This window comes from Spirosoma sp. 48-14, assembly GCF_001898575.1.
Lineage (GTDB): Bacteria > Bacteroidota > Bacteroidia > Cytophagales > Spirosomataceae > Spirosoma.
Window position 1 is genome coordinate 1 of record NZ_MKUD01000010.1, and the last position, 57,671, is coordinate 57,671.

Sequence of the window (57,671 nt, forward strand, 5' to 3'; positions counted from 1 at the left end):
AATGTGGAATTCTTCTTATATCGGCTCACTCAGTTATATGCTTAATCCAAGTTGCTCCACAAGTATTGTCCTTGATCCGGTTTCCATCTATCGCTTGATGAAACTAGCCTGTCGCAGGGCGAACTTTATACCATCCTGACCAATAAGGCCACCAAAGGTGGCAAAGCCAGTATCGTGGCCATTGTAGCAGGAACTAAAACCGAAACCGTCATTGAGGTATTGCGTAAGTTACCTGAAAGTCACCGCAAAAAGGTAAAAGAGATTACCCTGGACATGGCCGATAACATGGCCCCAGTACCAATGCCTCGGCTGAGTCATTCAACTATGCGACGGGCCGTGCAAGATCAAAGCCTTCAGAAGTCAGTTGAGACGGTTCGCAATGTGGAGTTCTTCTTTATCGACTTTCTCGATTATATGCTTGACGCTATTCCAAACAGACGCTACATTCAATAAATATAGAAAAAAATTGTGTGACAATATTCAATTAGTATAGTCTAGAAGATGAAATGATTTAATTCTATACCTATTATTTGTCAGCCGTAAATACTATTACTCGTGCCAGTATATAAAAAGGTATAGTGTAAAATAGTTTCAGATTTAAAAACTAACCTTTCTTGTTTATACTAATTTATCTACCCAATAAAATGCTACTTACATACGCCCAAACTGTACATGAATACGAGGTGAATCCTCCAAAAAAAACTATTTTAAATCGGTTTGTTAATCGATTAAATAGTCGGTTGTTTTCTTATTTCGTCAAGCAAAATGTTCTTGTCGATTTTAATGTTGGAAAGTATAAATTAAAATTACCTTTTTCTCACGCCCTGCCATTTATTTTCAAACTGTATCCGCAGTATTCCAGTAACCTGGCACGTATAGCCGGTCAGGTTCATAAAAAATACTCCGATCTAACGCTCATTGATATTGGCGCTAATATTGGTGATACAGTAGCTTTACTACGCTCTGTAGCAAACTTCCCAATTCTGTGTATCGAAGGAGATGACTACTTTTTTTCGGTACTTGAGACCAATAGTGCACAATTTTCGGACGTACACCTCGCTAAAAAATACGTTGGTGATGCATCGGAATTTGTTAATGCGGCTCCCGTTGTGTCAAGTGGTACAGCTCATTTGACTAAATCCGAAACCACAGATGGTAATGGAATTCAACTGGAAGCTTTATCCGATATTTTGAAAGATCATTCAGCTTTTCAGCAGGCCAAACTGCTCAAAGTAGATACGGATGGTTTTGACAACAAAATATTGAGAGGTTCGACTGACTTTTTGAACGCAGCCCGGCCTGTTATATTCTTTGAATATGATCCTTATCTATTAGCCAAACAAGGCGACGATGGTCTTTCGATCTTTTCCACACTTTCCTCAATTGGATATACCAGAATACTGGTTTATGAAAATAGTGGTGATTTTGTCATGTCTGCCAATTTAGCTAACAAACAACATTTGATAGAACTCAATAACTATTATAGCGGCCGTGAGGGAAAACGTTATTGCGATATCTGTGTTTTTCACGGTGAAGATGAAGATTTATTTTATTCTATCCGGAAAAATGAATTAGCTTTTTTCGAAAAAAGCCGATTTGAATTATCGGACACAAGTGCCAAACAGTTTCTTTTCTTATAAGATTAAGATAGACTTATACTGCTGATGATTTTTTAAGCTTGTCATTGTAGGAATCATGCAGATATTCGTGAATAAATATTAGTTGTAAGAACCGGATTAACGGTTTAAATGCGCGTTTTTTTTACTGCGAGGATGGGGAAATCTCGGTATAGCCTTAAATTGATCAGGCACACTGCGATTTCCCCTTGATTGCTTTTAAGGAAAGAGCAAACAGGCTCTTAAATTCGAGTAATATCTGCTCTTTTGGGAAGGTTGGATCATTCGCTGAGCTATAGGCTTCCGCACACAGTTCTTTTGATACCTTTTCAGGGCTAGTCCACTCCGCTGCCTTCAATTTTTTAAACCCGTTGCATCTTGATGCCCCAGCCTTATTTCGAATCAACATCAATTATGCTAGGTCGGGCTCTTATAACTCTTCAAAAGCAGTTTCCATACGTCTGTTTAGGCCAAGTGTCAAAAGCGTTGATAAACTGGATTCCAGGCACTAAACCGCTCGGGCAAGTCCCGCCAGGGCCATCAATATAAGCTAGTCACAGAATGTCAGTACAGTTCATAGTCAAACGACACGGTTGCCGTGACGATGCGGTCAGGATAACCTGAGCGAAAAGACGTTCGACTAGTAGGTAAGCCAGCGCTATTATAGGTATAGATAAAATCGGAATAGCCATCAGAGGTTATATTATTAGCACAAAGTGACATTAAATTGGCAATGCCGTCGTTTTTAGGAGGATAAACGAAGACGGATACGGGCGCAATGGTCACCGGGTCAAGATTAAGGGTGGCAATGGGCATCACAATGCCGTAAAAGGGATTAGGCTTATTGTCGTAGCTAAAGTCAATTTCACTTATCTGATTGGTGGGCAAAAAGGTTATCCGAGCCGTCTTTATATTGCCTCCTGCATAAATAAATTGGGTAGAAAATTGAATGGATTGATAGCCATTGTAACTCTGAACCTGGTTACCAATGATTTGATTAGTCGAATTGTAGATTGGCTTACAGATAAAATTGAGGCTATCGGCGGCATCATTGGTATATAGTATTTGAGCGATTTGTCCTCCTATCGTATAACTGAAGCTATATGTATCGGTTTTTGTCCTGGGAGGGTCGTTGGTCAGGTGAGTTTGAACGACTCGTTGTATCTGACTGAGTCGATTTTGATTATCGTAGAGATAGATCGTGTTTTCCTGGCGTTCAGCATCTGTTCGATGGGTTTTTATATTACTTAATCGCCCCTGCGGGTTATAAAAAAACTCACTCACTAATTGGGAACTACCAATGACCTCGGTTAGAGTTTTTATCCGTAGTCGGCTAGGCGTTAAATCGGGAAATCGGTGGTCGTTACAGGCAAAAAGCAGAGAAAGTAGCAAGAGGCAGCACAAGCTCAGGCTCAAGCGAATAGGGTGGTTATTCATGATGAGGGAAATAGTTAGTGTGACCGATGAACCAGGATAACTACCAGTAAGAAATAGATACTAAAAAGCGAATGCCTTCTGGAGTAGTCTGCCTGATACTATCGTTGCAAAGGACACCATCAAACCAATCTGTTACTATGATGATAGTCAGTTGATGGTATGATTTGTGCATCATGTACTTCTATTGCCTGATGATGCCAGGTTGTCAAATGATAGTTACCTGTTACCTGGTGTAGCTATCGGCAGGTTATTTACAGGAATACAGTAAAGTGGACGATGACAGTACTTTCTCTTTGCAATCATCTGATGTTTGTACTGTTTCGTATGCGGCAATTGCTTATTTCTCTGGCCCTGATTGGTTTGTTCAGTTCATTTCGTCATCCAGAAATGAGCTGGGTGGCCATTGGGGATTCCATTACCTATCTCAATGAGCATCTGAATGAAACCGGGAACCGGATTACAAAAGGCTATATGACCAGGGTGGTTGAGCAATTGCCCTATATTCACTACACGAATCAGGGGCATAATGGCTGGACGGCGGTGCGAATTGCGCAACAAATCGAAGCGTTAGGACTAACAAAAGCCGATTTATATTCAGTATTTCTGGGGACCAACGACTGGTGGTCGGGTAGACCATTAGGGCGGTTTACTGATTATGAAGGCAATACAGGGACGAATACCGTATATGGATCGTTTCGAGTGATTATCGATAAGTTGAGAAGCCTGAATCCGAAAGCGCCGATTATTCTGATCACACCCATGCAGCGGGTCGATTTTGTGTATTTAGCTAATTTCAAGAATAACGCGTACGGGTCATATAAGCCTAAAAATGGTCAGCTTCTTGAATCGTTTGCGCTGGCAATTGATTCGATAGCCCATTATGAACAGTTCCCAATTGTAGACCTATACCATCTGAAAGGGCTGGATTTAAAACGATTGGTGAAATACAAACGATTGAAGAATCCGCAGACAGGGTCTTATATGAACTACAAATATCCGGCGTTTATCGATGTACCGTTCAATCCTGAAACCGACGAATATCCCTATCCTGCTGAGGCAATCGATAAAACGTATGATGGGCTTCATCCTTCCGATAAAGGGTATGCGTTAATTAGCCGCCAGTTGGTCAAAGCAATCAAAAAAGTAGTTGATTAGCTAGTTAACGATAGCTTCGATAGGCTTCCTGTTTATAGGCAGATAAACGCCCTCGGGCAGCAACGGTCGCCTGGTTTAATAATTTAAACAGGTAATCTCTGGCGAGTTGAAGGTTTTTGAGTTTTTCGGCTTCTTCCATGATCTGCTTCGTTTGCCGATTGAACTCATGGGCCTGTTGGCGAAGGGTATTCAGGCAGACAGATTCATGAAGCGGACTGAAATTTACCACTATGAGAAGATCAATAAACCAGCTATAGTACTGACCCAGCAACGCGTAAGAATCTTCATAAAGGCGAATTTCTTTGTAAAAGAAGGGTTTACGCCCATTAATTGGAAAGGCAGGAAGCGTGAACCGTTGAATTTTCTGATGTAGGTTTTTTACCAGTGAGGTGGCGACACTATCGCTGGTCGATTGATCACAGACATCGGTCCATACGCGATCGATTACCTGGCGAATGCCGGAGACTGACCCGTTGGCTACTTCTTTACGGGCATCCGTAAGGGTTTGGTACTCGTGAAGTTGTTCGTCGAATTGTTGATTGATCTGGTCAATCCGGTTGATGATCGACTCCAGAATTAATTCTTCCGGGAATGCTTCCTGTTTGGATCGTTGCCGCCACTTCGCCATCATTTGGCCCAGCTCGAAAGCCTGGGTCAGTTTTTTGGCCAGCGTGCCTTCGTAAGGTGTCATGAATCGTTTCGCTCTGAATACATACGTTTACACCACCACCCGAAACTGATTTTGGGTAGTTGGTATGAAAAACATTTTGTTATCCGTCAAAACCCACTCATAATACGTCCCTAATATTCATTAATAGGTAATAATCCTCAGAATACTAGATAGTTAACTTAATAACGTGAGTTTGTCGGTTAATCGGTGGAACAAATAAACAACAACCACTCTGGGATTAAAAACAGGTTAAACAATGATAATATTGGCTTAATCCTGGGGTAACATTAGCCAGATAGTTTTGCGCTGCCAAAAAGCGACACCCAAACTATCTTTATGAACCGCAAGCTAGTTCTTCTTTTTTTCTCTCTTGTTTTTACACTACAAACCACCAGGGCACAGGTAAACGTAGGCACTATTCGCGGCACCGTTCGGGATGGCCAAACCAAGGAAGCCTTAATAGGCTGTACAATTCGAATCGATGGGACACAATTGGGCGTAACGACCGATGTTGAAGGTAACTTCCTGCTCACCAACGTACCCGTCGGAAATCAGAAGGTGATTATCTCCTACATTTCGTACCAGACGAAGGAAATTCCGAATGTTCGGGTGGAGTCAGGAAACACAACAGCCATTGAAACCGAACTGCTGACCGAAGGGAAGGCACTGCAGGAAGTGGTGGTTCGGGGCAATCGCGCGACTAACACCGAAGTGGCCGTGATTACCGAAATCAAGCAGATGAAGCCGATAGCGGTGGGGATTTCGGCCCAGCAGATTGTTAAATCGCAGGACCGCGATGCGGCAGCCGCTATTCGTCGGGTTCCGGGCGTGAGTATTGTCGATAACCGCTTTGTGCTGATCCGGGGATTAGCCGCGCGGTATAACTCGGTGCTTATCAACGATGTCATTACCCCATCTACAGAAGTAGATACCCGTTCGTTCTCGTTCGACCTGGTCCCCAGCAACATTATCGACCGGATGATTGTATTCAAATCCGGCTCTTCCGAATTACCCGGCGATTTTGCGGGGGGCGTTATCAAGATATATACCAAGCGTCGGCCCGATCAGAATTTTATGGATGCGGGTCTGACCCTCGGGTATCGTGCGAATACAACGTTTCAGACGGTACAGACCCAGACCCGAAGTGGCTTGAACTGGCTGGGCCTCTGGGGAGCCGATCAGCAGATTCCGAGCAGCTTCCCTACAAAATTTGGAGAGTTCAATTCATTGAATCCACTTCAGCGGGCTGCCTATGCCCAATTGCTGCCTAACTCCTGGGGATTGAAAAATTATTCGGTAACGCCTGATATCCGGTTTGCGTTAAACCTGGGTCGTCGGTTCGATGTGGGCGCTATTCGGTTTAGCAACCTGACCAGTATCAACTACGCTTCGACCAATCAGTTTTCGAACATCGATTTCAAATTGTACGATAACGGCACCATTGCCAACGCCGTTGCCGAACAATATAATGATGCCAATTACGCACGGCAGTCACGGCTGGGAGTACTCCATAACTGGACGGCCCGGTTCTCACCAGGGTTTACACTGGAGTGGAAAACACTCTTCAATCAGCTCAGTATAACCGAAACGGTCGTGCGTAGCGGTCAGCGTGTTCAGGATGGATTTGATGTGCGGAGTTTCTCGGAGCGCTTCGAAAACCGAAGTATCCTGACGTCGCAAGTGTCGGGCGAGCATTCGGTAAGTGACCTGACGAAGTTCAACTGGATTGCCAGCTTTGGGTATACGGGGCGCTGGGAGCCCGATTGGAAACGTGTTCGTTATCAGCGGGTAACGGGTGCTACGGGAGCCGATGGGCAGCTGCAAACCTTCTCTATTGCCACACCGAACGACCCGAACCCTATTGATGTGGGTCGTTTCTACTCGAAGTTGCATGAATATGTCGTGTCGGCTATCGGCAATGGCGAACATACCTTTGGCAACCCTACCGACCGGGAGCCCAATCGGATTCGGTTTGGTGTGTATGCCGAACGTAAAAATCGGGATTATTCGGCCCGGTTCTATGGGTATCAAAGTGTTGGTAACAGTTCAGTTGCGAAAGCCAGTGATATTAACAATGCCTTTAGCCCAGCTAACGTAAATGGTCAGAATGGATTCTCGCTGCTGGATGGAACCAAGCCGCTGGATTCATACAAAGGCATCAACACCTATCTGTCGGGGTATATTACCGGCGATGTTTACTTCGGGCCGAAAGCGAATTTGACGCTTGGTTTCCGTGGTGAATACAACGACCAGGGCATTCGGGCTACCCGGACAACGGTTGAAGAACAACTGGTTTCCAATAAAGTATTTAGCCCACTGCCTTCGCTGAACTTTACTTACAAACTCAGCGACCGGACCAATCTCCGGCTGGCGTACTCGTCGTCGGTAAACCGGCCTGAGTTTCGTGAATTAGCGCCATTCAGTTATTTCGACTTTAATCTGCTGGCTGATATTCGCGGAAATACGGCACTAAAAACGGCGAACATTCAGAATATCGACGCCAAATGGGAGTTTTATCCAACACCAAATGAGTTAATTTCGGTAACGGGTTTTTACAAACATTTTACAAACCCTATCGAATCGTTCCTGCTGATCCAGGCGAATGGGCTGGCCTATACGTTTGCCAATGCCAATTCTGCTCAGAATTACGGTGTTGAGCTGGAAGTGCGCAAAGGATTTCCAAATTCATCGAGTGTCTTTCTGCAAAATCTGTCGGTAGTTGGTAACGTATCACTGATCAAAAGCCAGGTTAACGTAGGCGATATTGTCCGGGCTCCTGATTTGAGTGGCGAGGTTCGGGAATATGATATTCGGGGCATTGCCGATACCCAGCGCCCACTGGCAGGCCAGTCGCCTTATCTGATCAATGCCGGTCTGTATTATGCAGCTCCCAAATCGGGCTGGCAGGCCAATATTCTCTACAATGTATTTGGGCAGCGGATTTTCGCGGTAGGCAACCGGAACAACCCGACCATTTACGAGATGCCGCGTAACGTAGTGGATCTGAATGTGACCAAGCTGGTCAATAAAAAGCTGGAGCTGCGGCTGGGCATTCAGGATCTGCTGAACCAGTACGTCCGGTTTGTACAGGATTTCAATCATGATGGCAAAATCGGTAGCGATGTTACATCGCAAACCGCTGATGCTGACCAAACGATTCGTCGATTCAAACGGGGTAGTTACTACACTCTTAGTGCCGTGTACACCTTTGGTCGCCGAACGATAATTCCTTAAGTGTTTACCAATCCAATTCAACTAAATTAACTGTTTATGCAAATGCATCAAGTGCGCCGTCGAATGGCTGGCTGGGCTTATCTGCTACTGACGGGTGTCGGACTGTTTGCTGCCGTTTCGGCCTGTAAAAATGATGATACCCCGGCTCCAGTATTGAGTATTACGTCTATTTCGCCTACGTCGGCACCCGTTGGGTCTAGTGTAGTAATTACGGGTACAGCCTTCAATGCTACGCCATCCAGCAACACGGTAACGTTTGGTACGATCCCCGCACAGGTAACCGGGGCCACCACAACATCGTTAACGGTAGTTGTTCCGGCGAATGCAGGTACACCTATTGCCGTGACAACGGGCGGAGCAACGGTAAGCAGCACAACGGCATTCCAGTTGGGTAACAAACCAGTTATTACGGTGGCTAGCAATATCACGGCCAGTACGAACTGGACGGCTGCTAATGTGTATGTTATCCAGGGGTTTGTGAGTGTTACATCGGGGGCTACGCTAACCATTGAAAAAGGAACGATTATTAAAGGGGCTCCGAAAGAGCAGGATCCTTCGGGTCAGGGTAAAGGCGGTACGCTGATTATCCAGGCCGGGGCAAAAATCAACGCCGTCGGTACGGCTGACTCGCCAATTATTTTTACATCCAGCAAGGCGGCCGGTTCACGTGGTTATGGTGACTGGGGTGGGGTTGTACTGATTGGAAAAGCTCCCCACAACCAGCCAGGTGCTACGGCCTTTGAAGGTGGTATTCCGGGTACAATTGGTACATTCTCCGACGTGAACGACAACTCGGGGGTTATGCAGTATTGCCGGATCGAATTTGCCGGTATCGCGCTGACCAATGTAGCAAACAGTGAGATCAATGGTCTTACGCTATACGGTGTAGGGGCCGGAACTACGATTGATCACATCCAGGTGTCGTACAGCGGTGACGACTCGTACGAGTGGTTTGGCGGTACGGTCAACATGAAGTATCTGGTGGCTTTCCGGGGTTGGGACGACGATTGGGATACCGACTGGGGCTATTCGGGTAAAGTACAGTATGGCGTTTCGCTGCGTGACCCAGACGTAGCTGACCAGTCGGCTTCTAATGGCTTTGAGTCGGATAACTTTAACCCAGGTGCCCCCGCAACGGCTGCCAATAACGGCTTACCCTTGACAGCCCCAGTATTTGCTAATATGAGCAACTTTGTAACGGCTGGTACACCATCGAACGCGGCTTCGGCAAAAGGAAGTGGTCCGTTTCAATCGGGAATGCACCTGCGTCGGAATACGTCGATCAGCATTTTCAATTCACTGTTAGTTGGTTACCCAGAAGGCTTGCGGTTAGATGCCCAGACTGGTACGACGAATACGCTGGATAACGCTACGGCTGGCAACCTGCAACTGCGTGGCCTTGTGATCGCTAACTGCACCACGCCGGTTCGTGGGGCTCAATCAATCACGAACGACCAGGCAACGACTTTCTTTACTACGACTGCCTTCCAAAACCAGATCATTGCCAGCACGGATTTAAGCAAGCTGCTGCTCAACACGGCTAGCTTTACGTTGACCGCCCCCAACTTCCTGCCCCAGTCGGGTTCTCCGCTGCTGACAGGAGCCATCTGGGATGGTAAAGGAGCGGATGCGTTCTTCACGAAAGAAACGTTCAAAGGGGCTTTTGGTACCACTGACTGGACGAAAGGCTGGACAAACTGGGACCCGCAAAACGCTAACTACGATAAGTAAGCCTTTCGTTTCCATACAGTCATAAAAAAAATAGCCAGCGACCCTGGCTATTTTTTTATGACTGTTGACTGATTAAGAGCTAATTATCGGGCTGAACAGCTGATGGCTTGTGTGACTGTTGTACTGAAACCACCGGGTCCGTAGTCGGAAGTGCCGTTTCGTTTGAGCAGCGAATCACGATCAGCCGTGCCGCATACCTCGTAAGTTACCGAGTTCGAAGTAGGGACATAAACCCCCGCTGCGCCTTTGTAGCTATATCGAATGGAACAATCATAGCACTGACTAGCCTCAACATCGTCCTTTTTTTTGCAGGCTGTAAACAGGGCCAAGAGGCCGATAAAGATCAGTGTAGATTTATTCATGGATGAGTAGAACAGGTAAAAGGCTAGGTAAATAAATGAAAATTTGCCATACTTCGACCGAATTGACAACTTTTACGAAAATATACGACTTTGTACGATCAGAAGAAGCAACAACTTTGTATCTGGCTGTTTGTCTTTTATAGGATAAAAAAAGCTCTGATAACGCTTTCATTACCATATAGTTATTAGGTACAAAAAAAATGCCAATCCTTACAGTCACCTGGCCGATGTGGTTGCTGAGGGGATTCAAGGAGAGAATCGGTCAACTATCCAATGTGGAAAAGTACTCCTAAAAACACTGTATCGATCCCTACGAAAGCTGGTTGTTGAGCAAGGGCTGCTGGCGAAGTAAGTCGAGTGTGGCTGGGTCGAAAACCTGCTCAAGGGTCGTTAAATGAGTCAGTCGATGGAGATCGCTGCCGATAAAATCAATGTCTTTGGTTTGGAGGAGTTTATGCGCAAGTTGCTGAGCCCGTTTGCCATAATGGCCTGCCAGTGACATCAGATTGAGCTGAAATAGGCACCCTTTTTCTTTCAGAGCCATCAGTTGCTCGGGTGCACTTTGGTAATAGTGGTATCGTTCGGGGTGCGCTAGTACAGGTTTGTAACCCTTTAGCTGCATCAGAAACAAATATTGCTCCAGTTGCCGGGGGGAGTTTGCCCAGCCCGTCTCAAAGAGTACATACCGATCTTTTCCAAAGCATAGCACCTCATTTTGTTCCAACAAGGTGTAATACCATTCATCGACAAGATACTCTGCGGCCAACGTGAATCGAATGGGGAGGTTAGCATCCGCAATAGCCTGCTGAACGGTAAGCGTGACCTGTTGCAGTTGCTGTATTTTGTTAGGGTAATAATCCTGGCTAATGTGAGGAGTGCAAATAACCCCTTTTATACCCCAGTCTACGTATTTCTGAAGACAGGTGAGGGTATCCTCCAATGTAGGTAAGCCATCATCTACGCCTGGTAAAATGTGGTTGTGTAGGTCAACGGGCCAAATGTCTGCAAAGCTTTTCTGAACAGTCGAGTGTTTATTGGTAAGCCAATTTGCTAAGTCTTTCCACATAAAGTGTGCAAATACTCTTTATAATAAAAAAATTATTTATATTTTTGATAATAAGTAAACTAAATATAAGTGACAATTCTTTTTAATTTCAAATATGTCTACTTAATATAAGTCAACTAATTACTTGTTTTAATTCAAAGTTAACAATCGTTCTATGGAAATGAAACGCGATCGGATGCTGAAGGCTACGATTGGGTAGAATATGATGGAATGGATTTGAAAGGCTTGCAGGTAAACGGTTGATCGATAAAGTTATAATTAACGTAGATGGGCAGGGTTGATGAAAGTACTGATACTACGGTTCTCCTCGATAGGTGATATTGTACTGACAACCCCCGTTGTCAGGGGCCTGAAACAGCAAATACCGGGAGCGGAAATTCATTTTTGTACCAAACGAGCTTATGCATCGCTGATTGAGCACAATCCTTTTATTGATCGGTGTCATTACCTGGACAGCAGTTTGTGGGTGTTGGTTCGACGGTTACAGGCTGAACGATTCGACCTGATTATTGATCTGCACAACAATGTGCGCACAAGTCTTATCAAGGCGGCTCTATTGACGAAAGCCCATACGGTCAATAAATTGAATATCCGAAAATGGGTATACGTGCGCTGGAAATGGAATGTTATGCCTGAAGAACACATTGTCGATCGGTACATGGCGACTGTTCAGCCGCTTGGCGTTGCTGAAGATGGTTTTGGACTGGATTATTTTATACCGGATCGGGACCAGATCAGTAAAACTGAGTTGCCCTTAACGCACCAGTTAGCGTATGTAGCCTATGCCATTGGCGGACAGCATGCGACCAAGCGGTTGCCTGTAGGACCTATGATTGAACTTTGTAAAAAAATTGATGCGCCCATCGTCTTACTGGGCGATGCCGAAGATCGGGAAACGGGTGATGCCGTTGTGCAGGCACTGGGTAGTCAGTTGATTTATAATGCCTGCGGACAGTATTCGTTGAATCAATCGGCATCTTTACTACAACAAGCCCAGGTCGTGTTTAGCCACGATACGGGTCTGATGCATATGGCAGCTGCGCTGAAAAAAACAGTATACTCCATCTGGGGAAGTACAACGTTCCAACTGGGGATGTATCCGTATAAAACCCGTTACGTGTTAATCGAAAACAAAGGGTTGTCTTGTCGGCCCTGTTCGAAGATTGGCCATAACCAGTGCCCCAAACAACATTTTCGATGCATGAATGATCTCTCGTTCGAGTCGGTGGAATCCGTTCAATCATCGGTTTGGTCGGAAACAGACAAGCTGGTTCAGACTTCCTAGTGACTGGCGAACAATCTTAGAACGATAAGCAACCCCTATATGCTTGCAACCCCTTCCCGGCAAACGCTGAAACCAGATACGCGTAAATTTTTTTCGACCAACTGGACGTACCTGCTGGTTGCTGGACTGGTTGTGGTGCTCGTCTCGCACCTGGGCTTAATTCCGCTCGATATGGGTGATGAGTCGCGTAGGGCGCTCGTTTCGCTGGAAATGATTTTATCGGGCGATTATATCACGCCCACACTAAACGGCGAGCGGTATTTTAATAAACCACCCCTTTTCAATTGGCTGATTATTGGCTCGTATAGCCTGTTTGGCAACTATTCGTCGTTTGCCCTTCGATTTCCCATGCTTGTTTCATTGCTGCTTTTTGGGTTAACGATTGGCGCTTTTGTACGACGATACACTACGCCGACTATTGCCATTGCTGCCTCGTTGATGACCCTGACAACGGGGCGGGTACTGCTCTATGATTCCATGCTGGGGCTGATCGAAATTACGTTTGCCTGGATCACCTATACGGCCATGATGCTTGTGTATCATTTCGATCAGAAACGCCAGTATGGGTGGTTATATCTGTCGACCTATTCGCTCACGGCGGTTGGCTTTTTGTTGAAAGGATTGCCACCCATTGCGTTTCAGGGGTTAACCCTGGTCGGGTGGTTTCTGTACACACGTCAGCTAAAGCGACTCATTCATCCGGCTCATTTGGCGGGAATCGCGCTCTTTTTGCTGATAACGGGTAGTTATTATGTAGCTTATCTGAGCCGGAACGCCATTCCGTTCAGCGATATTGCTACGGTATTGTTCAGAGAGAGTGCGAAACGAACCGGCCTGAAATTTGGCCTCGCCGAAACGCTGCTTCACTTGGTTACCTTTCCCGTAGAGGCTATTTATCATTTTTTGCCCTATTTGCTGCTGGTCGTGCTTCTGGTCCGTCGCGACTTGCTGAGGGTACTGAAACTGAACTCGTTTGTTCTGTTTAACGCCCTGACATTCAGTACGACAGTCTTGATTTACTGGTCTTCGCCACAAGTGTATGGACGTTATCTGATTGGTTTGGTACCATTGCTGTTGACGGTGTTGGCGTATTTGTATTACAGCTATTCAACCCCAACCGATCGCCCTCGCTGGTGGATAGAACGGATTTGGTTGGTGGCAACGGGTATTGTTGCAGTAGGGGTCTGGACGGCTGTATTCTATCCAGCCACACGGGCCTTGCCTGGGGTGATCTGGAAAACAGCCATTGTCTCTGGATTGCTGGTGGGCCTGACCTGGCAACTGTATCGGCCTTCGCTGAATCGGTTAGGGCTAATGCTCGCTGTGATGGTCGTCGTTCGCCTGGGATTCAACTGGCTGGTGTTGCCGGGGCGGGTGGCCAAGCGGCAATTTTATCAGGACACTTCGCTGCAGGCAGCCAGATTGACACGCGGGCATCCGTTATACAGCTACGGTACAACGATCGGCAACGATTCGCCGACCGATGCCAATTCGTTTCATATTGCGGCTTTGCGTGGTGATATTCTTCGGATAACCAAACACAAACAGCCCAACGCCTATTACATCGCTGATTCGCTGAACCTGGTGGGACAGCGATACCAGGTTGTGGGGCAGATCGTTCTGTTTGACCGGCATCCGGCCTATGTTGTTCGATTCCTGAACTAGTACCGACTAGTAGCTGGCCTGACTATGCAAGCCAGTTGGCACGGAAGGCTGAACTACCACCTCATTCGAATAAATCTTTCGCACGGTGTAGGGCTTTTTTTGCTGCGACTCATGGTACGTGCGCATCTGAAGTTCAGACATGATCCCAAAACCTATGAATTGCAAGCCTGCCAGAACGCAAACGATCCCAATGACTAGGGGGGAGTTGCTAATGTCTCTGTGGCTGAAAACCGTCTGAGTTAGCCAATAAGTGAGTAGGCCAATGCCTGACAATGAGCTTAGTATCCCCCAGCCGCCAAACAGGTGCATGGGTTTCTGAAGGTATTTTTTCAGGAAAAGCATTAGCATCAGGTCACTTATTACTTTCAAGGTGCGGTTCATGCCATACTTCGACTTCCCAGCCTGACGGGCGTGGTGCCGGACAGGTGCCTGTATCATGCGAGCCCCTTCCAGATAAGCCAGAATCGGGATAAAGCGGTGCAACTCGCCATAGATCTTCAGCCGCTTGGCCAGATCGGCCCGGAATATTTTCAGCGTACATCCGTAATCGGTCCAGCGTATGCCGGTTGTGCGGGCAATTAAGCCGTTCGCGAGCCGACTGGGCCATTTCCGCAGAAGGGCATTGTCCTGTCGGTGAGCACGGATACCCGCTACCAGATCATAATCGCCTTCTATAGCCAGCGTCAGCATCTGCGGAATATCGGTGGGGTCGTTCTGTAAATCACCATCCATAGTCACAATGTACTCCCCACGAGCCGCGTCGATTCCGGCCTGGAGTGCTGCGCTCTGGCCGTAATTTTTCTGCAAGTCCAGAATACGCAGTCGATCGTGTACCAGGGCTCGCAGTTCAAGTAAGGTTTGATCTGTAGAGCCATCGTTCACATAGATCAGTTCATAATCGAAAGCCGATAAAGACTGTTGTAGTTGCCGGACTAGTGGCTGACAGTTGCCTGCTTCATTATACACGCAGACAACGATTGACAAGTAGGGGGGGGGATTCATGAGTAGGGAGATTGGCTTATTTGCAATACATTTCAGCCTTGATTTTAAGCGTCCATTCGGGCTTGTCGACCAGATAGTTATCTTGTCGAAGCGGCCAGGTTGCCCCGCCATCGGTACTGGCCCGGAAGTCATAGTATCGGCCAATTTGCAGTTTGTACGATGCTACTTTTCGCTGGTAGCGGGTTGCCGTAATCAGGTCGTGCCAGTTTTCTTTTCCGACCTCGCTGTACTGGGTTTTGATTAAAGATGGCAGTGAGGATTCGTCCAGTTTAGTGCCGCCTGGGCAGGAAAAGGTAAATTCTAAATCCATAACTGGCGGCACTGGGAGGGGGGCCAGGTTAATAGCCACTGGGGTCGGATCGCAGGTTGCGCCAGGGCCTGATTCTGCGATCAATCCCCCTTTGGCTCCTTTGCCCCAGGCATCGGTTTCGTCGAATACTTGCAGCTTCAGCTGTCGGTTTCGGGACTGATTGTAAATGCTGATGACCGACCCATTATTGACATTCGCATAAAAACTGGCTGTCTGCTGACCCGTCGATACATCGATCAGTTTGCAGAGGTAATTTACATCGACATTCGCCAACTTGCTGCTTACCTTAAAGACAGGTCCTACTGAACAGATCGATTCGCCCCAGCCCACTACATAGCCGGCTGTGTAAGGCGCAGTAGCCTGATACTCCAGACGACTGGTTTGTGGATTCCGTTTTATGACGCCCGGTTTTTCTTCCTGCCATCGGTACGTAAAGTCGTCAAAGCTATACAATGGGATGGAGTCACCTGCCTGGATCGCCCGCCCAGCCGTTACATTATAGGTGCCCGGATTTAGTTCCATAGTCCAGGGAATCGGTTGTGAACTGGTTCGGACCAGATCGAAGCGATTGTTATACAGTTGTATCGTTACTGAACCGGCAATGGATAATACACGAATGTTCCCAAGCGATGGAGCACCATTACGACCGTTAACATTCGTCATCACACCACCACCGGGAATGTAAGCCGTAGCATAATCGCTTCGGGCGTTTGTATGGATAACCGCCAGGGTCAGGTCACCACTTATGGGTTGTCCATCGCGGTCGGTCAGTTTCGCTCCGGTAGGAATTGTTACTGTAGCATGGTCGGTATCGATGGTTCGCTGCGTGGTGGTAGTGGTAAAGGCCGCCTTAACAGTGCCATCTGAATTAGCCGATCCATTAGTTCGGGCAGCTGCAAGAGTGGGTGGTGGGTTTTGCAAACTTATCCAGCGTAGCGAACGGGATTGCCGATTCAGGTTGGTTAGTACGAAAGGCTGTATAATCGTTAAGTAATCGGGAGCTTCGGCCACTACCGAAAAGCGAAAAGGGTGTTGAGAAGAAACCGACCCGGAAGCATCAGGCGATACGGCGGCCAGCAAAATACCGTTGCTGTTGATTTTATAGCGGGTTGTGTTTACCGTTGTTACAACCTGGGCTGCATCTGGTCCCGCCATCTTTACCTGAGTATTGGTTGGCAGTGGTTTGTTGGCCGGATCAAAAAAGCGGCATTCGACCACACCAGCGTCAATAGGGTCTTTCAAGCCAAGTTTGACACCATCGAGTGGGTTTTTACAGGATTCAAGGCTCATCAGGCCTATCAGTAAACAATAGAGGAGATATCGAATGTACATGGACAAAGCGAGCAGGAGAATATGAACAATCGGAAAAGCGAGGTCTAATTGACCAATTGAATACGTTTCCGTGCATTGATAAGCGTATACGAAAGGGTCAGGTTGAGGGTAGGGAGATAGCGATAGTTCGATAAATTGCGCTCTACAATCGGTACTTGTTCATCAATTGTGGTGGTTTCCAGAAAGCCTTCATAATCAAGGTTAACCGATGGCTTGCCCAGGTAAAAGACGCCCATTTCGACCCCTGCGCCAAACCGTTTATTGGGGAAACTACGACCAAATCCCCAGCCTAAGTAACCGACAACTGGGTGCCATCGAAAACCAATAGTAACGATGCCCACATCCTCTGGCGTCATCACGAGACCATCCAGGTCCAGTTTGTTTTCTGCGCTAAGGGTGAAGCGCATGTCGGGATGCCAGGTATACCCCACTCCACCCGTAATGAAAAATGAACTTTTCTGAAAAGGATGCCATTTCAGCGAGGCTAATGCCAGACCAATCGTAATGTCGGGGTTGATCTGTATATAGGAGTCAGATGAGGCTTTCAGACGAACGGTTTGTCGATACGCAGCATACTGGCCTCCAACACGCAGGGTTAACCGATTGGACTGACTGAGTACCCGGTTGTATAAAAGGCCAGGTCCTGTTGTGCCTACGTACGCGCTAATGGATTGCTGAGGCTGGACTCGGCGTAACGAGTCTGGAGGAACATGAGTCGCAAAGGCAGGTTGATTAAACCCTACTAAATAGGTCATTATTGCTATAGATAAAGACATAGTGCATTAATTAAATATGAATCAAATAATGTTACCAATATTTATATTTGTTAATAAAATATAGATTAAAAGTTTGAAAAGTTAACTATTAGTTCGAATATAGCAAAGAATATCTTAAAACGGTTCTCTATTATAGGCTTATAAATATGAAAAAATGTATTTCCTTCAAGTATTTCATTAGTAAATCCTGTTTAGGCGCTTAAAGCACATCTTCTACCAAGCAATGCCCTCGTACGGCAGCTATACCACTCTTATTCTTAGGGCATATAACCAAAAAAGTAGTCAGCGTTTTCTTCAACGATGCGATTTCAGCAGGGTACATACATGTTTAGGCTTGCCTTCATTGGGGTTACTGTAGCCCTGTGTACGTTGTCTATTGCTTTAGGGCAGGTGAATGAAGCGACGGATGAGCGAGAGGTAGGGCTCAACTTATTGGCGGGACTTTATGTCTCCAGTCGAATCGTCCCTATAGCTACGCAGGCGCCAGTTGGTTTTGAGTTACGCTATAACCGCATGCACACGAGCCAGCAGGCCTGGGAGCAGTGTCATTGCCTGTATCGTTCCGGGGCGTTTCTAAATGCCTATTCATTTCGGAACCCCATAGCCTTAGGCCAGTCAGTTGGAGCAGGGTTATTCTTTGAACCTCTCCTGCTTCATCGTGTGCGATGGGATGTATCGGTTCGTGCACTGGCTGGGATTACGTATGTTTCGCGTTCTTATGATGCAGTAACCAATCCGGGAAACAGGGCATTTGGAACGCCTGTTAATGGACTTATTGGCACGGGCTTATTTAGTCGCTATGCCATTTCCAGCCACTGGAAGATACTGGCTGGGTTCGATTACAAACATATATCCAATGCCGGGGTGAGGCTACCCAACGAAGGATTGAATATTCCATCGGCAACGGTTGGGCTAACCTACTACACGGGTAAAGCAGTGCTCTCTCCTCGTTATAGTCATGTTTCGGAGTCTGGTAAACGCTGGATGGTTCGAGGGCTCGCCATGGCCTCTGTAAAGGTGCTTGAAGCGACCGATAAAGAACCGGAAAGAGGCTATCCCATCTTTGGTCTGAATTTCATTGGGGGCTACCATCTGACACAGGCACATGTTATCTCAGGAGGAATTGAGCTGCTGGATGATCGCTATTTTAAAGAGCAGATTTTACGTTGGACAGGCCATTATCAGCCTTATCGGCAGGTTACGGTATTGGGAGGGTACGAGTTCTGGCAGGGTCATTTTGCATTCACAGCCCACATGGGTTGGAATGTAGTTCGACCCTTTGGTTATAAACCCGCCACGTATCAGAAATATGGATTGCTTTATCGGTTCGCTAGTGGGTTCACAACCGGGGTAGCTGTTAAAGCGTATGGTGAAAACACTAAAAATTTTCAGGCACTAGTGGGTATGACCTTATAATACACCCTATGACAAGCAGGTAGAAGTAGCCTTAATAAATGTCATTTATGTTTACGAAGTATGAAAATAGTAAATATTTAATAAAAAATAAGTTTATAATAATTAAAAAGATTTATATTATAATTAATTTTAAATTGAATTATAAATCAATATAAAATTTTAAGTTTTATTATAAAAATAAAATATTATACTTTTAAATAGCGTAATAATAGTTATATATTACTTTTATTTAAAAATATATTCAAGAAAACTTTTTTTAAAAATGGTAACATATTATCTTTGAACTGAACATCCACATAAACTACTAGAAATTATGAATGCATCCTTTTTCAACCTTACGCTCACTCATGATGAAAAGACTGTACATGCTTCCTGATTCTAAAGGAAGTTTTGTTGTTATTCCAGCCCGGCTGCTTGCTTTTTTCGTACTGGTATCGTTAGTAAGTTGTGTAACACCTAAGAAACTAGCCTACTTCCAGGGCGATCCAATGGTCGCCGATAGTGTACTCGCCCAACCGTACGTTACGGCCATTCAAGTAGGTGATTTATTATCAGTTCAGGTAAATAGCCTAAATCCAGAAGCAACTACGTTTTTTAATCCCTATGCGCCCATTACGGCTGCTGATCGTACCGGAACGTATGGGTATCAACAGACAACCCCATTACCAGCCAATTCGGGGTATCTGGTCGCTGCCGACGGAACCATCGTATTGCCCATGATAGGCCCGGTATTAGTAGCCGGAAAGACCAATGTACTGGCCGCCGATATGATTCAGGAAAAGCTTAAGATTTATCTCAAAGAGCCAACGGTCAGTATTCGAAATCTAAACTTCCGCATAACCGTACTGGGTGAGGTCCATAGACCGTCTCTCTATAATATTACCAATGAGCAGATTACCTTACCCGAAGCGCTGGGACTTGCTGGCGACCTGACCATATTTGGCCGACGAAACAGCGTCATGGTGATCCGTCAGGAGAATGGGAAGCGTACGTACAACAAACTTGATTTAACCAAACGTAGTGTTCTTCAGTCTCCTTATTATTACCTGCATCCCAACGATGTAGTGTATGTAGAGCCAGGTCAATCGCGGGCGGCTTCCGCTGATCGGATGTATCAGATTATTCCTATGGCATTGAGTGCGCTTTCCTTTATCGCAATTATCGTCACGCGTTAATACGAGTTGTACTTAAGTGTATTGATAGTATACCTCCATACTAATTCAACCTATACATGATTTCGTTAGACTCCTCTATTTTTCCAAAAGTAGATCCCGAACAGGTCGGAGATCGTGTGGCCGGGATGACAGATCAAACCTGGTATGCCCAGTATGGTAAACGGGTTTTTGATATTGTTGTGGCGCTGTTGGTCTGTATGTTTGTTCTTTCCTGGCTGATTCCCGTGCTTGGCCTCATTATCTGGGCAACCTCACCAGGGCCTGGTTTATACATCCAGCTTCGAACAGGGCGTAATGGCCGGGTCTTTCGATGCGTGAAATTCCGGACAATGTATTTCAAGAAGAATTCGGAATTCGAGCAGGCTAAAATGGGCGATCCCCGCGTAACCCCAATGGGCGCTTTCCTACGTCGGACGAACCTGGATGAGATGCCGCAATTCTGGAATGTACTGATGGGCGACATGAGTGTAGTGGGTCCCCGGCCGCACCCGATTCAATTAGACAATATGTTCTGGCGGGAAATCGACAATTACCCGCAACGGTATGCCATACGCCCCGGTATTACGGGATTGGCTCAGGTGCGCGGTGCCCGTGGCCAGACGGAGGCCATGATCAAGATGAGACATCGGGTCCGATACGATCTGCATTACGCAAAGCGTCAGTCACTGCTGGTCGATTTAAAACTGTGCTGGCTGACCGTCAAACCCATGCTGAATGGCAGTGAAAATGTGAATGCATGGTAAGCTTGTTCTTCATATGTTATCTAAAAATATTCAACGCCAATGAACAATCCAGGCAATAATTATTCATACGTATCCTATCAGAATGTCGATAGTGATGCTATTAACCTACGAGCGATTGTTTTTCGTTATCTGCGCAACTGGTATTGGTTTGTACTGTCTATTGGCTTAATGCTGGCAGCTGCGTATATATACCTACGTTATCAGGCTCCCAGTTATAAAAGCCAGTCTAGTTTGTTGATCAAGGATGAAAAGAAAGGACTTGATCAGGAAAATATTCTGAAGGAACTGGAGATTTTTGCGCCCAAAAAGGTAGTCGAAAATGAGATTGAGATTCTGAAATCGTATACCCTGATGGACCGGGTTGCTAAACAACTGAATCTTAATGTATTTTATTATCAGGATACGCCTTATGGCAAGCGGGAAATTTACGAAAAATCACCGATACGATTCATTGTAGAACAGGTAACGCCATCACTTTACAACGACGACTATCTGACGATCCGCTTCAATGATAACCAGACGTTTACTCTCAACGACAAGCCATATCCTCTGAACAGCAGTGTACAAACGCCTTATGGTCGCATTCGTCTTTTTACCCGTCGGCCTGTATCCAGTAAGAACGAGCCTGTGTATGTATCGGTAGTGGGACAGACGAAACTGGTGAGTGACCTAGTTAAGAAACTCAAGGCTGAACCGACTAGTAAAGCATCGACCGTGATCATGCTGACCCTGGAAACAGCTGTTCCCGATAAAGGAGAAGCGATACTCAATCGATTGATCGATGTGTACAACGAAGCCGCCATACTGGATAAAAACCGGGTGGCCGCCAATACCCTGAACTTTATTGACGAGCGGCTGAAACTTATTTCAAATGAGTTGCAATCTGTTGAACGGGGTGTAGAAGCCTATAAATCGGCGCAGGGCATTACCGATCTGGGCGTACAGGCAGAGGAGTTTCTGAAAACAGTTCAGCAAAATGATGCTCAGCTTAATCAGGTAACCATTCAGCTAGGGGCTTTAAACGATCTGGAGCAGTATATAAAGCAACAGCCGGGCAACCGGGCCGGTACACCCGCTACCCTGGGCCTTAGCGATCCTACGTTGCTGGCACTGATCGAAAATGTTACTAAACTGGAAGCGCAACGGGATATGCTGGCACGGACGACTTCGGATCAGAACCCCGTATTACAAACGATCGATAGCCAGATACACGCTACTAAAAACAGCATTCTCGATAACGTAGCTACGATGAAAGCCATGCTGACAACGGCTAAGCAGCAATACGCAGCAACGAATACGAAGATGGAAGGCGTTATTCGGAGTATTCCGACAAAAGAACGGGCCTTAATGGATATTACCCGCCAGCAGGCTATCAAGAACAACCTGTATACCTATCTGCTCCAGAAGCGGGAAGAGACGGCTGTATCGTTTGCATCGACCATTTCAGATTCGCGTACCGTGGATGTAGCCCGTAGCGATGCAAAACCTGTTAAGCCCGATCGGCCGAGTACCTACGTTCTGTTCGCTTTTCTTGGCTTATTGTTGCCCGTAGGTGTGCTTGCCACCAGCGACGCCATGAACAACCGTATCATGCGACGGAAAGACGTAGAAGAAGGGACGAATGTGCCCATCCTTGGTGAAGTGATCAAGAATAAAAACACCCAGGCAATTATTGTAGAAGCTCGTAATCAATCGGTTATTGCCGAGCAGATCCGTGCTTTACGCACTAATCTTCAGTTTTTGCGGGAGAGCCGAGAAGGCAGCCAGGCACTCTTGTTTACGTCGAGTATTAGTGGCGAAGGGAAGTCGTTCATTTCCCTGAATCTGGGTGCCAGTCTGGCATTGGTTGGTCGGCGTACGGTTATTCTGGAAATGGACTTACGGAAACCCCGTCTTCGCCATTCCCTGGAAAACTTCCCGGTTGGCATAGGTATCAGTAATTATTTGATTGGTGAGGCCGCTATTGAGGATATCATACAGCCAATTCCCAACACAGAAAACTATTACATTATTACGTCGGGACCCATACCGCCGAACCCGTCTGAATTGTTGAGCAGCCCACGGCTGGAAACGCTCATTCAGGAATTACGTCAGCATTTCGATTATGTCATCATCGATGCACCACCAATCGGCCTGGTGACAGATGCTCAGTTAATTGCGCCATTTGCAGATGCCACGCTCTTTATTGTTCGCCACGATTTAACGCCCAAAAGCTACATGAAAATGGTGGAAACAATTCACCAGGAGAAGCGCTTTAACAAACTCAACATCGTGTTAAATGCAGTTGGTGGGGGCGATGAAGAATACTACAGTTATAGCTATGGCTATAATTATGCCTACGGTGAGAAAAAAAGCACAAAAAAATGGCTGAGTTAAGACTGGTTCAAACCATCTATCAGCGTAAAGTCGCCTTCGTGTCATATGTGCTCAAACACCGCTAAGCAGCAGATTTGGGAGAATTGATTGTTGGATATTATCTGTAGATGCCAATTCAAATCAGCCTACAATTGATTAAGGACAATGTCTGTTAAAGGAAGCATCATTAAAAATATAGGCGCAGGTACTTGGGGTAAGCTTTCAAATGTACTGTTTAGATTAGTACAGGTACCGCTGCTTATCTCAGCATTAGGGGTAGAAGATTATGGCCGCTGGTTGGTATTAGCATCACTTCCGGCCTGGATACGATTAGCAAATTTTGGATTTGGTAATGTAGCTGCCAATGAAATGTCGATGCTACTGGCCGCGAATGAAGTTGATAAAGCCCGAAAAGTCTATTCGACAACGCTGACGTTAATCACGATAATTGGTGTAGTTGGGGGCCTGTTGGCCACTATAGTGGTGCCCCTGATTCCATGGGACGGTTTTATAGGGCAGAAGAGCCAACATGAAATTTCAAAAGCAGTTTACTGGTTAGCTATTTCTGTCTTTGTCTCATTTCTGATTGATGTAAGCTACAGCCGATTTCGAGCCGCCAGGAAAGCCCATGTATCGGTATTAATTGGAAGTTTTATGCCATGGGTGGAGTTACTATTGATGGTTATTGTGCTGCGGTACACAACCCGGTTCGATTATCTGGGTCTTGCAGTATTGGGTTCAACGGTACTTTTCCTGGGGCTATACCAGTTTTTGAGTAGAAAAAGCATGCCGCTTTTAACATTCTCTATAAAGGATGTGCAACCATCCCGATTCAGGGACTTATTCTGGAAAGGTATGGCATTTCAGGCTTTTCCGTTAGGGAATGCGCTTGTTTTTCAAGGAAACCTGCTCATCATTCAAGCTATTTTAGGGCCTTATGCGGTAACAGTTTTTGGCACAACCCGAACCTTAATCCGTACCATTAACCAGGCCATGGAATTGGTTAATCAGGCTATTTGGCCTGAAATGAGCCACCTGTTTGGTAGTAATGATATGGGAAGGGCCTCTAAACTGCACCGATTAGGGGTAGGCGTTTCAATAATTGGAGCCTGTATTGGGACTATCTTTTTAATGTTTTTCGGAAAAGATCTGTATGGTTTGTGGGTAGGAAAGGATATAACGATTTCCAATCATTTATTGATTATTTTCCTGATTCCAATTCCATTTAATGCCGTATGGTTTACGAGTAGCGTTGTTCATCTTGCTAGCAATAAACATGAAGGATTAGCGATCAGGTATTTACTATCTACCTTGGTCGGATTCATTGCCTGTATCGTCTTATGCTATTTTCAGGGAATTGAAGGAGCTGCCTTATCAACGATTGTAGCTGATCTGGTCTTAATCCCATATGTGATAAAAAACTCGTTAATACTCACAGAAGATACCTGGATATCATTTTTCAGAGGTATACTTCTTGAAATAAGTTCCATTAAAAATCTAGTGCTGAAGAGAATGGCCTAATGGCGATTCGCTAATGCCACTAGTCGATTAATCGTAGTCGATCTGCCCGAAATTCATTTGGTTCTCTCCTTAAGAAAGTATAGTACAAAGTACATACTATATAATTAGGATTATTTCTCCCTGAATTTAACTCCATACAGAATGAATAAGATAAACTTCATCGATCTGGATACACTTAGTAACGGCGAAGGTAAGCTTGTTTATGGAAACCGCTTAGAGGCTATTTCTTTTTATGAGACAACTTGCGAAGCATGGTTCTCCGATTTTCGTAAGGAGGTATTTTCGGCGATCGGTAAAAGATATTTTCCAGTTTATCGAATTGCCGATGGTGAAATGCGATTCTTATTTGGCTATCAGATAAACTGGAAGAATAAACCTTTTCTGAGCTTACTGAAATATATAAAATACGAACTGTTTAAGTCACCCTGGAAAACGTCATGGGGCGAGAGCTACTCTAGTACAGAAAAAAAACAATTACAAGCCATATTAGGGAAGTGCATTAAAACTATATCATCAGAAGGTAAACTGGCTATATACTGGAATAATAACGGACTGAATGCCTTTGTTGAATATAATAGAAATATGGAGCACCTATTTAAAAAAATAGGTGTACAGCTAAACAGAGAAAACTATATCCCTTTTCATTTTGCTCAGGCCATAATTGCCAATAATGCTGATCGATTATTGATAGGCAGAAATGTACTGGTAATCTCTGGGCTGGATAATCCAGAAAAAGAGGCTTTAGGTAAAAGGCTATATAAGATTGGGGTCGCTAATTATGATTTTTATCGGTGCTCTCCAACCTCAGCACTAAAGGATGATTATACCTTAATAAGGCCTCGTATAAAACCCGATATTGTATTGGTTGCTGCTGGTATTGGAGCCGCAAGAGTGCTTGCTGATCTGAAGCATTTAAATTGCCCCGTTATTGATATCGGAAGCTATTTGAATGTTCTAAGCGGTAAATACGAAAATGCGCACGCCGGTTTTTTTGTACAACCAAAAGTTCTGGAAAATAGCTAAAGGCATGAAACGAGAAAATAAAACAATCTATTATTTTTTAACCAGCATTTTGCTATGCTCCGTATCAACCTGGATTGGGGTTATTTTGAGTATTAACACATTGAAATATATAGCAGCAGCTGGTATTTTGATACTAACAATTATTTCATCTATCAATGTTTATAAGTATAAAACTATAATAACGTGGAAAAAAGCCATTCCGCTACTTTTAATCACCCTGGGCTATCCATTAATTAGAATAACAACGGATGTATTTGTCGATTTTCAGTTTAAAACCTTTACGGATGGATTTATACTGGAAGGGAGTTATTACCTGTTGTTATTATATGGCCTGAACATGGCGCTGGCAACCCGAATGGGGACTTCGTTCAGGCAATTATTTAAATTTTCAATAATTGCACTTCCAGCTGGTGTAGCGTTGATCTATACAAGCCTGGTACTGATCCCTGATTATAATATATGGATTGGGCATTTGTCATTGAATAACTGCCTGATACCAATCTCAATGCTGGCTCTCTATCCGAGAAATGAAAAGTATTTGCTTTGGGGCTGGTCGGCTATATTTCTTTTGCTATTTATAGCGGCTAAAATATGGTCTCGCTCATATACACTGGTTGGATTTTACATTGCCCTTTTTGCCTATAGATCTATTTTTCATTTAGGTAAACGCAAATTAGGGATAACACTATTTGTACTGCTTACTGTAGGATACTCGATTGGAGCTTTCTCTTTCTTTACGGAAAATTCAGAAGTTCGAGATCAATCAGTAGCAGAAAAGTATCAATTCGATTCGTTAATAAAAACGTTTGACGATTTTCTTACTGATTTTGACGTTACAAAATTATTTTATTGGGAGGGGAACTCAAGATCGACTCTATTAGTCGATGCATTTGGAAAAGCAAATTATATCGACTGGCTTATTGGACATGGCCTATTTGGGACTTATGATTCAACTATTGAAGTAAGTAGCAGTACGCTGGTTCGGCGAAGTACCATCGAAATCGGATGGGCTCAGGAAGTGTTTCGCTGGGGATTGCCATATGTTCTTTTCTTTTTGTATTCTCTCATGCGAGCCCGTAGCTATTTGAAGGGGCTATATGTTCAAACGAATGATCCTATCTATAAAGCTCTTTCAGAACTAATACTTATTAAAGTTTTAGATGGGTTTGTTTTTGGACTGCCGTTTTTTCATGTCTATAATCTATTAGTATTCTGGGGGCTTATGATTACTTGTGTTAAAGTGAATTTAATGCCGGTAATTATAGATACAAAAAATAGATATGTAGAGAAGATGACAGAATTGCAGGTTGCCAATTAAATACAGGGAAAGAGAAAAATCTAATTGGTGAGAATAATGAAAGCTTTTTTAAAACGTTTCGCTCGCTACGTTTATTTAAACTATAAATATCCAAAAGCTCATATTGCCTTTTCAGCAACTGTTTCATTGGATACGATGCTGGCTGATGGCGTAAAAATATTGCCAGGTAGTATGGTCGGTGATTGCAAAATAGATCGGCATACCTATGTTGGAACTAACTGTCAATTTTCCAGAACACAAATTGGTGCTTTTACCAGTATTGGACCCGAGGTTATTTGTGGATTAGGTTCACATCCTGTTGATTTTGTATCAACTTATCCTGGTTTCTATTCGTCTGAATCGTCAGGGGCGAATTGGTTTGGAAGTATACACAAATTCGTGGATAAACCAACTGTTCAAATTGGTTCAGACGTATGGATTGGGGCGCGAGCGATCATTCTGGGAGGGGTTAAGGTTGGGCACGGAGCTATTATAGCTGCCGGTGCAGTTGTCACGAAAGATGTACCGGCCTATGCAATTGTAGGAGGAGTACCGGGAAAAATAATTCGGTATCGGTTTGAGCCAGCTCTATTGGATAAATTACTGAATTCCAATTGGTGGAATATGTCTGATGAAACACTACGTACACTTTCAAAATATGTAGCAGAACCATCTGTTTTTGTTGAAAAATTAGCAGAAAACCATGGCTATAAGTGAGACTGCAAAAGAACGAATAAGGACAATTCTTTATTCCTGGCGATTTCCCAGAGATATTATTTACTGTTACTGGAAATTGAACGCATGGCACTCTTCGTGGAGGTTATACCGTACACCATTAATCCAGGTACATCGAAAGGCAAAAATTTCAATAGGAAAAGACTGGATTGCCTGTAGTGATCCCAGATATAATTCGTTGGGTGTATCTCAGAAAGTTATTATCAAAGCTGTTCGGCCAGGGGCTACGATCACCATTGGTAATGGAGTGGGTATGTCGGGAGCTACGATTTCATGTGGGCATAAAATTACAATTGGCAACCAGGTTTTATTAGGTAGTGGTGTTCTAATTACCGATAATGATTCTCATGGTATTCACCCTGATTTACGCCATTCTCGCTATCACATTGCAGAAGCCCCGGTGATTATTGAAGATCAGGTATTTGTTGGGGCAAGATCTATTATTTTAAAAGGGGTAACAATTGGCTATGGGGCAGTAATAGGAGCGGGATCTATCGTTACAAAAAATGTACCTGCTTTTAGTATTGTAGCTGGAAATCCAGCCCGTGTTGTCGGAAATGTATTAGATGAAAAATACGCTGGAGAGCTTGTACTAAAATAGAGATTGATAATGAAAAAACCTCTTATATTTTGGTGTGGATCTATCCTGAATTATGAAGGATTAAAACACTATGTTGGTGAATCGGCTGCGGCAACTCAATGGTCGTACGGGCTTCTCTCGGCTTTATCGGCAAATAATGTAGCTATAAAAACCTATGCCCCTATTTGGGATTCTGCATTCCCCAAAGGAAAATTGTTTCCTGGAAAATCAACTTATCTGGAACAACGTTTTGATCAAACGTTAGTTCGGTATCTAAATTTACCCTGGATTCGTCCGAAATCAATCGCGTTCTCGCTGGAAAAAGTTATTGAAGATGAGCTTCGAAAAGGGACCAGACCAATAGCTATATTAAATTATAACCCACTCTCTTATTATACTGAGGCATTAGATAAAATTAGTCGGAAGTATCCAGATATTCCTTGGGTCAATATTGTCCTGGATCTTAGTGATCCAACTGTTGATAACTGGGCTACTTTTCTTCAAACGACTCAACGGTCAAAAGGTAGTGTTTTCCTGTCCTGGTGGGGATATTGTAATGCACCTGTAGAAAACAAACTTCATTTAGATGCTGGTTGGAGTGGCACACTGCCAACTACAACAAAAGCGCCAGAAAAAGTATTTATATATGCTGGGAAACTTGAAGAATATGGTGGGATTAATCAGTTGATCGAAGCCATAAAAATTATGCCTGATAAAGATGTTTATTTTGATTTTTACGGTAAGCGGAGTAATTCGGCGTTGGATAAACTGGTAGCAATAGATAGCAGGGTTCGGTTTCATGGATTTGTTCCTGATGAACAACTGAATGAGGCTTGTAGTAAAGCTACTGCGTTTCTGAATCCTCGGGAGTTGGGTCACACAACGAATAATATGATATTCCCTTCTAAACTGCTATTCTATATAAAATACCGTAAACCTATTATTGGGCCTACTATGCCAGGTATTTCACCGGAATATAACAGTTTATTAGTCCAGCCGTCCGATTCTTCACCTGAGAGCTGGGTTACAGCTATGCAAAAAACAGTACAATTAACAGATAAAGAAACGCAAAAAATTGCTGTTGATTGTGATAAAATCCTTCAGAAAAAAACTTGGGATAGCCAGGCAACTAGTTTGATAAAATTCTTAGAAGCGTTATAAACAGAATCCTCGTAAGTGCAAAGAGTAGGTTTATACTACCCGATTTATCCTGCTCTAACGACTGTATGAGCTAATACCAGCGAGGCAATTTAATAAGTAGCGCCTTGTTTTTACAATGACAGATTTATAATTGACCAGACCATGAAACTTCTCCATGTAATTAACAGTATGGACCCGGCAATGGGAGGTCCCTGTCAGGGGATTCGAAATGTTATTGAAGAATCAGAGCGATTAGGGATTTATAGAGAAGTTGCCTGTCTTGATGATCCTTCAGCAGATTACCTCGGAAAAGATTCATTTCGTATTCATGCACTTGGCCCAAAAGTAGGCCGCTGGCAATATGGCTCTCGATTGATTCCATGGCTGAAGGAAAACCTTGATCGTTTCGATGCCGTAATTATAAACGGGTTATGGTTATACCCCAGTTACGGTGCCTGGAAGGCAATTAAGAGTTATAAAAAAACGTCCAGTAAAGAGTTGAAAATCTTTGTGATGCCACACGGTATGCTGGACCCGTATTTTCAAAAGACATCTACTCGAAAATTAAAGGCTATTCGGAACTGGTTTTATTGGGAGTTTCTCGAAAAAAATGTTGTAAATGATGCCGACTGCCTTTTGTTTACCTGTGAGGAGGAGCTTCAGTTGGCCAGGGATACATTTAGTTCGTATCATCCTAAAAATACGAAAAATGTAGGGTATGGCATTGAAGAACCTCCTGTCTTTTCAGACAGTATGTCAGCCGCTTTTTATGCAAAATGTCCAGAGGTTAAAAATAAGCCTTATCTCCTTTTTCTGAGCCGTATTAATTATAAGAAGGGTATTGATCTCTTGATCAAATCATATTCGATGGTTTTAACTGACTATACATCGAGAGGAAAAGAGGTACCTAAGCTTGTTATTGCTGGCCCGGGCTTGGATACAGCTTATGGAGAAAAAATGCTGGATCTGGTTTCTGAACATGCTAATTTGAAAGGACAGGTCTTTTTTCCGGGGATGCTTTCCGGCCCATCAAAATGGGGTGCTTTTTATGGATGTGAAGCATTTATCTTACCTAGTCATCAGGAAAATTTTGGCATTGCGCTGGTTGAAGCATTAGCTTGTAGAAAGCCTGTTTTAACGACAAGTCAGGTCAATATATGGCGGGAAATTACCGAAGGGAATGCCGGGTTTATTGTAGATGATACGCTTGATGGCACCAAAGAGTTGTTAGAGAAATTTTTAACTCTTGACGATGTGACTAAATGCAATATGGGGCTAAATGCTCGAAGTACGTTTGAATATAATTTTTCCATCAAAAATTCAGTCCGTCGATTTACGGATGTGATCACTGCTTTTTAATAGGCTGTATAAGGTTCTGGGTTTGTTATACGGGTGTTGCTGGTACTACACTCAGTTAAATAATTGAACCAATACATAAGTAATAGAAACACCTGCCAGGATAGTTTCATGAAATCTTATTTATGCGAATACTTATTTATGGAATTTTATACGCTCCCGAGCTGACTGGCGTTGGTAAATATTCGGGGGAAATGGCTGCCTGGATGGTGCAACAAGGGCATGAGGTGGAGGCAATTATGCCAATGCCTTATTATCCTGAATGGAAAGTACGTTCTGATTATAAAAATAAGGGCTGGTTTACAGAAATAGTCGATGGTGTAACGGTGCGCCGTTGCCCGATCTATGTGCCCAAAAAAGTAACTGCATCAGGTAGGATGCTACTCGACTTTTCATTCCTGATGAGTAGTCTATTTTATTGGATTCGTCTGTTTTTCTCGAGACGATACGACGTCGTTATTTGTGTAGCTCCTCCCTTCCATATTGGTTTTTTTCCTGTGCTTTATTCAATAGTACGAAATGTACCCGTTTGGCTCCATATTCAGGATTTACAGATTGATATTGCCAAAGAAATGGGCATGATAAAAAGCGAAAAATTCCTGAATCTATTGTTTAGTGCCGAACGCTTCATTTTAAAACGTTGTAAAACGGTATCGACTATAAGTGAAGGAATGATTCGGAAAGTAACCGAAAAAAAATCTACGCAGTCGGATTGTGTTCTGTTTCCGAATTGGGTCGATGAGGGTTTTGTGAAACCATTGCCTGTACATGAATCACTGCGAGCCGAATTAGGATTAACAGAAACAGATAAAGTGATTTTGTATTCGGGAAGTATTGGCGAAAAACAGGGGCTGGAGTTAATTGTTGAAGCGGCTAAGCATTTTGCTCATAAGCCAGATATGAAATTCCTGATCTTTGGATCGGGTGGGGGTAAGGGGCGTCTGGAAGCACTGGTACAGCAGTATAAGCTGACCAACGTATTTTTCCATCCGTTACAGCCTTATGAAAAATTGTCAGCTCTATTGGCGACTGCTGATATTCATCTGGTCCTACAAAAAAAATCGGCTTCTGACCTGGTGTTGCCCTCTAAATTGACTGGAATTCTGGCGGCTGGTGGCTGTGCCTTAGTGTCGGCTGTGCCAGGTACTACCCTGCATGAGGTGGTAGCTAGTGAGCAGATGGGTATACTGATCGAGCCTGATTCATTAGAGGCTTTGATCGGAGGGATTGACCGGGCATTTCGTTCTGACCGGACAGTCTATCGGGAAAACGCCAGGGCGTATGCCAGACGAAATCTGAGTAAAGATGAGATCCTTCAGCAATTTGAAGCCCAGATGGTCAATATAATTAATCCGGTATCAGAACCACTCATTGCCGAGCAGGTGTAAGGGGCTACGACTTGAACAAATTATTCGTGTTTCAAACGTTATGGTGAAACGGCAGCAATCTCTTTTTCGGGCAATTCATCTCGTTTGTATACAACTGGTTGGCATACCTTCGTTGGCTCAGTTCCAGAATCGACCCACGTACGACACAACGATGACGGCCGGAATCCGGTATCGGGCTGAGCTCAGTGGCGTGGTATCTACAAATGGGCGTTCTCCTTTCTGGATGCGGTCGAATCAGTTTGGGACGGTTCCCTGGCAATTTCCTGCCGGAATTGGCACAGTGGGTGTCACGGGTTTATGGGGCAATCCTCGCCAGGCCCATAAACCCTACCTTAAAGCAGGTATTGAGGTTGTTGGTAACCTGAATTCCGCTTCACGGCTGGTGTTGCCAGAAGCTTACGTGGCTGTTCGTCTGGGACATGGCGAGCTGTACATAGGGCGGCAGAAAGAGATTCATGGATTAGTCGATACCCTCCTTACATCTGGTTCTATTGCCTGGTCTGGTAATGCCGTGCCGATCACACAAATCCGACTGGGAACCAGGGATTTCGCTCCGCTAAAATTTACCAAAGGCCTGATTGCCGTTAATGCTTTTTTCAGTCACGGCTGGTTTTCGGATACCGACTCGATGCACAATGTCATGCTGCATGCCAAAGCCGTTTTTGTACGCGTGGGGAAGCCTACCTGGAAAGTGCGATTTTATGGAGGAATCAATCATTTTGCTCAATGGGGAGGCTACTCAAAAGCCCTGGCTGATGGCCCTGTTTCTAAGTTTTTGTCGGCTAATGGCTATTTGCCTAGTTCGCTAAAAGCCTACAAATCGGTTGTATGGCCGATTGGCCAGCCAGGAAGTGACGATCAATTCTCAGCAATTGATACCATCAATCAGATTGGCAATCACTTGGGATCTATTGATGCAGGTCTTGACATTCAGCTTAAAAACGCATCGCTATTTCTGTATTCCCAGCATATTTTTGAAGATAACTCGGGCTTGACATTCAAAAACTTTCCAGACGGTCTTTTCGGTGTCCGATGGAAAGCGGGCGTATCAAATTCAGGGGCGGTTGTTCAACTAAAGCAACTGACAGCCGAATTCATTACGACACGCAACAGGAGCGGTACCAAACTGCCTTACGGACGGGATGATTATTTCTTCCATGGCCAGTATCTGGATGGATGGACGCACCAGGGAGCTATTATCGGAACGCCTATTTTCACCCGAACAGCCGACTTGCCGTCTGCATTACTGAAAAAAAGTGCCTGGCTCAGCCGGAGTTTTGCCTATCGGCTATTGCCTGTCAACAACAATGATGTTCAATCAGTACATGTGGGTGCATACGCAGTATTGTTTCAACGGGTTTCGGCTGTGCTGCTGGCGACAGGTAGTCGGTATTACGAGTTTGATTACTCGGCCAGGACCTACGACCAGCTTTCTATGAGTCTGGAATTAACCAACCTTGTTTTGTCGGGAAGTGTAAACATGGGCCTTAAGCTGGCTTATGATACCGGAGCTATTTTCACTGGCAACCTCGGTGGAATGCTCACAATTCGTAAAACGGGTTTTTTAACGCAAAAGCCAGTTAACAGGTGAAGCTGATCCTACAAAAGATGTATCATTAATTGAATAGACCATGTATCAACAGATCGATAATTTCAAGTTACCTCCTGGCTTCCGTGGCCGACCCGGTTGGTATGTACAGCTTTGGTGGATCGTTGAATCCTTATTTTTCAGAACGTCCCCTCAGTTTATGTACGGATGGCGTCGGTTTCTGCTTCGAAGTTTTGGCGCTACTATAGGTCAGCGTGTTCAGGTCAGGCCGTCTGTACACACGCAGTTTCCGTGGAAAGTGACCATTGGCGATTCAACCCGTATTGGTGATGATGTTGTACTGTATAGCTTAGGACCTATTACGATTGGGGCGAATGTGATAGTCTCGCAAAAGAGCTACATCTGTACGGGCTCGCACGACTATATGGATGCCGATTTCGCCATTTTTACGGAGCCTGTCGTTATAGAAGATGAATGCTGGCTGGCAACCGATGTGTACGTAGCGCCCGGTGTTACGATTGGAAAAGGTACGGTTGTTGGGGCAAGGTCGTCGGTGTTAAAGTCTCTGCCTGCCAATAAAGTATGTGTTGGTACGCCAGCCAAACCACTCAAAGATCGTAAGCAACTGGACGCGTATTCAGAGGGGGTTCAGGAGGTCTGGAGTGTTTAGTTATTAAGCCGTTGTTAGCGTGAGGCCAGATTTGAGAATCTGGCCTCACGCTAACAACGGCTTAATGCCGCCTGTGCATTTCTGCTAGCCAGCCAGTCGGCCATTTGCTGAAGACCTTCAGATAGGCTCGTGGTAGGTTGATAGGCCAGTTTCTGCTTCGACCTGGTCAAGTCAGCCCAGGTATGGGCTACATCACCAGGTCGGTCCGGCCTTTGAATGATACGTGCTTTCTGATTGGTCACATCTTCCATCAGGGTAATCAACTGCCGTAACGATATATAGCTCCCGCTGCCAATGTTGTAAATGGAAAAACCATCGATCCGAAACATGGCTTTACTGATTCCCTGTACAATATCGGCTACAAAAGTGTAATCGCGGCTAGTCCCTTTGCCATAAAGGGTCAGCTGATGTTGCTGGCGTATGGCTTCTAAAAATTGATAAATAGCCATGTCAGGCCGCTGACGTGGTCCATAGACAGTGAAAAAACGCAGGCAGGTACTCTCAATACCATATTGCTGGTGATAGTGTCGGCAGAGTTGCTCCCCTTTATATTTAGTAAGCGCATAGGGTGAAATCGGAAACAAATGCTGGCAATCTTCCTGAAGGGGCATAGCCGGATGATCGCCATAAACCGACGAGGAAGAGCCAAAAATTAGTTTTCGTACACCAGACTGATGCATAGCGTTGAGTAGCGTACGCGTACCGTTGAGATTTACATCGGCGTATACATCCGGGCGCTGAAGCGAGGCCTGAACGCCGGGTAAAGCAGCTAAATGAATCACCACATCGAACTGACCTTGCCTGAATACATGAGTCAGGTAAGGGGCATCCCGAATGTCGCCCTCATGCAGAAAGTAGGCTGGATGACCCAGGCTTTGATGAATATTCCGAAGTTTTTGTTCACGTGAGTAATTCGTGTGGAAATTATCCAGTACATGCACCCGACAGCCCATAGTGAGTAAATGATCGGCTACATGCGACCCTATAAACCCAGCACCACCCGTAATTAGTACATTCATAAGTGAAATTGGCCCATCCGATGGTTCCTGAGATGTTAGTTCTAAATAGATAAGAATATTTATTTTTATTAGAAAATATATCTTATTAGATACCAAAATAGAATTTTATTAAATAAATATACGGTATTTGTTTTCAATTATCTAAAAATAAAAAATAAATTATCCCCTTAAATAGGAGTTTTCAGGGAAGCATGTTTGGGCGTTTATCGTTCGCTATCTTCGGCGTTTCAATAATGAAATAGCATTAAGTCTGTGTATGAATTTGCTGGAATAGGCTGTCACGGTGTTCGATAACCTACTGATTAACGATCTGAAAAAAACATACCCGTCGGTACAAGGGTTTATTACTCAACGACATCTGTACTGTGAACAAATTGAATTCTGAACATAAATTGCCCTTTTTGCAGGGTGGGGGAGAAATGGGGGCACTCACCCGAACGTATAATTGGCACCAAACATCCATAGATACCCCTGATCGGTGGCCCCGTAGCTTGCGTACGACCCTGGGTATTGTATTGCATTCGGCATTTCCTATGTTTCTTTTCTGGGGTGACGAACACATTTGTTTCTACAATGATGCTTATCGACCCAGCCTTGGGCATGAAGGAAAACACCCGGCGTTGGGGAAACGGGGCCAAGAGGTTTGGAGCGAAATCTGGTCCTTTATCGGCCCGTTGATCGACAAGGTGATGACAACTGGCGATGCGGTTTGGTATGAAGATCAACTGGTTCCATTCTACCGCGATGGGAAACTCGAAGATACTTACTGGACATTTAGTTATAGCCCGGTGTATGGTGAGAATGGCCAGATTGATGGTGTACTTGTAACCTGCACCGAAACTACCGAGAAGGTTCGAACCGTCCAGAAACTCAAAGAAACCAACGACCAGCTTGCTTTTGCTATTGAGGCCACCGAACTCGGGACCTGGGATCTGGACCCGAGTTCGAATGAGTTTTCGGCCAATGCACGGCTGAAAGAATGGTTTGGATTACCTACCGATGGGCCGGTTGATTTACCGTTGGCAACTAGTGTTGTTGCCGAAAAAGATCGACAGAACGTTGAAAAAGCCATTCAGTGGGCCTTGCAGTATGAATCAGGAGGGCACTACGATATTGATTATACGCTGGTCCATCCCCTTACGAACGAAGAACGGATCGTGCGGGCAAAAGGTAAGGCCTGGTTTACTCCCGATCATATACCATATCGGTTCAACGGCACCCTTCAGGATATAACGGATCGTAAAAAAGCGGAGCAGGAAGTAGCCGCCAGTGCGCAGGCGTTACGGAGTATCATCGAAAGCGCCCCTTTTCCGATCGGTATTTATGTAGGGCCGCACATGCAGATTCAGTTTGCCAATTCTGCTATTATTACCGTTTGGGGAAAGGGCTCTGATGTAGTGGGGAAGCGTTACGCCGACCTATTGCCCGAATTGAAAAGCCAGGGAATATATGCTCAGCTTGACCGTGTTTACGAAACAGGTATTCCGTTTCACGCCCGATATCAGCGTGTCGATCTGGAAGTAGATGGCAAGCTGCAACCATTTTATTTCAACTACAGTTTTACGCCACTGTACGATACCGAAGGTAACATCTACGGCGTTATGAATACAGCCGCCGAGGTGACGGATTTGGTTGAGGCCAAGCAACAGTTAGAGGATGCAGAAGCCACCTTGCTTGGAGCAATTGAGTTGGCAGAGCTGGCTACCTGGCGTATGGATATAGCTACCCGGACGTTTTCGTACTCCGAACGGTTTATGGATTGGCTTGGCTTCTCCGATAGCACAAAAACGCAGGATGCGGCTTATAATCCATTGCCTGCCAGTTACCAGCAGCAGGTTGTTGAAGCCATTGAGGCTGCTATCCAGCCCGGCTCATCCGGCTTCTACGAAAATGAACACCCAATCGTCAACCAGCTTACCGGACAGGTTCGAATTATACACGCACAGGGCCGTGTTTTTTACGATCCCGATGGAAGACCGTCTATACTGAGTGGCACAGCGCAAGACATTACCCAGCAACGGGAAGTTCGGATTACGCTAGAGCGGCAGGTGCAGGAACGTACGGAGGAACTGGAATCGACGAATGAAGAGTTAACGGCCATCAATGAAGAGCTTACTGAAGCAAACCAGCTTTTGATTCGTTCGAACGACAACCTGCAACAGTTTGCGTATGTGGCCAGCCATGATTTACAGGAGCCGCTTCGTAAAATTCAGCAGTTCAGTACCCTTCTCAAACAGGAATATACTACGTCACTGGATGATAAAGGGAAAGACTTTCTGGATCGGTTAACGTCGGCAAGTTCGCGGATGTCGATGCTCATCAAAGACCTACTCACTTTCTCCCGTATTTCGACCCAGCAGGTAGCCCATAGGCGGGTCGATTTGAACGATGTAGTTCGTGAAGTTCTGGAAAATCTGTCGATTGCCATCGATGAATCAAAAGCAGTTATCCAGATTGATCCATTACCCATCCTGGATGGAGATTCCTTACAACTAGGACAACTATTTCAGAACTTACTATCCAATGCGATTAAGTTTCATCAGCCAGGTATTAAGCCTGTTGTTCAGATACGAGTCAGTCAGCTACTAGCCAGAGATTTACCACTTTCGCTACCTATACTGCGGCAATCAAAATCCTATTATTGCCTCGATATAGCTGATAATGGGATTGGGTTTGACGAGAAATACAGGGATCGGATTTTTCAGGTCTTTCAGCGATTGCACACTAAGCGAGAGTTTGCCGGTACAGGAATAGGACTGGCCATTTGCCAGAAAGTGGCTACTAATCATGGGGGGGCTATTACAGCCATGAGCGAGCCAAACCACGGTGCTATATTTAGCGTCTATCTGCCGGTGTAAGTTAATTCAGTATTGCAGGTTTTTTCAACATATAGGGAGGTCTGTCGAAATACAGATAAATAAATGCCTGTTATCATCTGCTCTTTGGATAGGCGGCCACTCATCCATCTGATAGTTTCAGGATTCGCCTGGAGGTATGGAAGGAGATTGTGCACAAAAAACGCTGACCTCATGGCGAGCCCAGCGTTTAAATCTAACCCATAAGAGCTTGCTAGCTATAGAACCAATAGTTTGCAATCGGGGCCATTTTAGGGAATAATTGTCTCAATCGTTAACTTATTGATTGGACGGCAATCTCTAAATTACCCTTTTCGACTACCTATGAAACGAAACAGGATGATTAGTAAGTGGTTGAGGTGAGCCAGTATGTCTGACAAAAAAATATAAGCCAAACTTATCGATGGGCTATTGAGACGCTAGGCCGATTGACCATCGCGCGTGTTTTTTTGTACAGCTATGGCGCCAAACAACGCGAGCAGAAAAGCAAAGGCATAGAACCCTTTCTCGCTGGGTAAGAGGGTGGCGTTCCAAAGACCGACGGTCAGAAGCACGATGGCTAAAATTGTAGAAAACCAGCTCAATCCATAGTATATATCTGTTACGGGCAGCCCTTCCAGCCGATCTCGTACACTCTTCTGTACGGATACGACAGAGAATAGACCGTACATCAGCACGGTGAAGTAAAATCCTTTTTCATTGAGCAGCATGTCGGAACGCCAGAGGCCGATTAAGAAACCAAACATACCGGCACCCAGCGCCATCCAGGAAGCGCCAACAAAGGCCATCGAGGGTTTTTGAGTCATTTTTGTAGTGATTTAATGGTGAATATTTTGTAAGGGTATTATTCGCTTAACTGCTTGTAATGGGCTGATTTTTAGGGCTTAGTATGGACAATGGGGCAGGGAGATGTTAGCGGAGTAATCGATCGACAACCCGTATTCTGTGGCATCAACCACCTTGTTTTACTGGCACAAAATTGTAAAGGGCTGACTACGAAAAATAGAGATAATCAATAGTGGGTAGGAATGAGTTAATAAATGACGCTCTCAGCGAATGATTCCCGAAATGGCTGCCAGCAGGATAATCATGAGGGCATTTTTGTAAAATAGTAGAAATGCACGTATTTTTGACGCATCTATTGAATGAGTTACAAATAGAACAGTAGGTCGCGATCAGCTTTTAATCTATTTTTCGCATAGTAATGATTCAAGGATTGTAGCAATGGTCCTGTAGCTCAGTTGGATAGAGCATCTGCCTTCTAAGCAGACGGTCAAGCGTTCGAGTCGCTTCGGGATCACCTCACAGTCAGGCAGTTACGCGTCAAAACGTGACTGCCTTTTTTCTTGAATGGCCCATGCATTGGCCCGGCTTGGCCGTTTTTGAGCAAAAATAAATCCGCCAGTACATCACCAGCGGACTATTTTAACCTTCCTGTTTTTTTAAACCAAATTCTTAGGCCCCAGCCGCCCGGCTGATGGTCATTGAGCGCGGATTGTACCAGACGCCACTCACGTACTCGAAGGTAATCAGGTTATCGCCCTGTTGTAAACTGATCGTGCCCGTAATGGTGCGCGTGCCGCCGTCGGCTACCTCGGTGTTGAAGGTGATTTGCCGAACGCCATTGACCTTGATACCTCCCTGACCCGGTGAACCCTGATTGCTCTGGTAGGTAAAGGAGAAGTTGTAGTCCGATGCCGTTTTGGGGGCATTAGTAAACGGCATGTCTTCAGTGGTAGCCGGATTGGTCGGACTCTCGTAGGAATGCACGTAAAAATTGGCAATGCCCTGCTTGGTCTGGGAGTAGGCTGGATACGACGTAGCTGCGTTGACCACGGAGGAATAGCCCGATGTTGCCGAACCCGACGTAGCCCGAACCCGGTAAAAATAGGTCGAACCAGTGGTTAGGCCCGTATCCGAGTACAGCGCCGTGGTCGGCGTTCCGATCTGGGTCCAGCCCGAAGAGCCGTTGCTGCTCCGCTCGATCTGATACCCACTTGCCCCTGATACCGCGTTCCAGGTAATGTTGATACTGGTCCCGGATGCGGTGGCCGCTGAGACGTTGGTGGGAGCCGATAGGGCAGGAGCTGCCGGTTTAGTCGTCGGTGGTACCGTATTGGCTGGAATCACGGCCCCGTTATCCTCCACCACGAGCGGGAATGGATAGGTGCCCGCTTTGATGGCAGCGGCCATGGCCGCGTTGCCCTGAGTGGTTAGTGGAAAACCGTTAGTTCCGGTTTCGCGGGTGGTGCGAACTGTATAAGCTACCGGTCCGCTGGGTGAGGCTTTGATGCGTATATTATTCTGGGTTCCTTCTGCCATAGTGGTAAATAAGTAGGAGGGTTCTTGTTAAGGTTCGGGGTCGGTGTTGGCGGTATTGACCCAGGCGATGCTGAACTTAGCGCCCGTTGGTACCGACAAAGCTGTTAATTGCACATTTTGTACATTTTCACTCAGCCCCGAAATACCGGCCAGGTTGAACGTAGCCGTTCGCCATGTATTGTCGCAGATCAGCGTAGCCGATGCCTGCTGGCCATCGTACTGATTCGGTGACTGCCCCACTGTGCCCGCTTTGAGAATTAGCGAGGTCGGCCAGCCCGAAGCGCCTTTGTAACGGACATAGAGCTTATCGAGTTGACTGACTGGAATCGATACTTTCGGCCAGTGAATATCCACGAAACTACCCCCGTTGATGGGACTGATTTCAACCCCGGTATCGGGCGTTGGGAAGCCGGTATCGCGTCCATTGCCGTAGTGGAAATAGCCCCGCCCGTTGCGGGCATTGAATTTCCAGCTGAGTTTGTTGCGATTGGTTGGCAAGGCATTCGCCCAGTCCCGGATCTGCTGCACGGTACCGATGCGGAATTTATGGTTGGTGTAATAGACCCCGTTCCAGTCCCAGATAATGCTCTGGTTTGACACCGAGTAGTTCGCCGGGTTGTCAAACTCGCCAGAAGCCGTATCGTTGGGGGCATAGCGGAACTGAGACGTTGAATAGCCCCCATCGCGCCAGACGCCCAGGCCCTGACTGCCGATGTTATTGTCAGGCACGACAGCGTACCAGTTCTCTTTCATCGGCACCGGGGTTTGGTCCCAGTTCGTTAAATAGACCACGTTGCCACTGGCATCCACGTGGGCGTTGTATTTATACGGTGCGTTGACAATCACGTTCGGATACTCATTCGAGCGGGCTTCGTACGAGGCCTGATCCATGGTCCGGTTATGGGTCATCTTGACCCGCACATCACATTCGGCGCCATTGATTTCCACCCACTGCTCTAAAATTACATCGGTGGGTTCATTTCTGACCGCCCAGTTCATCATGACCGATTTGGTATAGACCCTATTGCCGCTGCGACCCACCTGGATCACCACGGCCGGATTGTCGAAGGTGTCGCCGATCTGAATCGGGTTGTTGCCCACGCCACCGCCCTCAGCGCTCGCCCACTGGGCTTGAATCTCCCTGCCATCGGCTTCCACCTGCCGGGTGCGGCCTCCGCGGTAAATGGTCATGCCGGTCCCTCTGCCCCAGTCGTTCTGGTTAATGATGTTGGGCTGCCCACTCGCCGAGATATGGCCCGGTGCGCCCCCGAAATTCTTCCAGATCTCGACCCGGATAATACCGTTATCCAGCACGATCTTATCGCCAATCGGTACGCCCCGGTGCAGCCGGGAATCGTACTCGCTCCAGGTCGGATTGGTCAGAATGGGACTGTAGTCAAACGTATCGAAGCTCGGCTTGTTAATGGCCACGGTGCCACCACCCGATGAACCGTTATCACCGCCACTTCCCGAGCTGGTATTGGCCGTTCTAGCCGCATAACCGGGCCTGAGCCAATCGGTGTTGACGATAGGTAAGACCTCATAGGTTTGTCCAATGTCGGCTTTCTGCACCACGACCTCGAAGACGTGCGCGTAGGGACCAATCAGCTTGACGCTGAACCGGTTTCCGTTCAGTAGCCCACCGGGCACGCGCAGGACGGCCGTAGTCTCATCGGTAAAGCCCTGTTTCATGCCGCCCACGAATACGACCCGCCACGTTGTGCCTTCGTCTTTCCAGCGCAGCATAAAGGCGGGTTTGGGGGTGCCAAACGTGCCCGACGAATACGCATAGGCCTCGGTACCCGAATAGGCTGTAAACGCGCCGGTTCCATTAATCTGCACCTCGGGATCCTCCACGTAGGTCGAACCTGCCCACCAGCGCTCGAAGCGCTGCATGTCGGCCCGGGCCTGATCGAGGGCCGTAATGGCGTGCAATTCGTGGTTGAAGACCAGATTTTGGGCAATGGGCAAATTGATCTTCGACACATCGCCCGGTGGGAACAGATACAGCCCCCAGCCTTTTTCGGCCCCCGCCCGGAGCCGGATCACGCAGTAACGGGAATAGTTATCCCCCGGCGGCTGCCAGACCTTGGGCGCTTCGCCATCACCCGTTACGCCGGGTTGCAAATCAGCAAATGGTATCCGGGCGTTGATGACTCGGTAGGAGCCATCGGGCTTGATCAGGGCCGTGGTATCGGTTTCGTACTGCGGCTCGATCTGCCGGATGATGGGCCGGGTCCTGCCCTGTCGGTCCCGCATGCGTTTCTCATTTAACTGAATATAGCCTTTCTCATCGGCAACGATGTGACGCGGAAGCTGCTTGCTCCACAGGTAGGTGTAGTTCTGGGTGGCGGGCACTTTGTCTTCAAAAATGGCCTTGCCATCCACTTCTAAAAAATCCTTACCCATGCGGTAATAATAGCCCTGCATCGAGGATTCGTGGTCCCAGATCGAACCCGATATGTTCGTATAGGTGCGACCATTAATCGTTAGTGTCGAACCCGACGCGCCGGAAATATGACTGATATTGACTGATCCCTCTATGAAAATGCCGGAATTATTAACAAAATCCAGTCTGGGTTCGCCCTGGTACATCGAGGCCCCAAACACCACTTCCAGATCCGTTTTAGGCGTAATGCTTTCGGCTGCTTTCTTTTTTAAAGCCTCCATTAAGAGCACAAATCGGTTCTGGGCGCGGGTCAGGGCTTCCGATGCCCACAGCCCCGAGGTCGTGTTTAAGGTATCGTAAGTGACGGTAGTCCCCGTACTTTCCAGAAAAATGGACTGAGTCTTTTTGGTGTTCCACTCCGCATCGCTGTACGAACCCCGGCCCCAGCCTAAACTCTTTTCGATGTTTAGAACGACCAGCTTCACGCCCGGGTCAGCCCCGGATCCGCAGGTTGGGATGTGGTTCCAGATATAATTCTCATAATCAGAATAGATCGCTTCATACACGCCCCGGCCTTCCATGGGTCCATGCAGACCGCTTTCGGTCAGGTATAAAATTCCCTCCCCGTAGGTAAGGGCCGCTTTTTCCTGATCGGTCAAGGTCCAGTGATTGAACGCGTTGACGCCGATACGCTTACGCTGCGCCACGGACTTCCCACCCGGATTCCAGTCCAGAATATAGCGAAAGTTCGGATCGTAATATTTATCGGGCCCAAACTGCTCCGGGTTATAGACCCCTTTCGCTTCAGGCGTATAGGGCAAGCGGATCAGGCCCCCTTTCCGGGCAATGGTCACGCCAGGAGGCAGCTCAGAGAGCCGCTGAGTCGAGCCATCGCTATAACAGGCCAGAACGAGGGCCTGACCATTTAAGACCGACGTGCGGTAGGTTTGTAAGGTAGGTGCGGCCATATCTTAGGGATTAAAGTATTGTACATTGGACTCACTGGAAATATCCAGCGTCGATAAGTCGCTGCCATCGGGCCCGGTCTGATCTGGCACAAAATCACTGCTGTCGATCAGCACGGTCAGGCCCAGCGTGGGGCCGCAGCTGCTAATAACCCAGTGAGTACCCGAGGCCGCTTGTGGCATGGAGATGGTCAGCTGGGTATCGAAATTAAGCCCGGCCGAGGCCGTCTGAAACGCCGTTACATCCCCCGTACAGGCATCGCCTTCAGCTCTGAGCCAGTACTGCGGGGGCGCATCGGTCACTACGCCGTCGGGGGAAGTAATGCGCTTAGTCGCTTTGATAATCGTTCGTCCGGTTGTTGCCATGGTCATAGAGCAGGAATAGAAACGGTTTCCCGGGTAATGATGTCTCCGCAGGGGTTGGTTTGGAGCAAAATCACCGAACCCGCTGTACCAACCCCGGGCGCGTTCCACTGAATACCCCACCAGCCTGCTTCGACGGGATAAAACGCATTGGTTTGCGCCACGACGTGTTCGGTCCGGTTATCGCCATACAGCACATCGCCCACCGAACAGTTACTAGTCGTAGCCCGTAAGAAATCATAATTGGCCATCGATTGACTGGCAGGCAGCGAGAAATTAGCTAAAGCCTCCGATCTGGAAATAAATGCTCTTGACGTGTAGGACAGCGGCCCATTGGGGGTATCCGGATCGGCGTATTCGTAAATGCCCACGCTTGGCAGCGCGTCGTACTGGCTCTGGGTGAGCATGGCGTGAGACGTGCAGGGCAGGTCCTGAATCGTGACGGTTTTAGAAATCTGGGTCGAGTTGGGCAGCGTGAACCGCAGCGTAATGTCCGTATTTGTGGTCACTACGTTTAAATTGGCCGTGATACTACACTGGGCATTCGAGCCGCCGTTTAGCGTAACACCAGAAGGTGCTCCGACCAAAGAGAAAGTACCCGATCCCACATATATGAGCGAACTCGAATCGGCATAGTCGATGATAACGTAGTAGGTAGTTGAGGTAGCCCCTTCGGAGAGCGCAGCCGGTCCTGAAATGTGATAGCCTGTAATAGCTGGGGCCGTGTTGGACAACGTGACGGGCAGTTCGACCACCGAGTTTAATAGAGCAGCATGCACCGAAATAGAAACATCAGCGGAGAGTGCATTAGCCCCAACGGTTAACAGGCCCGACCCGCTATTGATACTGACCCCGCTGGGAGCGCCTACCGTCGACCAAACGACCGAGGCCGAACGGGCTGCCCAGGCTCCCGTGGTCAATTGTTCCTCTACGCTGTACTGACCAGCCGCCCCTTCCACCAGCGTCGTAGGGCCAGCGATGCGGAAAATGCCTGTACCTGACGGGGCGAAATCAGCACTGTCGATCAGGATTGTCAGATCGGTTGGGGGCTGGGTTTCATCAATGACCTCTTCGTACTGTTCATTAATGATCCACTCATACGTATCAGGGGCAGGCAGATCACAACTAGCCACTAGCTCACACAGCATCGTTTTTAAAGCCGTTGTTGAACCAATCAGGTTAAGCAGTTCCTCAACCAGCTGAGTTCGGGAAATGGCAACCGCATAGATTTTATTATTGATCTGTTGAGCCGTGAATAATTGGCCCGGCTGGACCTGATCCAGATTGAGAAAACCTGACGCAACAGACGACGAACCGCTAGAATCGGATAAATCATCCACTTTGCCAGTTGCGGATACTGGCACCACCCGGCCCGTATCGGTAATCTGAAGCGAAGCGGCCAGAAATGAACTCATTGAACCGGCAAGGCCATCAGGCAGAATACTGTTTCGGGCATCCAGCCAGTACGTCGTATTGGTCCGAAGGGCACCGCCATCAGGATCGGTATCAAAAAACGTCGGGTTTTGTGGGTCGGCTGACCAGTCACGCCAGGCAGTTGACAAGTTGCCGCGTCGGAGTCGGTACTGCCAGTATGGACCCGTGGCCGTGCCCAGGGGAGTAATTGCGCTCATAGCGGAAAGGTTGGGGTTTTACGGGCGATGGCTTTGACCTGCCCCAGTAAATTGGCATTGGCATCGCTGACGGGTTTATCAAACACGCCCACAATGAGCTGATAAGGGTCCAGATTGGTCTGGTTATGGGGTTGAAACCCATCTGGTAAAATGCCCGCAAACAAGGTATGGTTGACAGGCTTTCCCAGGGCCTCCAGGAGCTGGGAAACATCCCGTTTGGTCGGTTTATCCGAGGAAGGGGTAGTGTTCACCGGAGCCGCTGGCTGGCCTAGTCCTTCGTTTCGAAGGGCCTTTTTGACACTCGCCTGTTGAGACAATACCTTTTGCAATAAACTGGTTTTGGGCACATCGCCCAGCGTTAAGGTGTAGCGGTAGGGCCGGGTGAGGTCTCGGGTAAAGCCCATGATCCGGATCTGACGATCGATGCCCAGCGCGGTATCGATGAGCCTGACCGAATCGCCCACCGAAAAAAAATTAGGCGGATTGTTGATAGGCGTGGGGCCTGTATCATTCGCCTGTTTTTGCAAATACATCTCATCCAAAATCACGGAGTATTCGAAGGGGGGCACCTTGTTATCAGCCAGATAGGCCTGACCCGCTGCCAGTAATTTGGCTTCAGCGGCTTCGACGTAACTATCGGGCATGTAGATATCCACCAGCACGTAGGTGTCCCCTGCACTGATGCGAAAGGGGGAAGCCGGATCACTGCCAGGAAACACCAGGCCCCGATCATCCGTGTAAGGCTTGATCGTAAACGTATAGGTAGCCGGATCAAAGCCGGTTATTTCAAACTCATAACCCGCCAAACTGCCCGTTTGAAAATGGACCTTGGCCGTTAGGCCCGGAATCAGGTATCGATACACCGCTTTGCCAGCCGCATCGTAGTGATCAATAAACAGCACATTAAAATCAAGACTGGTATCCGCGAATGTCAACTGATCCGTTGACGCCGTGACGGTTCCGGTTCGAGCCGGGTAAATTTCTTCAAATACCTTCGTGCCCTCAATCAGCCCGTACTGAGCTACAGCCGTATTATCCTGCACGTAGGTGTCATAGGGCGTGGGTAGGGTGGGGGCTGGCCCCGAAAGGGGGAGCTGCAATCTCGTGGCGTAGTTGCGGTAGCCATAGGGCAGATTCTTCGTCGAGCCGTAGCAGTACAGCCGTGTGAAAAAGGGACTGTTTTGCACATTGTTGCGACTCAGTTCATACAATCCTCTGCCTTGCCCGTACTGAAACTGATCCGTTTTAGCCGTTCCGGCGGGCCTTATGTGCAGGATTCGGTTCGGAGCATCATTGGGCCTATATTCGATGTCGAACTCCGAATTAAATTCTTCACAAAGCCGCTGCAAAACAGTCAGGCAGTTCTCATTATCAAACGAGAGCGTTTTCGTAGCTGTGGCAGCACCATCGACTAAGGTACCGACCTCATTGTACGCTTTAACCTGACCTAATCCCCACGCGCCGGAAAACACCCTGGCCATGTTGGCAAACAGGACCTGGGCGAAGGATTGCAAATTGCCCGTCAAACTGAATGTTGAGGACAGGGAATTGCCACTCGTATCGGTATCGAAGAATATGACGCGTAACAGGTGATACTGAGGCCCTTCCAGAACGAGGTCATAATCGAAGCAGTTCTCGCCCTTTCGGATCAGCTGGGGGAACTGATTCAGGGTATAGAGTTGACCAAATACGGACAGGGTATAGCCCAGCGACAGCTCCAGTGGGGCCGTGGTAGTAATGGAAATCGTTACTGTGTCGCCATTGAGCAAATCCACTTTCTGCTGAGCAGAATTAATGCCCCGAAGGGGTGATAAGGCCAGGATGGGAAGATCGTCAGAGCCGGGTTTACTTAATACAAGCGGGTCCATATTTCGGTCAGGTTGGTGGATGAATGAGACGCAAATACGTCAAGCTCTCCCGATATGATCAGATAGTATACCGCCGAGGAGGAGCCGCCATAGGTGTGGGAAACGGTCTGGTTACAGCCCTGCACCTGGGTATTACTGCCATCACCCCAGTAGAACGTTAGGGGAGAGGGAGCCGATAGGGTCATTGAGGCCGTGGCGTTGCCAGGAGCCGATAAGATCCATTTGATGGGTTGGGGTTCAATTAAGGTTAGGTCAAACTGCGCAAACATTTTACCATTCCGCCATTTCTTTTTGACCTCAACTCCATCCGGGCAGTACACTTCGTACACAAACGGTCTTCCCGAAACAGGGTTGATACGTAGACGCTGGGTACCGGGCCGGTAGAGCTCGACCCGCAGCGCGTTGAGCTGATTCATGAACCCTTCCGCATTGGGGGCAATCATAAAGCAGCTTAGTTTGATGACCCTAGGCTCAAAGCGGGCACGGCTCAGATCGACCACTTCCCCATGCGCATTGGGCCAGTCGACTTTGAGCGGTGGCTTACGCTTGAGCGCATCCACGACCCCTTCCGATTCGGACACAAACAGGCCCATCTGCGCAAACGTGATGGCGTTGATCGAATAGCTTAGTTCCATATTACCCTCCTCCTTTGGCCCGCAAGGGGTCTGATTCAATGTTTTTTAACCGTCTGTCGACTGAATCGAGTAGCTCATTTGTGCGGGCAATGCCTGCTGTGTTACGATCGATGTTATTTAAGACCAGTAGCTGCTGACGGATAATACCGTTCGTATCGGCCTGTCCGATGCGAATCGCGTTGATCTGGCCCGCCAGTACAGAGGCTGTTTCCTCCTGAATTGATTTTATACCCCCCGACAGGGAATTCGCCTGGGCGGTCGAATTATTCTTGGTGAAAATGGTTAGTCCGTACTGTTTAGCTGCATCCTGAGCCGATTGCAAACCATCGTTGAAGAGTTTAGTCAGTTCGTCAGCTTTGCCAAAGAAGCGCCCAAAATCATCGATCCAACTCTGATCACCGCCGGCGGCAAAGCTCTGCTCCATCTCCTTCTGAAGCTGGTCGAACTGGGACTTAAAGACCTCGTTGAAGATGAGTTGCGATAGCACGTTTTCCAGCACCTTCGACACCGAATCGCCAAACGCCTGTGCAGCCGAGGTTCCTTCCTCAAAGGCATTGACCAAACTGTTGCGTAAATCATCGCCCAAGGAGCCAGCGAGGTCCGAAATAACTCCCTTGATCTGCTCCCGGGCTTTTTCAACCTGATCCGACCAGGCGATGGTATCCTGCAGTAGTTGCTTGGTGGATTCGTCGACCTGGTCGTGATCGATCAGCGTCTGGGCGAGGGCCTTATTCAGTTCATCGACGCCGTCTTTGCCTTTCTGAATCAAACCCGGATAGGTTTGCAGCAGGGCACCGAACTCATCCTGTTTTTTCTTACCCCCGAACAGCCCCACCAGTCCACCAACAATGCCACCCACCACCGCACCTACGGCCGTACCAATTCCAGGAATGACTGAGCCAATAGCAGCCCCCGAGGCGGCTGCTTTGCCTACTGCCCCCCAGTCGATGGCGTTCTCCTGACCGACCTTGGCCCGGCCTTCAGCCAGTTTTTTTAGTGACGCCTGGTATTTGAGTTCGGCGTCAGAAAGTTGTTTATAGCCGTCTTTGAGCCTACCGATGTAGTCTTTCGAAAAGACGTTTTCGTTATTCTGACTCTGCAGGCCGATCTGATCGTTAAGCAGCCGGTTGTATTCTGACTGAGACGCAATCACGGCATTATAATAGGCCTCTTCGGCTTTTTTCCGTTGAGCCGCAGCCGAGGTAACGATACCAATCAGGTTAACGACCGCCTGTAAGCCGATCTGGGCTTTTTGCCCCGCATCCAAATCCTCTTTAAAGGCCTGGGTAACCAGACTCAGATTGGAGGCAAAGCCTGATAATAAACCACCCACCCCGCCGACGGTGCCCCCCAGCTCAGCAAAGGCTTCACCGAGTTGCCCCACGATCTGACCAAATTCATTGACGCGGGTCAGATCGTCATCCGTGAGTGATTTCTTGACGTCATTGCGCTCTTTGAGCTTCTGTTGATAGGTCTGGGTATTGATTGCCGCCTTTTCCTTATCCAGATAGTCATTCAGGGCCGCCAGTCGTTTTTTCAGCCCGGCCCGGCCGGATTCTAAAATGACCTCGTCAAGTTTTTTATAGCTTTCGGCCGACTGGGCAGTGCGCTCAGCCACCTCCTTGACTTCATCCCGTTCGGCCCTGTCAATTTCATCCAGTGCCAGCAGGTAGGCTTTTCCCCGGTTAGTGGCAAATTTCTTTTCAACCGCGGCACGAAGGTCCGCGTATTTGGCCGTGATGGATAGCCGCTGCTGTTCAGTGCCTGAAACGGATTGCAGGAAACTACGGAGCTCATCTTCGCGCTGACGCTCAGTTTCCACGATCTGTTCGGCCAGGAGTTTTCGGGCCTTGATGGCCGTTTCCGAGGTATCACCCGGATCGAGCTGATTCTGTTTCTGACGAAGTGTTTCCAGATAATTAGTCAGGGAAACCGCATCCCGGCCCGCCTTTTGTAACTCTTCCGTAAAGCGCTCGATGGCCGTTTTCTGGCCCGAGGCTTCGGCGCGCTGGTCAAACAGGGAGGCCAGGTCCTGGGCTTCTTTGGCCGATAACCCTTCACTGTTGCGCTGGGCATCCAGTTTATCAATTTGCTGATTCAGATACGCCACGTAGGACTCGCCCGACGCTAACAAATGAGAGAACTGATTATCGGCTGATTCTTTGCCATAGGCTTCTACCCAGCGCTCATAGAATACGTAAAGCTTCTTTTTCTCATCCAGCTCTTCCTGAAAGGTTTTCAGATTGACCAGTTTGCGTGCATCCTCTGCACGCCTGTCAGCCTCCAGTTTGATCGCCTGCTGCTTTTGAATCGTAGCCGTATCGGAAACGGATGTTTTTTCTAAAACCTCCTGGGCTTTTTTACTCACGTACTCCCAGTAATCGACACTACCATATGGCCCCGATTTCTCGGCTTCTTTGGCGGCTTTCTTTTCGGATTTAGTCAACTCCCCCGTCAGCCGGTTGCGGGCCCGGGTCAACTCATCGACCTGAGCCTGATACTTAACGTATTCAGTTCGAGACGTGGCGTTTTGATCACGGAGCTCTTTGGCTTTTTTGATCTCCGCGTCGTAATAGTCGACCGTTTTGGCCACGGCCGTGCCACCAGCGTTTTCGGCCTGAGTGAGGGCATCGCGCTGCTTGGTTAGCTCCGTTAACTGGTCCTCTACCTGCTTATAGGCAGGGGAGAGCTTATCAGTAAGTTTGGATCTGACCAGCTCTAACTGGTTGATCTGTGCATTGAGGGCATCCTTCGAGCCTCCACTATAAATGCCCGAAATGGTCCGCTCAATGTCCTTTACAACGAGTTCGGTCTGCTTTTTAATCTGGGAGGCCTCATCCAGCTGCTGACGGGCCAGATCGGATTGCTTCAGGACCGCTGGACCATTTTGAGTAATGGCCGTACCAATCACAAACTGCTGATTCGACTTAGCCTGTTTAACTAAATCATCCTGGGCTTTTTTCAAGCGTTCGGCCGCTTCAGTGTCCTGATCGAGCGCTTCTTTGAGTTTATTCTGGGCACTTTCCAGCCGGATTTTCTTTTCCAGCGCCAGTAAGTACTCGTTCAGGGCTTTGGTCAGATCAGCCGTTTTGGCTTTCTGGAAATCAAGGCCTGACACAATATCGGGCGCAATTTCTTTGAGCCGATTGTACGCCTTCAACCGTTCACTCTCCGCTACGGTTTGATTCTGAACAACGCCGATCAGGGTCTTGACTTCCGATGATTGCTGACGAAACTGACCCACCACCTCTTTGGCACTTTCGCCCATCAGCTCCGATGCTGATTTGACCTGCTGCACTTCCTGTCGGTACAAAAATGCAGTCGTAATCAGGGCCGCCAGGGCCGTAGCGACTAACACGTACGGATTGGCCAGCATGGTCGCATTCAGACTGGCCTGGGCCTGCTGGAGTAGCTTCGATACCACGATCTGGCGGGCCTGCTGAGCGGTCAGCACTTCACCAGCGGCTGCGGCTAAAGATTGCTCTAAAGCTACTGACTGAAGTAAAAAGAGTTGCGCCCGCTGGGCAACGGAAACTAGCAGAATCGCCGATTTATAGGTGCCGTAGGTGATGGCGGCAATTTTCAGGATGTCAATCACGTCCTGATAGTGCTGAACCACTGAGGTGGCCGTATCGAGCAGGTTAGCCGCTACGCCTTCGTTTTTCTTGCCGATGTCATTCAGCATCAGATCCCACGCATCAGCCAGTCGATCTTTTAGGCCCAGTAGCGATTTACTCTGAGCGTCCATCAGACCCGCAAACAGACCCCCACTGGAGGTCATGTTCCTGAACGCCTGCTCAACCTGCTTAAAGCCGACTTTGCCTGATTCGACAAAATCATTAACCTTATCGACGTTCACGCCCAGCACCTTGGCTAGTTCCTGATAGATCGGAATGCCCCGGCCCGCAAATTGTCGAATATCGACGGCGTAGGCCCGGCCCTGCGTGCGAAGCGTTCCGTATAAATAAATCAGCTCATTGATGGGCGTTGCCGTACCAGCCGCTACATCGCCCAGCATCCGGAGTTCGGGCACGATCTGACCCGCTGCGGAGCCGTAAGCCAGGAGCTGTTTGGCGCCACTGGCTATGTCTTTCAGCGTAAAGGGTGTCGTTGCGGCTGTTTGCACCAGATCATTAAGCAAAGCCTCCTGTTTGGCTTTGCTTTTGAGCATGGTGGTAAAGGCTATTTCCAGTTGCTGGAATTCACCCCGTACCTTTAAGATCTGAGCTGGTAACTGGGATAACGCATTGAAGGAAAAATAGCCCGCTGCGAGTTGACCAAGCCGCTTGAAACTAGCGTCAATTTTGTCGGTTTCGCGCACGGTTGTGGCCGAAAAGCCGAGTACGCGCCGTTCCATCGCATCCAACTGGGAGCGAAAATTGACGTCGTTAATTAGCGCATCGAACGATAAAGGCCCTGTTCCCGTCATGTCAGAATCTGTTTACTAGGTCAATTTGGAGAAATCAAGGCTCCGCATCACCTTTTCAAAATTGTCCGCCGTCAGATCGATCTCATCCGGTGCGGTTTCCCCTTTTTTCTTACCAGCCTCGTAGCTGGGACCATCAATCAGCATCCGCTGCACAATCGGCCATCGAATACCGTGGTGTAAGTAATCCCAACTCCAGCCAAAATGAGCGCAGATCGCTCCCCGCTGGCCGTAGGGTGTTTTTAGTCCTCGTCCAGCTCCGGAGTCTCTATCAGCGCCGGAGCCGTCGTCCTGCTGGCGTGCAGGAATCTGATAGAGTTGGTAAAATCCCCTAGATTGGAAATCTGATTGATCAGGATGACGAGTTGAAACAGCTTGGTGGGCGTAAGGCGATCAGCCAGATAGTAGGCGAGCAACGGCCCCAGAAAGCGGATTTTCCAGCGCCGGTTCAGCACCGCAATGGCCACAATCCTAGCGCACCGCTTGGCGTTGATATGGGCCAGTACCTTGCTTTCGCCTAAAGGGTTTTGCTTTAACCGATCTTCCGAGAAGTCCATCAAAACGAACTCGGCACTAAGTTGGTCCAGGGTAAACAGGAACGGTTGTTTCAGCTCAAACGTCCGTTCGGGCTTACCCAGCCACTTCAGCAGGCTTCGTTTTTGTACTGTGAATTGCACCCCTCGCTCAATGAGGGTATTTAGTTCGGCCTGTTCAGCGAGCATGGCATTGAATGTATCGGGTGGGTTCACGAAAAAGAGGTTAGTTGTTGTTTAGCATCCTGATATCCCAGGCTCCGGCGAAACCGGATGGCTTCGGCACGGCTATCCAGAGTGCTACCCAGATTGGCACTGGGTTGAATGATAATCGACGGAATGTGACGGTAGCCATCCAGGGTCGGCTGGACGGATGCAGCAACAAACTCGTTGATCAACTTGAATCGGCTGATGTCGGTCATAAAAATCTGATTCAGCATCATATCCATTACCCGGCCCACGACACCCATCAACGAATACGGTTCAGGGTGGGGCTCCATCTGATCCGTGCCACAGGGTACAATTACCATTCCCCAGTCTTTGGCGTCTGGCTGACGATTGATAAAGTCGATCGCTTCTTTGATCGGTGTGATGCTCTGTACACCGCCATCAGTGCACTGAAAGAACGTTCCCTTCGTTGTGCGGACTGCGGGTACCGGGTCCCAGATGATGGGCATCGTTGCTGAGGCTACAATCGCATCCACCGCATCGGCATCAGTCAGACAGTCCTGGATGTTGATACTATGGTACTGTCCATCGGTCAGCGAGGTGATGCCGCAGAGAAAGGGTATCCGAAAATCAGCAAGCTTCACATAGTCACTCAGCTTTTCCCGCAGGGGTCGAAGTGTACCCAGACCCTCGATCTTGTTTAGTTGACCCTGCAAGAGCAGGCCTGCTATCCCACCAAATTTTGCCGTGAGTGAACCAGCGACTTCCTTGACCAGCCAGCTATCCCAGATTTCAGGATAGCCATGCACCTCAACCAAGTCCCAGAAATAGGCCAGCACATGGTACAGTCGCATGGCCACAAAACTTCCGTTCAGTGCTCCGACCGACGTACCCGCCACTGCATCCGGCTGATGATTCAGTTCAACTGCTGCCCGAATCACGCCTTCCTGATAGCCTCCCTTATTGCCTCCTCCTCCGAAAACCCAGAACCATTTTTTCATAACAGTAACCGGGTTAGATACCTGCCCGTGCGCCAATCGTTGCCAGCATATAGGCTTTCATGTACAGCCGGAAAAACTGAATCCGCTGCTCTGAAGAAGGTACTATGCCCATGCCTACCAGGTTGGCTTTGGTTAAATTCTGGTAAAACGTCATTTCCCGAACCGCCCCCGGTGTACCGGCAGGCACCAGCCCACCCGTGGAGGGGTCAACCCAGCTGTTGCGGGTGGACTTGGGAGCCAGAATATAGCTATCAAACATCCGTAGTCGCATCGCTTTCACGTCGGGGGATAGCGTGGTGTCGGCATTGATCACCTCAACCATTAACCGCCCTGTCGTGTCGTAGTAGTTGACGCGAGCCGTCATGGTAAGCTCCTGTTCCCCATCTTCGGTCGTCTGTAATTCTTCGAGCGTTCGCACATGAGGAATAGTAAGATCAGGATTGGGGGCAATGGTCACTTCGATACCGACCACCCGGCCCGTCTGAACCGTTGTGTAACTGGCAGGGGTGATAACCGTGCCCGCACTATCCAACACTGCCGGACTGAGTTGTACGATTGCCCGTTCATACTTTAGTCCGCCGATGTTGACTGGAGCGGGAGATGTTTGGGAAAAAGCAAAGGAGCTTACAAATAGGAGAAGAAGGCTTAATTTGAGTTTCATACCGTTTTGGTTTGACTGTTTTGGATTTTACTGTGGCTTACTTCGGCTGGCCAGCGGGCGGCTGTAGTTTAGCCTGTAACTGTTGTACCAGGCCCTTTAACTGTTCAATCTGAGCGTCCTTTCGCTTGAGTACTGTTTCCAGCGCATCGGAATATTTCGCATCATCCCCTGCCGCCTGCATAAACGTGTTCGAGTTCTGCTTCAAAGCGGTTTCCAGCTTCTCGATTTTTTCGGCATCAGTCATGCTCGCTGGGTAGATAAATTTTCCGGTCTTTTGGTCCCAGGCAATTTCCTTTACCTCAACTGCGGCTGTCGAATCGGTTTTGATTTTTGGCTTTTTAACAGACTGTTTGCTTTGAGCAAATGATAGGGTTGATAAGCTAACCAGTAGCGCAACGGCGACGAAAGTTTTCATAAAAAAGAAAATTGAATTGTGAGTTGATTTGATTTAATGATTACCATGTACTTAGTGCGGCTCGAACCCATGTATTTATTGCCGTACAGACATAAATAAATGAACTTGTTATACGAACTTCTCCTAACGTACCTGTATCTGTGGCTGAGGCAGGAGCCGTATTTAGAGCAGATAATCGATATTGTGAACTAGTAATATTACCTGTAAGTGTCGCATTACCAGTATTAGAAATTATCAAAGGAGTAGCCCAACTAATAGTACTACCTGCTGTTGAAGTACCTGCTGTTTGAAACTGAAAATCACCTGCTGCCGTTTGAGTAAATTGCGTTGCGTATCCAGCGTTAATACGCACATCATTTATACCGTTATAATAAAAATTAGCATTCAATGACATTCCGTTTGTAGATGCACCAGAACCGAATGAACCTGCTTGACCAATAAAAACATAACGGATATTGTTACTAGCATTGCCAGGAGGTGTTGTTCCTACTCCTAAATTACCAGCATTAGATAAAATCATCCGTTGAGATAAAGTTACTGTTGCACCTGCTGTCCCAGATTGTGCTGTTGACCATATATGATTACCATTATTATCTTGATCATATACAGAAGCTATTGCAGATGTTTTATATATATTATTAGTTCCGTTGTAGTATATATTATTACCTATAGAAATACCAGTACCACTAGTTTGTCCATATATGTTTCCAGTATTACCTAGAAACATATAAGTTACTGTACTAGCTAATGTTCCGGGAAATGTACTATTGAAAGCAAAGTTTGCAGCATTGCTTATTTGTAGTGCATTAGTCCAGCTAATAGTAGAGCCAGATGTACTAGTCCCTGCTGTACGAATATTAATACCACCATTAGTATCGAAAAATAAGTCTGAACCAAATCCAGTATTTTTCCTTACATCATTAGTTCCGTTGTTATAAACATTATTCTGAAATGCACTATAGTTTGCACTATTGCCTGCAACAATATTTAAGGGCTGACCAATAAAATGGGAAATGTTACTAGATGATAATGTTCCGGGTATTGTTGAATTTTGTGCAATAGTATTAACACCTACTGTAAAATACTTTGTACCACCTATGTACCAGTTATGTATAGTACCTGTAGCTGCTACATAGTCAAATGAGTTCCCACTCATTCCTAATCCATTTATACTAGTACCGTCACTATATAACTTTAATTTAAGATTATTGCCTGCTGAGTTACTGTATGTTGCTCCTAGGTCTATACTAACAGGGGATGCAGTTAATGTTGGTGTTGGATTACCTAATGTTAAATTACCAGCATTAGATAAAATCATTTTTTGACTTGTGCTAACTGCTGTACCACCTGTTGTAGAAGGTGCAGTATTCCACGTAAAATCACCGTTATTATTACCTCCGAATTGAGATACCGCTCCTGTGTTACGTGTAATTAAATTAGTGCCATTCCAGAAACCATTTACTGTAATAGCATAGGAATTGTCAGAGTTACTTCCGTTAATCCCTACACCATTCCCTAAAAATAAAGTAGGATAGTTGTTGGGGTTGTAAGTACTCGGAATAGGAGACCCTCCGATACTAACTGCCCTAGTTTGAGATACCCTAAATGCTTCTGTTGATGTAACTGTACTACCTGCTGTACCAGAAGGTGAAGTTCCATATACAAGATCGCCAGTAGCTAACAATCCTAAATAACTAGCAAATCCTGTGTTCTTATAGACATTGTTTGTTCCATTACTATAGAAATTATTTCCAATGTAATTATCATTACCAGTATTAGCAGCAATTAATACTAAAGATTGTCCTAAAAATAGAAATGGATTACTATTGTT

General features: G+C 46.9%; 43 protein-coding genes and 1 tRNA gene (1 of these 44 running past the window's edge). 23 read left to right on the top strand and 21 right to left on the bottom strand.

All coding sequences use genetic code 11. The annotated features are described in order from the left end of the window. Positions 1-135 precede the first annotated feature (135 nt). Together BGO59_RS08410 and BGO59_RS08415 are read left to right on the top strand one after the other, a co-directional pair. Positions 136-453, top strand: a complete 318-nt coding sequence (locus BGO59_RS08410; RefSeq protein WP_293683625.1) for a transposase — start codon at positions 136-138, stop codon at positions 451-453. A 191-nt stretch (positions 454-644) separates the two neighbouring features. Continuing rightward, a complete protein-coding gene (locus BGO59_RS08415) occupies positions 645-1,640 on the top strand; it encodes an FkbM family methyltransferase (protein WP_293683151.1) in 996 nt (331 codons plus the stop codon). A gap of 540 nt (positions 1,641-2,180) precedes the next feature. On the opposite strand, the gene BGO59_RS08420 is transcribed toward BGO59_RS08415, so the two are convergent. After that, positions 2,181-3,053 carry a hypothetical protein gene (locus BGO59_RS08420; protein ID WP_293683153.1) on the bottom strand — a complete coding sequence of 291 codons (873 nt, stop codon included), beginning with the start codon at positions 3,051-3,053 and terminating at the stop codon, positions 2,181-2,183. 324 nt (positions 3,054-3,377) lie between these two features. Between BGO59_RS08420 and BGO59_RS08425 the strand changes: the two genes are divergently transcribed. Then, positions 3,378-4,208 (top strand): SGNH/GDSL hydrolase family protein, encoded by an 831-nt coding sequence (locus tag BGO59_RS08425; RefSeq protein ID WP_293683626.1) that lies wholly within the window; start codon positions 3,378-3,380, stop codon positions 4,206-4,208. A 4-nt stretch (positions 4,209-4,212) separates the two neighbouring features. Here BGO59_RS08425 and BGO59_RS08430 read toward each other — a convergent pair whose 3' ends face one another. Beyond that, positions 4,213-4,899, bottom strand: a complete 687-nt coding sequence (locus tag BGO59_RS08430; RefSeq protein ID WP_293683155.1) for a hypothetical protein — start codon at positions 4,897-4,899, stop codon at positions 4,213-4,215. A 315-nt stretch (positions 4,900-5,214) separates the two neighbouring features. Between BGO59_RS08430 and BGO59_RS08435 the strand changes: the two genes are divergently transcribed. Beyond that, positions 5,215-8,112, top strand: coding sequence for a TonB-dependent receptor (locus tag BGO59_RS08435; protein WP_293683157.1), 2,898 nt, complete (start codon positions 5,215-5,217; stop codon positions 8,110-8,112). A 42-nt stretch (positions 8,113-8,154) separates the two neighbouring features. Beyond that, the gene (locus BGO59_RS08440) at positions 8,155-9,843 is read left to right on the top strand and encodes an IPT/TIG domain-containing protein (RefSeq protein ID WP_293683159.1); all 1,689 of its coding nucleotides are present in this window, start codon (positions 8,155-8,157) and stop codon (positions 9,841-9,843) included. 83 nt (positions 9,844-9,926) lie between these two features. On the opposite strand, the gene BGO59_RS08445 is transcribed toward BGO59_RS08440, so the two are convergent. Both BGO59_RS08445 and BGO59_RS08450 read right to left on the bottom strand, forming a co-directional pair. Then, entirely contained in the window at positions 9,927-10,205 is a 279-nt protein-coding gene (locus tag BGO59_RS08445) for a hypothetical protein (RefSeq protein WP_293683160.1), read from the bottom strand. A gap of 310 nt (positions 10,206-10,515) precedes the next feature. After that, positions 10,516-11,271 (bottom strand): CpsB/CapC family capsule biosynthesis tyrosine phosphatase, encoded by a 756-nt coding sequence (locus BGO59_RS08450; protein WP_293683161.1) that lies wholly within the window; start codon positions 11,269-11,271, stop codon positions 10,516-10,518. 280 nt (positions 11,272-11,551) lie between these two features. Between BGO59_RS08450 and BGO59_RS08455 the strand changes: the two genes are divergently transcribed. Both BGO59_RS08455 and BGO59_RS08460 read left to right on the top strand, forming a co-directional pair. Further along, positions 11,552-12,556 (top strand): glycosyltransferase family 9 protein, encoded by a 1,005-nt coding sequence (locus BGO59_RS08455; RefSeq protein WP_293683162.1) that lies wholly within the window; start codon positions 11,552-11,554, stop codon positions 12,554-12,556. A 39-nt stretch (positions 12,557-12,595) separates the two neighbouring features. Beyond that, positions 12,596-14,221: a glycosyl transferase gene (locus BGO59_RS08460; protein WP_293683163.1), complete on the top strand. Its 1,626-nt coding sequence runs from the start codon at positions 12,596-12,598 to the stop codon at positions 14,219-14,221. 6 nt (positions 14,222-14,227) lie between these two features. Here BGO59_RS08460 and BGO59_RS08465 read toward each other — a convergent pair whose 3' ends face one another. From BGO59_RS08465 to BGO59_RS08475, 3 genes are all read right to left on the bottom strand, one after another. After that, entirely contained in the window at positions 14,228-15,223 is a 996-nt protein-coding gene (locus BGO59_RS08465) for a glycosyltransferase family 2 protein (RefSeq protein ID WP_293683164.1), read from the bottom strand. Between the two features lie 16 nt (positions 15,224-15,239). Further along, positions 15,240-16,823 carry a hypothetical protein gene (locus BGO59_RS08470; protein WP_293683165.1) on the bottom strand — a complete coding sequence of 528 codons (1,584 nt, stop codon included), beginning with the start codon at positions 16,821-16,823 and terminating at the stop codon, positions 15,240-15,242. Between the two features lie 86 nt (positions 16,824-16,909). Beyond that, entirely contained in the window at positions 16,910-17,620 is a 711-nt protein-coding gene (locus BGO59_RS08475; protein WP_293683166.1) for a hypothetical protein, read from the bottom strand. A 345-nt stretch (positions 17,621-17,965) separates the two neighbouring features. Here BGO59_RS08475 and BGO59_RS08480 point away from each other — a divergent pair, with 345 nt between their 5' ends. The 14 genes from BGO59_RS08480 to BGO59_RS08545 all read left to right on the top strand — a co-directional run bounded on the left by BGO59_RS08480 (position 17,966) and on the right by BGO59_RS08545 (position 34,589). Further along, on the top strand, positions 17,966-19,057 hold the full coding sequence (locus tag BGO59_RS08480) for an acyloxyacyl hydrolase (RefSeq protein ID WP_293683167.1): 1,092 nt from the start codon (positions 17,966-17,968) through the stop codon (positions 19,055-19,057). A gap of 347 nt (positions 19,058-19,404) precedes the next feature. Continuing rightward, complete coding sequence (locus BGO59_RS08485) at positions 19,405-20,232, top strand: polysaccharide biosynthesis/export family protein (protein WP_293683168.1); 828 nt, start codon at positions 19,405-19,407, stop codon at positions 20,230-20,232. A gap of 56 nt (positions 20,233-20,288) precedes the next feature. Then, entirely contained in the window at positions 20,289-20,975 is a 687-nt protein-coding gene (locus BGO59_RS08490; RefSeq protein WP_293683169.1) for a sugar transferase, read from the top strand. A gap of 39 nt (positions 20,976-21,014) precedes the next feature. Further along, the gene (locus tag BGO59_RS08495) at positions 21,015-23,351 is read left to right on the top strand and encodes a tyrosine-protein kinase (protein ID WP_293683170.1); all 2,337 of its coding nucleotides are present in this window, start codon (positions 21,015-21,017) and stop codon (positions 23,349-23,351) included. 144 nt (positions 23,352-23,495) lie between these two features. Further along, positions 23,496-24,851: a hypothetical protein gene (locus BGO59_RS08500; RefSeq protein ID WP_293683171.1), complete on the top strand. Its 1,356-nt coding sequence runs from the start codon at positions 23,496-23,498 to the stop codon at positions 24,849-24,851. A gap of 141 nt (positions 24,852-24,992) precedes the next feature. After that, a complete protein-coding gene (locus BGO59_RS08505) occupies positions 24,993-25,874 on the top strand; it encodes a hypothetical protein (protein WP_293683172.1) in 882 nt (293 codons plus the stop codon). 4 nt (positions 25,875-25,878) lie between these two features. After that, complete coding sequence (locus tag BGO59_RS08510; protein ID WP_293683173.1) at positions 25,879-27,192, top strand: hypothetical protein; 1,314 nt, start codon at positions 25,879-25,881, stop codon at positions 27,190-27,192. Positions 27,193-27,228: 36 nt separating this feature from the next. Next, positions 27,229-27,888 (top strand): CatB-related O-acetyltransferase, encoded by a 660-nt coding sequence (locus BGO59_RS08515; protein ID WP_293683174.1) that lies wholly within the window; start codon positions 27,229-27,231, stop codon positions 27,886-27,888. Beyond that, positions 27,875-28,507 carry an acyltransferase gene (locus tag BGO59_RS08520; protein ID WP_293683175.1) on the top strand — a complete coding sequence of 211 codons (633 nt, stop codon included), beginning with the start codon at positions 27,875-27,877 and terminating at the stop codon, positions 28,505-28,507. Before BGO59_RS08515 ends, BGO59_RS08520 begins: the two co-directional genes overlap by 14 nt. 9 nt (positions 28,508-28,516) lie before the next feature. Beyond that, complete coding sequence (locus BGO59_RS08525) at positions 28,517-29,647, top strand: glycosyltransferase (RefSeq protein WP_293683176.1); 1,131 nt, start codon at positions 28,517-28,519, stop codon at positions 29,645-29,647. A gap of 141 nt (positions 29,648-29,788) precedes the next feature. Then, on the top strand, positions 29,789-30,985 hold the full coding sequence (locus BGO59_RS08530) for a glycosyltransferase (protein ID WP_293683177.1): 1,197 nt from the start codon (positions 29,789-29,791) through the stop codon (positions 30,983-30,985). A gap of 122 nt (positions 30,986-31,107) precedes the next feature. Then, positions 31,108-32,370: a WcaI family glycosyltransferase gene (locus tag BGO59_RS08535; protein WP_293683178.1), complete on the top strand. Its 1,263-nt coding sequence runs from the start codon at positions 31,108-31,110 to the stop codon at positions 32,368-32,370. A 40-nt stretch (positions 32,371-32,410) separates the two neighbouring features. After that, positions 32,411-33,961 (top strand): capsule assembly Wzi family protein, encoded by a 1,551-nt coding sequence (locus BGO59_RS08540; RefSeq protein WP_293683179.1) that lies wholly within the window; start codon positions 32,411-32,413, stop codon positions 33,959-33,961. Between the two features lie 40 nt (positions 33,962-34,001). Then, complete coding sequence (locus tag BGO59_RS08545) at positions 34,002-34,589, top strand: putative colanic acid biosynthesis acetyltransferase (RefSeq protein WP_293683180.1); 588 nt, start codon at positions 34,002-34,004, stop codon at positions 34,587-34,589. A gap of 50 nt (positions 34,590-34,639) precedes the next feature. Here the strand turns inward: BGO59_RS08545 and BGO59_RS08550 are convergent, their stop codons facing one another. Beyond that, complete coding sequence (locus BGO59_RS08550) at positions 34,640-35,608, bottom strand: GDP-mannose 4,6-dehydratase (protein WP_293683181.1); 969 nt, start codon at positions 35,606-35,608, stop codon at positions 34,640-34,642. A gap of 365 nt (positions 35,609-35,973) precedes the next feature. Between BGO59_RS08550 and BGO59_RS08555 the strand changes: the two genes are divergently transcribed. Next, a complete protein-coding gene (locus BGO59_RS08555; RefSeq protein WP_293683182.1) occupies positions 35,974-38,466 on the top strand; it encodes a PAS domain-containing sensor histidine kinase in 2,493 nt (830 codons plus the stop codon). A gap of 416 nt (positions 38,467-38,882) precedes the next feature. Here the strand turns inward: BGO59_RS08555 and yiaA are convergent, their stop codons facing one another. Further along, positions 38,883-39,269, bottom strand: a complete 387-nt coding sequence (gene yiaA / locus BGO59_RS08560; RefSeq protein WP_293683183.1) for an inner membrane protein YiaA — start codon at positions 39,267-39,269, stop codon at positions 38,883-38,885. A gap of 420 nt (positions 39,270-39,689) precedes the next feature. Between yiaA and BGO59_RS08565 the strand changes: the two genes are divergently transcribed. Then, a tRNA-Arg gene (locus BGO59_RS08565) sits at positions 39,690-39,763 on the top strand. Between the two features lie 155 nt (positions 39,764-39,918). Here BGO59_RS08565 and BGO59_RS08570 read toward each other — a convergent pair. The 12 genes from BGO59_RS08570 to BGO59_RS08625 form a co-directional block, all read right to left on the bottom strand. Beyond that, positions 39,919-40,785, bottom strand: coding sequence for a fibronectin type III domain-containing protein (locus BGO59_RS08570; RefSeq protein ID WP_293683185.1), 867 nt, complete (start codon positions 40,783-40,785; stop codon positions 39,919-39,921). Positions 40,786-40,812: 27 nt separating this feature from the next. Next, positions 40,813-44,142: a hypothetical protein gene (locus tag BGO59_RS08575; protein WP_293683187.1), complete on the bottom strand. Its 3,330-nt coding sequence runs from the start codon at positions 44,140-44,142 to the stop codon at positions 40,813-40,815. A gap of 3 nt (positions 44,143-44,145) precedes the next feature. After that, positions 44,146-44,505 (bottom strand): hypothetical protein, encoded by a 360-nt coding sequence (locus tag BGO59_RS08580; RefSeq protein WP_293683189.1) that lies wholly within the window; start codon positions 44,503-44,505, stop codon positions 44,146-44,148. A gap of 2 nt (positions 44,506-44,507) precedes the next feature. Then, a complete protein-coding gene (locus BGO59_RS08585; protein ID WP_293683191.1) occupies positions 44,508-46,133 on the bottom strand; it encodes a hypothetical protein in 1,626 nt (541 codons plus the stop codon). Further along, on the bottom strand, positions 46,130-48,001 hold the full coding sequence (locus BGO59_RS08590; protein WP_293683193.1) for a hypothetical protein: 1,872 nt from the start codon (positions 47,999-48,001) through the stop codon (positions 46,130-46,132). The genes BGO59_RS08585 and BGO59_RS08590 overlap by 4 nt, the downstream gene beginning before the upstream one ends. Beyond that, a complete protein-coding gene (locus tag BGO59_RS08595; protein WP_293683195.1) occupies positions 47,983-48,636 on the bottom strand; it encodes a hypothetical protein in 654 nt (217 codons plus the stop codon). The genes BGO59_RS08590 and BGO59_RS08595 overlap by 19 nt, the downstream gene beginning before the upstream one ends. A 1-nt stretch (position 48,637) precedes the next feature. Then, positions 48,638-53,065 carry a tape measure protein gene (locus tag BGO59_RS08600; protein ID WP_293683197.1) on the bottom strand — a complete coding sequence of 1,476 codons (4,428 nt, stop codon included), beginning with the start codon at positions 53,063-53,065 and terminating at the stop codon, positions 48,638-48,640. Positions 53,066-53,304: 239 nt separating this feature from the next. Beyond that, entirely contained in the window at positions 53,305-53,811 is a 507-nt protein-coding gene (locus BGO59_RS08605) for a hypothetical protein (protein ID WP_293683199.1), read from the bottom strand. Further along, positions 53,808-54,764, bottom strand: a complete 957-nt coding sequence (locus BGO59_RS08610) for a patatin-like phospholipase family protein (protein ID WP_293683201.1) — start codon at positions 54,762-54,764, stop codon at positions 53,808-53,810. The genes BGO59_RS08605 and BGO59_RS08610 overlap by 4 nt, the downstream gene beginning before the upstream one ends. A gap of 13 nt (positions 54,765-54,777) precedes the next feature. Continuing rightward, positions 54,778-55,425 (bottom strand): hypothetical protein, encoded by a 648-nt coding sequence (locus BGO59_RS08615; protein WP_293683203.1) that lies wholly within the window; start codon positions 55,423-55,425, stop codon positions 54,778-54,780. A 37-nt stretch (positions 55,426-55,462) separates the two neighbouring features. Further along, positions 55,463-55,840, bottom strand: coding sequence for a hypothetical protein (locus BGO59_RS08620; protein WP_293683205.1), 378 nt, complete (start codon positions 55,838-55,840; stop codon positions 55,463-55,465). A gap of 40 nt (positions 55,841-55,880) precedes the next feature. Further along, positions 55,881-57,671: the 3' portion of a hypothetical protein gene (locus BGO59_RS08625; RefSeq protein WP_293683207.1), read on the bottom strand. 1,521 nt of this gene lie beyond the right edge of the window; the window shows 1,791 of its 3,312 coding nt (coding positions 1,522-3,312); its start codon lies off the right edge, out of view; it ends in the stop codon at positions 55,881-55,883.

Excerpts from the sequence above, each read along its gene's own strand:
- BGO59_RS08415 (WP_293683151.1), top strand. The coding sequence starts at position 645 with ATGCTACTTACATACGCCCAAACTGTACATGAATACGAGGTGAATCCT.
- BGO59_RS08420 (WP_293683153.1), bottom strand. The coding sequence starts at position 3,053 with ATGAATAACCACCCTATTCGCTTGAGCCTGAGCTTGTGCTGCCTCTTG.
- BGO59_RS08425 (WP_293683626.1), top strand. The coding sequence starts at position 3,378 with ATGCGGCAATTGCTTATTTCTCTGGCCCTGATTGGTTTGTTCAGTTCA.
- BGO59_RS08430 (WP_293683155.1), bottom strand. The coding sequence starts at position 4,899 with ATGACACCTTACGAAGGCACGCTGGCCAAAAAACTGACCCAGGCTTTC.
- BGO59_RS08435 (WP_293683157.1), top strand. The coding sequence starts at position 5,215 with ATGAACCGCAAGCTAGTTCTTCTTTTTTTCTCTCTTGTTTTTACACTA.
- BGO59_RS08440 (WP_293683159.1), top strand. The coding sequence starts at position 8,155 with ATGCATCAAGTGCGCCGTCGAATGGCTGGCTGGGCTTATCTGCTACTG.
- BGO59_RS08445 (WP_293683160.1), bottom strand. The coding sequence starts at position 10,205 with ATGAATAAATCTACACTGATCTTTATCGGCCTCTTGGCCCTGTTTACA.
- BGO59_RS08450 (WP_293683161.1), bottom strand. The coding sequence starts at position 11,271 with ATGTGGAAAGACTTAGCAAATTGGCTTACCAATAAACACTCGACTGTT.
- BGO59_RS08455 (WP_293683162.1), top strand. The coding sequence starts at position 11,552 with ATGAAAGTACTGATACTACGGTTCTCCTCGATAGGTGATATTGTACTG.
- BGO59_RS08460 (WP_293683163.1), top strand. The coding sequence starts at position 12,596 with ATGCTTGCAACCCCTTCCCGGCAAACGCTGAAACCAGATACGCGTAAA.
- BGO59_RS08465 (WP_293683164.1), bottom strand. The coding sequence starts at position 15,223 with ATGAATCCCCCCCCCTACTTGTCAATCGTTGTCTGCGTGTATAATGAA.
- BGO59_RS08470 (WP_293683165.1), bottom strand. The coding sequence starts at position 16,823 with ATGAGCCTTGAATCCTGTAAAAACCCACTCGATGGTGTCAAACTTGGC.
- BGO59_RS08475 (WP_293683166.1), bottom strand. The coding sequence starts at position 17,620 with ATGACCTATTTAGTAGGGTTTAATCAACCTGCCTTTGCGACTCATGTT.
- BGO59_RS08480 (WP_293683167.1), top strand. The coding sequence starts at position 17,966 with ATGTTTAGGCTTGCCTTCATTGGGGTTACTGTAGCCCTGTGTACGTTG.
- BGO59_RS08485 (WP_293683168.1), top strand. The coding sequence starts at position 19,405 with ATGATGAAAAGACTGTACATGCTTCCTGATTCTAAAGGAAGTTTTGTT.
- BGO59_RS08490 (WP_293683169.1), top strand. The coding sequence starts at position 20,289 with ATGATTTCGTTAGACTCCTCTATTTTTCCAAAAGTAGATCCCGAACAG.
- BGO59_RS08495 (WP_293683170.1), top strand. The coding sequence starts at position 21,015 with ATGAACAATCCAGGCAATAATTATTCATACGTATCCTATCAGAATGTC.
- BGO59_RS08500 (WP_293683171.1), top strand. The coding sequence starts at position 23,496 with ATGTCTGTTAAAGGAAGCATCATTAAAAATATAGGCGCAGGTACTTGG.
- BGO59_RS08505 (WP_293683172.1), top strand. The coding sequence starts at position 24,993 with ATGAATAAGATAAACTTCATCGATCTGGATACACTTAGTAACGGCGAA.
- BGO59_RS08510 (WP_293683173.1), top strand. The coding sequence starts at position 25,879 with ATGAAACGAGAAAATAAAACAATCTATTATTTTTTAACCAGCATTTTG.
- BGO59_RS08515 (WP_293683174.1), top strand. The coding sequence starts at position 27,229 with ATGAAAGCTTTTTTAAAACGTTTCGCTCGCTACGTTTATTTAAACTAT.
- BGO59_RS08520 (WP_293683175.1), top strand. The coding sequence starts at position 27,875 with ATGGCTATAAGTGAGACTGCAAAAGAACGAATAAGGACAATTCTTTAT.
- BGO59_RS08525 (WP_293683176.1), top strand. The coding sequence starts at position 28,517 with ATGAAAAAACCTCTTATATTTTGGTGTGGATCTATCCTGAATTATGAA.
- BGO59_RS08530 (WP_293683177.1), top strand. The coding sequence starts at position 29,789 with ATGAAACTTCTCCATGTAATTAACAGTATGGACCCGGCAATGGGAGGT.
- BGO59_RS08535 (WP_293683178.1), top strand. The coding sequence starts at position 31,108 with ATGCGAATACTTATTTATGGAATTTTATACGCTCCCGAGCTGACTGGC.
- BGO59_RS08540 (WP_293683179.1), top strand. The coding sequence starts at position 32,411 with ATGGTGAAACGGCAGCAATCTCTTTTTCGGGCAATTCATCTCGTTTGT.
- BGO59_RS08545 (WP_293683180.1), top strand. The coding sequence starts at position 34,002 with ATGTATCAACAGATCGATAATTTCAAGTTACCTCCTGGCTTCCGTGGC.
- BGO59_RS08550 (WP_293683181.1), bottom strand. The coding sequence starts at position 35,608 with ATGAATGTACTAATTACGGGTGGTGCTGGGTTTATAGGGTCGCATGTA.
- yiaA (WP_293683183.1), bottom strand. The coding sequence starts at position 39,269 with ATGACTCAAAAACCCTCGATGGCCTTTGTTGGCGCTTCCTGGATGGCG.
- BGO59_RS08570 (WP_293683185.1), bottom strand. The coding sequence starts at position 40,785 with ATGGCAGAAGGAACCCAGAATAATATACGCATCAAAGCCTCACCCAGC.
- BGO59_RS08575 (WP_293683187.1), bottom strand. The coding sequence starts at position 44,142 with ATGGCCGCACCTACCTTACAAACCTACCGCACGTCGGTCTTAAATGGT.
- BGO59_RS08580 (WP_293683189.1), bottom strand. The coding sequence starts at position 44,505 with ATGGCAACAACCGGACGAACGATTATCAAAGCGACTAAGCGCATTACT.
- BGO59_RS08585 (WP_293683191.1), bottom strand. The coding sequence starts at position 46,133 with ATGAGCGCAATTACTCCCCTGGGCACGGCCACGGGTCCATACTGGCAG.
- BGO59_RS08590 (WP_293683193.1), bottom strand. The coding sequence starts at position 48,001 with ATGGACCCGCTTGTATTAAGTAAACCCGGCTCTGACGATCTTCCCATC.
- BGO59_RS08595 (WP_293683195.1), bottom strand. The coding sequence starts at position 48,636 with ATGGAACTAAGCTATTCGATCAACGCCATCACGTTTGCGCAGATGGGC.
- BGO59_RS08600 (WP_293683197.1), bottom strand. The coding sequence starts at position 53,065 with ATGACGGGAACAGGGCCTTTATCGTTCGATGCGCTAATTAACGACGTC.
- BGO59_RS08610 (WP_293683201.1), bottom strand. The coding sequence starts at position 54,764 with ATGAAAAAATGGTTCTGGGTTTTCGGAGGAGGAGGCAATAAGGGAGGC.
- BGO59_RS08615 (WP_293683203.1), bottom strand. The coding sequence starts at position 55,425 with ATGAAACTCAAATTAAGCCTTCTTCTCCTATTTGTAAGCTCCTTTGCT.
- BGO59_RS08620 (WP_293683205.1), bottom strand. The coding sequence starts at position 55,840 with ATGAAAACTTTCGTCGCCGTTGCGCTACTGGTTAGCTTATCAACCCTA.